51 protein-coding genes and 1 tRNA gene (1 of these 52 running past the window's edge) are annotated in these 57671 nt (G+C 72.3%); 37 read left to right on the forward strand and 15 right to left on the reverse strand.

Annotation, left to right across the window (positions count from 1 at the left end):
• Positions 1-91: 91 nt before the first annotated feature.
• Positions 92-1675, reverse strand: a complete 1584-nt coding sequence (locus ACIG0D_RS18960) for an oxidoreductase (protein ID WP_399801994.1) — start codon at positions 1673-1675, stop codon at positions 92-94.
• Between the two features lie 177 nt (positions 1676-1852).
• On the opposite strand from ACIG0D_RS18960, the gene hisD reads away from it, so the two are divergent.
• From hisD to hisF, 8 genes are read left to right on the forward strand one after another with little or no spacing between them, the layout of a single operon-like run.
• Positions 1853-3178, forward strand: coding sequence for a histidinol dehydrogenase (gene hisD / locus ACIG0D_RS18965; protein WP_399801996.1), 1326 nt, complete (start codon positions 1853-1855; stop codon positions 3176-3178).
• Complete coding sequence (locus ACIG0D_RS18970; RefSeq protein WP_399801999.1) at positions 3175-4281, forward strand: histidinol-phosphate transaminase; 1107 nt, start codon at positions 3175-3177, stop codon at positions 4279-4281. Before hisD ends, ACIG0D_RS18970 begins: the two co-directional genes overlap by 4 nt.
• A complete protein-coding gene (hisB, locus tag ACIG0D_RS18975) occupies positions 4278-4871 on the forward strand; it encodes an imidazoleglycerol-phosphate dehydratase HisB (protein WP_037889654.1) in 594 nt (197 codons plus the stop codon). The genes ACIG0D_RS18970 and hisB overlap by 4 nt, the downstream gene beginning before the upstream one ends.
• Entirely contained in the window at positions 4868-5032 is a 165-nt protein-coding gene (locus ACIG0D_RS18980) for a hypothetical protein (RefSeq protein WP_165997594.1), read from the forward strand. Before hisB ends, ACIG0D_RS18980 begins: the two co-directional genes overlap by 4 nt.
• Positions 5032-5673 carry an imidazole glycerol phosphate synthase subunit HisH gene (gene hisH / locus ACIG0D_RS18985; RefSeq protein WP_399802003.1) on the forward strand — a complete coding sequence of 214 codons (642 nt, stop codon included), beginning with the start codon at positions 5032-5034 and terminating at the stop codon, positions 5671-5673. The genes ACIG0D_RS18980 and hisH overlap by 1 nt, the downstream gene beginning before the upstream one ends.
• Positions 5674-5677: 4 nt before the next feature.
• Positions 5678-6403 carry a bifunctional 1-(5-phosphoribosyl)-5-((5-phosphoribosylamino)methylideneamino)imidazole-4-carboxamide isomerase/phosphoribosylanthranilate isomerase PriA gene (gene priA, locus ACIG0D_RS18990; RefSeq protein ID WP_399802006.1) on the forward strand — a complete coding sequence of 242 codons (726 nt, stop codon included), beginning with the start codon at positions 5678-5680 and terminating at the stop codon, positions 6401-6403.
• Entirely contained in the window at positions 6400-6804 is a 405-nt protein-coding gene (locus ACIG0D_RS18995; protein ID WP_399802008.1) for a RidA family protein, read from the forward strand. Before priA ends, ACIG0D_RS18995 begins: the two co-directional genes overlap by 4 nt.
• On the forward strand, positions 6801-7556 hold the full coding sequence (hisF, locus tag ACIG0D_RS19000; RefSeq protein ID WP_399802011.1) for an imidazole glycerol phosphate synthase subunit HisF: 756 nt from the start codon (positions 6801-6803) through the stop codon (positions 7554-7556). Before ACIG0D_RS18995 ends, hisF begins: the two co-directional genes overlap by 4 nt.
• 18 nt (positions 7557-7574) lie before the next feature.
• On the opposite strand, the gene ACIG0D_RS19005 is transcribed toward hisF, so the two are convergent.
• Complete coding sequence (locus tag ACIG0D_RS19005) at positions 7575-8210, reverse strand: TIGR03085 family metal-binding protein (protein ID WP_399802013.1); 636 nt, start codon at positions 8208-8210, stop codon at positions 7575-7577.
• 139 nt (positions 8211-8349) lie between these two features.
• Here ACIG0D_RS19005 and hisI point away from each other — a divergent pair, with 139 nt between their 5' ends.
• The 11 genes from hisI to lgt all read left to right on the forward strand — a co-directional run bounded on the left by hisI (position 8350) and on the right by lgt (position 17376).
• Positions 8350-8745 (forward strand): phosphoribosyl-AMP cyclohydrolase, encoded by a 396-nt coding sequence (gene hisI, locus ACIG0D_RS19010; protein ID WP_399802016.1) that lies wholly within the window; start codon positions 8350-8352, stop codon positions 8743-8745.
• Positions 8746-8756: 11 nt separating this feature from the next.
• Positions 8757-10244 (forward strand): anthranilate synthase component I, encoded by a 1488-nt coding sequence (locus ACIG0D_RS19015; RefSeq protein WP_399802019.1) that lies wholly within the window; start codon positions 8757-8759, stop codon positions 10242-10244.
• Positions 10245-10300: 56 nt separating this feature from the next.
• On the forward strand, positions 10301-10951 hold the full coding sequence (locus ACIG0D_RS19020; protein WP_399802022.1) for a TIGR02234 family membrane protein: 651 nt from the start codon (positions 10301-10303) through the stop codon (positions 10949-10951).
• Positions 10952-11094: 143 nt separating this feature from the next.
• A complete protein-coding gene (locus ACIG0D_RS19025; protein WP_365924362.1) occupies positions 11095-11379 on the forward strand; it encodes an HGxxPAAW family protein in 285 nt (94 codons plus the stop codon).
• A 93-nt stretch (positions 11380-11472) separates the two neighbouring features.
• The gene (locus ACIG0D_RS19030) at positions 11473-11991 is read left to right on the forward strand and encodes a DUF2752 domain-containing protein (protein ID WP_399802026.1); all 519 of its coding nucleotides are present in this window, start codon (positions 11473-11475) and stop codon (positions 11989-11991) included.
• A gap of 138 nt (positions 11992-12129) precedes the next feature.
• Complete coding sequence (gene trpC / locus ACIG0D_RS19035) at positions 12130-12939, forward strand: indole-3-glycerol phosphate synthase TrpC (protein ID WP_365758708.1); 810 nt, start codon at positions 12130-12132, stop codon at positions 12937-12939.
• A 22-nt stretch (positions 12940-12961) separates the two neighbouring features.
• Positions 12962-13186, forward strand: coding sequence for a tryptophan biosynthesis modulator TrpM (gene trpM / locus ACIG0D_RS19040; protein WP_399802030.1), 225 nt, complete (start codon positions 12962-12964; stop codon positions 13184-13186).
• An 82-nt stretch (positions 13187-13268) separates the two neighbouring features.
• Entirely contained in the window at positions 13269-14552 is a 1284-nt protein-coding gene (trpB, locus tag ACIG0D_RS19045; protein ID WP_365758704.1) for a tryptophan synthase subunit beta, read from the forward strand.
• On the forward strand, positions 14549-15364 hold the full coding sequence (gene trpA / locus ACIG0D_RS19050; protein WP_399802033.1) for a tryptophan synthase subunit alpha: 816 nt from the start codon (positions 14549-14551) through the stop codon (positions 15362-15364). The genes trpB and trpA overlap by 4 nt, the downstream gene beginning before the upstream one ends.
• A 101-nt stretch (positions 15365-15465) precedes the next feature.
• Positions 15466-16242: a DsbA family protein gene (locus ACIG0D_RS19055; protein ID WP_399802035.1), complete on the forward strand. Its 777-nt coding sequence runs from the start codon at positions 15466-15468 to the stop codon at positions 16240-16242.
• Positions 16243-16323: 81 nt separating this feature from the next.
• Complete coding sequence (gene lgt / locus ACIG0D_RS19060) at positions 16324-17376, forward strand: prolipoprotein diacylglyceryl transferase (protein ID WP_399802037.1); 1053 nt, start codon at positions 16324-16326, stop codon at positions 17374-17376.
• A 115-nt stretch (positions 17377-17491) separates the two neighbouring features.
• On the opposite strand, the gene ACIG0D_RS19065 is transcribed toward lgt, so the two are convergent.
• From ACIG0D_RS19065 to ACIG0D_RS19090, 6 genes are read right to left on the reverse strand one after another with little or no spacing between them, the layout of a single operon-like run.
• The gene (locus tag ACIG0D_RS19065; RefSeq protein ID WP_399802039.1) at positions 17492-18316 is read right to left on the reverse strand and encodes an HpcH/HpaI aldolase/citrate lyase family protein; all 825 of its coding nucleotides are present in this window, start codon (positions 18314-18316) and stop codon (positions 17492-17494) included.
• Positions 18313-19521 (reverse strand): CaiB/BaiF CoA transferase family protein, encoded by a 1209-nt coding sequence (locus tag ACIG0D_RS19070; protein WP_399802042.1) that lies wholly within the window; start codon positions 19519-19521, stop codon positions 18313-18315. The genes ACIG0D_RS19065 and ACIG0D_RS19070 overlap by 4 nt, the downstream gene beginning before the upstream one ends.
• Complete coding sequence (locus ACIG0D_RS19075; protein ID WP_399802044.1) at positions 19518-20888, reverse strand: ADP-ribosylglycohydrolase family protein; 1371 nt, start codon at positions 20886-20888, stop codon at positions 19518-19520. The genes ACIG0D_RS19070 and ACIG0D_RS19075 overlap by 4 nt, the downstream gene beginning before the upstream one ends.
• Positions 20876-22141 (reverse strand): ADP-ribosylglycohydrolase family protein, encoded by a 1266-nt coding sequence (locus ACIG0D_RS19080; RefSeq protein ID WP_399802046.1) that lies wholly within the window; start codon positions 22139-22141, stop codon positions 20876-20878. The genes ACIG0D_RS19075 and ACIG0D_RS19080 overlap by 13 nt, the downstream gene beginning before the upstream one ends.
• Positions 22142-22149: 8 nt before the next feature.
• A complete protein-coding gene (locus ACIG0D_RS19085; protein ID WP_399802049.1) occupies positions 22150-23655 on the reverse strand; it encodes an ADP-ribosylglycohydrolase family protein in 1506 nt (501 codons plus the stop codon).
• Positions 23652-24656 (reverse strand): ADP-ribosylglycohydrolase family protein, encoded by a 1005-nt coding sequence (locus ACIG0D_RS19090; RefSeq protein ID WP_399802051.1) that lies wholly within the window; start codon positions 24654-24656, stop codon positions 23652-23654. The genes ACIG0D_RS19085 and ACIG0D_RS19090 overlap by 4 nt, the downstream gene beginning before the upstream one ends.
• Before the next feature lie 263 nt (positions 24657-24919).
• On the opposite strand from ACIG0D_RS19090, the gene ACIG0D_RS19095 reads away from it, so the two are divergent.
• From ACIG0D_RS19095 to ACIG0D_RS19105, 3 genes are all read left to right on the forward strand, one after another.
• Positions 24920-25651, forward strand: a complete 732-nt coding sequence (locus ACIG0D_RS19095) for a VIT1/CCC1 transporter family protein (protein ID WP_399802053.1) — start codon at positions 24920-24922, stop codon at positions 25649-25651.
• Positions 25652-26050: 399 nt separating this feature from the next.
• On the forward strand, positions 26051-30643 hold the full coding sequence (gene gltB, locus ACIG0D_RS19100; RefSeq protein ID WP_399802726.1) for a glutamate synthase large subunit: 4593 nt from the start codon (positions 26051-26053) through the stop codon (positions 30641-30643).
• Positions 30636-32099 carry a glutamate synthase subunit beta gene (locus ACIG0D_RS19105; RefSeq protein ID WP_365758681.1) on the forward strand — a complete coding sequence of 488 codons (1464 nt, stop codon included), beginning with the start codon at positions 30636-30638 and terminating at the stop codon, positions 32097-32099. The genes gltB and ACIG0D_RS19105 overlap by 8 nt, the downstream gene beginning before the upstream one ends.
• 153 nt (positions 32100-32252) lie before the next feature.
• On the opposite strand, the gene ACIG0D_RS19110 is transcribed toward ACIG0D_RS19105, so the two are convergent.
• Positions 32253-33170: a rhomboid family intramembrane serine protease gene (locus tag ACIG0D_RS19110; protein WP_399802057.1), complete on the reverse strand. Its 918-nt coding sequence runs from the start codon at positions 33168-33170 to the stop codon at positions 32253-32255.
• A 183-nt stretch (positions 33171-33353) separates the two neighbouring features.
• Between ACIG0D_RS19110 and ACIG0D_RS19115 the strand changes: the two genes are divergently transcribed.
• Positions 33354-34076, forward strand: a complete 723-nt coding sequence (locus ACIG0D_RS19115) for a vWA domain-containing protein (RefSeq protein WP_399802060.1) — start codon at positions 33354-33356, stop codon at positions 34074-34076.
• A 34-nt stretch (positions 34077-34110) separates the two neighbouring features.
• Here ACIG0D_RS19115 and ACIG0D_RS19120 read toward each other — a convergent pair whose 3' ends face one another.
• Positions 34111-35007: a hypothetical protein gene (locus ACIG0D_RS19120; protein WP_399802063.1), complete on the reverse strand. Its 897-nt coding sequence runs from the start codon at positions 35005-35007 to the stop codon at positions 34111-34113.
• Between the two features lie 201 nt (positions 35008-35208).
• On the opposite strand from ACIG0D_RS19120, the gene ACIG0D_RS19125 reads away from it, so the two are divergent.
• The 7 genes from ACIG0D_RS19125 (at position 35209) to ACIG0D_RS19155 (ending at position 43321) form a co-directional block, all read left to right on the forward strand.
• Positions 35209-35976, forward strand: a complete 768-nt coding sequence (locus tag ACIG0D_RS19125) for a S1 family peptidase (RefSeq protein ID WP_399802729.1) — start codon at positions 35209-35211, stop codon at positions 35974-35976.
• A gap of 123 nt (positions 35977-36099) precedes the next feature.
• A complete protein-coding gene (locus ACIG0D_RS19130; protein ID WP_399802065.1) occupies positions 36100-36579 on the forward strand; it encodes a GNAT family N-acetyltransferase in 480 nt (159 codons plus the stop codon).
• A 52-nt stretch (positions 36580-36631) separates the two neighbouring features.
• Positions 36632-36976 carry a hypothetical protein gene (locus tag ACIG0D_RS19135; protein ID WP_399802068.1) on the forward strand — a complete coding sequence of 115 codons (345 nt, stop codon included), beginning with the start codon at positions 36632-36634 and terminating at the stop codon, positions 36974-36976.
• Positions 36977-37032: 56 nt separating this feature from the next.
• Positions 37033-37383, forward strand: a complete 351-nt coding sequence (locus tag ACIG0D_RS19140) for a chorismate mutase (protein ID WP_399802070.1) — start codon at positions 37033-37035, stop codon at positions 37381-37383.
• Between the two features lie 360 nt (positions 37384-37743).
• The gene (gene pepN / locus ACIG0D_RS19145) at positions 37744-40239 is read left to right on the forward strand and encodes an aminopeptidase N (RefSeq protein WP_399802072.1); all 2496 of its coding nucleotides are present in this window, start codon (positions 37744-37746) and stop codon (positions 40237-40239) included.
• Between the two features lie 219 nt (positions 40240-40458).
• Complete coding sequence (locus ACIG0D_RS19150) at positions 40459-41886, forward strand: pyridoxal phosphate-dependent decarboxylase family protein (protein WP_399802075.1); 1428 nt, start codon at positions 40459-40461, stop codon at positions 41884-41886.
• Positions 41864-43321, forward strand: a complete 1458-nt coding sequence (locus ACIG0D_RS19155; protein ID WP_399802077.1) for a lysine N(6)-hydroxylase/L-ornithine N(5)-oxygenase family protein — start codon at positions 41864-41866, stop codon at positions 43319-43321. Before ACIG0D_RS19150 ends, ACIG0D_RS19155 begins: the two co-directional genes overlap by 23 nt.
• On the opposite strand, the gene ACIG0D_RS19160 is transcribed toward ACIG0D_RS19155, so the two are convergent.
• Positions 43318-45132, reverse strand: coding sequence for a bifunctional metallophosphatase/5'-nucleotidase (locus tag ACIG0D_RS19160; RefSeq protein ID WP_399802080.1), 1815 nt, complete (start codon positions 45130-45132; stop codon positions 43318-43320). The two genes, ACIG0D_RS19155 and ACIG0D_RS19160, sit on opposite strands and share 4 nt — an antisense overlap.
• Positions 45133-45308: 176 nt before the next feature.
• On the opposite strand from ACIG0D_RS19160, the gene ACIG0D_RS19165 reads away from it, so the two are divergent.
• The gene (locus ACIG0D_RS19165; RefSeq protein WP_399802082.1) at positions 45309-46025 is read left to right on the forward strand and encodes an SIMPL domain-containing protein; all 717 of its coding nucleotides are present in this window, start codon (positions 45309-45311) and stop codon (positions 46023-46025) included.
• Between the two features lie 226 nt (positions 46026-46251).
• The gene (gene pyk, locus ACIG0D_RS19170) at positions 46252-47688 is read left to right on the forward strand and encodes a pyruvate kinase (RefSeq protein WP_399802085.1); all 1437 of its coding nucleotides are present in this window, start codon (positions 46252-46254) and stop codon (positions 47686-47688) included.
• A 73-nt stretch (positions 47689-47761) separates the two neighbouring features.
• Here the strand turns inward: pyk and ACIG0D_RS19175 are convergent.
• A tRNA-Leu gene (locus tag ACIG0D_RS19175) sits at positions 47762-47834 on the reverse strand.
• Between the two features lie 102 nt (positions 47835-47936).
• Between ACIG0D_RS19175 and ACIG0D_RS19180 the strand changes: the two genes are divergently transcribed.
• The 5 genes from ACIG0D_RS19180 to ACIG0D_RS19200 all read left to right on the forward strand — a co-directional run bounded on the left by ACIG0D_RS19180 (position 47937) and on the right by ACIG0D_RS19200 (position 55516).
• On the forward strand, positions 47937-48590 hold the full coding sequence (locus tag ACIG0D_RS19180; RefSeq protein WP_073942773.1) for an ANTAR domain-containing response regulator: 654 nt from the start codon (positions 47937-47939) through the stop codon (positions 48588-48590).
• A 767-nt stretch (positions 48591-49357) separates the two neighbouring features.
• Positions 49358-49774 carry a hypothetical protein gene (locus ACIG0D_RS19185; protein ID WP_399802088.1) on the forward strand — a complete coding sequence of 139 codons (417 nt, stop codon included), beginning with the start codon at positions 49358-49360 and terminating at the stop codon, positions 49772-49774.
• Positions 49771-50424 (forward strand): hypothetical protein, encoded by a 654-nt coding sequence (locus ACIG0D_RS19190; protein WP_399802090.1) that lies wholly within the window; start codon positions 49771-49773, stop codon positions 50422-50424. Before ACIG0D_RS19185 ends, ACIG0D_RS19190 begins: the two co-directional genes overlap by 4 nt.
• Positions 50425-50426: 2 nt before the next feature.
• Positions 50427-55148 (forward strand): putative T7SS-secreted protein, encoded by a 4722-nt coding sequence (locus tag ACIG0D_RS19195; protein WP_399802093.1) that lies wholly within the window; start codon positions 50427-50429, stop codon positions 55146-55148.
• A 32-nt stretch (positions 55149-55180) separates the two neighbouring features.
• On the forward strand, positions 55181-55516 hold the full coding sequence (locus ACIG0D_RS19200; protein ID WP_399802095.1) for a hypothetical protein: 336 nt from the start codon (positions 55181-55183) through the stop codon (positions 55514-55516).
• 66 nt (positions 55517-55582) lie between these two features.
• Here ACIG0D_RS19200 and ACIG0D_RS19205 read toward each other — a convergent pair whose 3' ends face one another.
• The 3 genes in view from ACIG0D_RS19205 to ACIG0D_RS19215 are tightly spaced (at most 5 nt apart) and all read right to left on the reverse strand, a layout consistent with a single transcriptional unit that may run on beyond the window.
• Positions 55583-56299: an ABC transporter ATP-binding protein gene (locus tag ACIG0D_RS19205; RefSeq protein ID WP_399802097.1), complete on the reverse strand. Its 717-nt coding sequence runs from the start codon at positions 56297-56299 to the stop codon at positions 55583-55585.
• Positions 56296-57168 carry an ABC transporter ATP-binding protein gene (locus tag ACIG0D_RS19210; protein WP_399802099.1) on the reverse strand — a complete coding sequence of 291 codons (873 nt, stop codon included), beginning with the start codon at positions 57166-57168 and terminating at the stop codon, positions 56296-56298. Before ACIG0D_RS19210 ends, ACIG0D_RS19205 begins: the two co-directional genes overlap by 4 nt.
• A 5-nt stretch (positions 57169-57173) precedes the next feature.
• Positions 57174-57671, reverse strand: the final stretch of a protein-coding gene (locus ACIG0D_RS19215) for a branched-chain amino acid ABC transporter permease (protein WP_399802102.1). It continues 1326 nt past the right edge of the window; the window shows 498 of its 1824 coding nt (coding positions 1327-1824); its start codon lies off the right edge, out of view; its stop codon occupies positions 57174-57176.

The raw sequence follows: 57671 nt of genomic DNA on the forward strand, positions 1-57671 counted from the left end.
TCCTCCACACCTACAACCACCACCGCTGCCACACCGCACTCGACGGACACCCGCCAATCAGCCGCGTAAACAACGCTACGGGTCAATACACCTAGTTCCGGCGCAGCAGCCGCGTCGCCCCCGCCGCCACCGTCGTCGCCAGCACCCAGCCGAGCAGCACCAGCGCCGCGCCCAGCCACTGCCAGCCGCCGCGCAGCTGCCAGCCGCCCGCGTGGCCGAGGTCGATGACGGGCAGCAGGAGGTCCAGGGCGAACAGGGCCGGGTTCCACGGCGGTTTCGCGGCGCTGCCGCCCCCGGCCTCCGGGCGTCCGGCGTAGGCGAAGGCCAGCGAGCCCGCCGCCCACAGCACCGCCATCCACACCGCCGCGCGGCCGGGCCGGTAGCCGTAGGCCACCGTCCAGTCCTGCGCGTACCCCCACAGCTTCGCGGCCGGCGGCAGCGTCTCGCGGCGCCGGCGCTGCTTCGCGAGCAGCACCTCGCGGGCGTCCTCGTCCTCGCCGCCGGCCCGCAGCACCGCCGCGAGCCGCTCGTACGGGTCCGGGTTGTACTCGGCGGTCGCCGCGGCCACCCACTCCAGCCGCTCGGCCAGCGGGAAGGGCCCCTGCGGGACCAGATTCTCGTAGGTGAAGCCCGGCATGTGCAGCCGGCCGGGGCCGGGCCAGCTGCTCGCCCGGTCGACGAGGTTCACGATCCGCGCCCCGGACAGCACCACCTTGCCCCGCTGCGGGCGCTCCCCGAGGAAGCGCAGCTCCGGCACCTGGATCCGGCGCAGCGACAGCTCCTGCTCGTCGGTGAGGACGAGCCGGGCGCTCTCGAAGTCGACCGCGTCACCGAACCGGCCGTCGTCCAGCCGCACCCCGCCATGGCACTCGAACCGCTGGACCCGGGTGCCCTGGGCGGGGGTGCGCCCGCTGAGCTGGAGGCCACCGAGTCCGGCCGGGGTCAGATACAGGGTGCGCTCCACGGTCAGCTGCGGGGCGTTCAGCGCCAGCCTGCCGTACGGGTTGCGCAGCCGGGCGCCGCGCAGGCTCAGCGACACCCCGACCGTGGCGCTGCGCAGGCTCAGCTCGCCGTGCGACTCCAGCAGCTCGGCCTGGAGGTCCTGCCCGACGTTCATGCCGTCCCCGGCGATGGAGCGCCCGCTGCGGTCGCGGTACACGATCGCCTGGTTGAGCAGCAGGTCGGTGCCGATCTGCGCGTCGGTGAGCCGTATCCCGCCGTGGAACCGGCAGCGCGGCAGATGCAGATCGCCCTCGGTGTGCACCCGGGCCGCCTCCAGCCGGGGCACCGAGCAGTTCACCAGCCGCACCGTGGTGAACCGGGCCTCCGGCAGCCGCACCTCCTGTTCGAAGCGGCAGCCGGTCAGCTCGACGTACGGCACCACGGTGCCGCCCGAGAGGTCCATGGAGCCGCTGATCTGGATCCCGGTCAGCTTCAGCGAGGACACCCGGCCGGCCAGCGCGGGCGGGCCGTCCAGCAGCAGCCAGCACACGACCCGGGCGCGCACGGTCCGCTCCTGCCCCCAGGGGTGCCCGCCGTGCGGGTCGTCGACGGCCGCGTCCCCGGTGCGCAGGTCGTACACGGCGCCGTCGCGGAAGGCCTGCCACATGCCGGCCTCGGCGGCGGTCAGCTCGTCCGGGATGTCCCCGGCCCGCAGGGCGGCCCCTTCGGTCACAGTCGTCCCTCCCTTCCCGGATACTCGCCGGTTCGTCCCTCGTACAGCTGTTCATGCCCGTTGTGTGACGGGCGCAACACGAAAAGTGACGGAGATCTTCCGGGCCGGCGACGCGTTCTGTATCAGCCATTGATACGCGCGGACGACCGCCGTCACCGGTCTGCGAGAATTGAGCCTGTGATCTCCCGAATCGATCTGCGCGGCGACGCCCTCCCGGAGGGTCCCGCCCTGCGCGACCTGCTGCCCCGAGCCGACTTCGACGTTCAGGCCGCCCTGGAGAAGGTGCGTCCGATCTGCGAGGCCGTGCATCATCGCGGGGACGCGGCGCTGATCGACTTCGCCGAGAAGTTCGACGGCGTGAAGCTCGACCGGATCCGGGTGCCCGCCGAGGCGCTCACCCGCGCCCTGGAGGAACTGGACCCGGCCGTGCGCGCGGCCCTGGAGGAGTCCATCCGCCGCGCCCGCCTCGTCCACCGCGCCCAGCGGCGTGAGACCCACACCACCCAGGTCGTGCCCGGCGGCACGGTCACCGAGAAGTGGGTGCCGGTCGAGCGCGTCGGCCTGTACGCGCCGGGCGGCCGCTCGGTCTACCCGTCCTCCGTGGTGATGAACGTCGTGCCCGCCCAGGAGGCCGGCGTCGAGTCCATCGCGCTCGCCTCCCCGGCCCAGGCCGAGTTCGGCGGCCTGCCGCACCCGACGATCCTCGCCGCCTGCGCCCTGCTCGGCGTCGACGAGGTCTACGCCGCGGGCGGCGCGACCGCGGTGGCGATGTTCGCCTACGGCACCGAGTCCTGCCCGCCCGCCAACATGGTCACCGGCCCCGGCAACATCTGGGTCGCCGCCGCCAAGCGCTACTTCACCGGCAAGATCGGCATCGACGCCGAGGCCGGCCCGACCGAGATCGCGATCCTGGCCGACTCCACGGCCGACCCGGTCCACGTGGCGTCCGACCTGATCAGCCAGGCCGAGCACGACCCGCTCGCCGCCGCCGTCCTGGTCACCGACTCCGTCGAGCTCGCGGAGGCCGTGGAGAAGGAGCTTCAGACCCAGGTCGCGGCCAGCAAGCACGTCGACGACCGGATCGTGCCCGCCCTCACCGGCAAGCAGTCCGCGATCGTCCTGGTCGACGGGGTCGAGGAGGGCCTGCGGGTGGTCGACGCGTACGGCGCCGAGCACCTGGAGATCCAGACCGCCGACGCCGCCGCCGTCGCCGGCCGCGTGAAGAACGCGGGCGCGATCTTCATCGGCCCCTGGGCGCCCGTGTCCCTCGGCGACTACGCCGCCGGGTCCAACCACGTCCTGCCCACCGGCGGCTGCGCCTGCCACTCCTCCGGCCTGTCCGTCCAGTCCTTCCTGCGCGGCATCCACATCGTGGACTACACCCGCGATGCCCTCGCCGAGGTGGCCCACCACGTGGTGACGCTGGCGGAGGCGGAGGACCTGCCCGCCCACGGCGCGGCGATCAAGGCCCGGTTCGACTGGAAGGTTCCGCAGGGCAAGTGACTGGCATCGACGATCTCCCCGTCCGGGACGAGCTGCGCGGCAAGTCCCCCTACGGCGCGCCCCAGCTCGACGTTCCGGTACGGCTGAACACCAACGAGAACCCCTACCCGCTGCCCGAGCCGCTGGTCGAGCGGATCGCCGAGCGGGTGCGCGAGGCGGCCCGCAGCCTCAACCGCTACCCGGACCGGGACGCGGTGGAGCTGCGCGCCAAGCTCGCCGAGTACCTGACGAAGACGTCCGGGTACGAGGTGGGCGTGGCCAACGTGTGGGCCGCCAACGGCTCCAACGAGGTCATCCAGCAGCTGCTGCAGACCTTCGGCGGTCCCGGCCGTACCGCGATCGGCTTCGAGCCGTCGTACTCGATGCACGGGCTCATCGCGCGCGGCACCGGCACCGGCTGGATCTCCGGCCCCCGGGGCGAGGACTTCACCATCGACCTCCCGGCGGCCGAGAAGGCCGTCGCCGAGCACCGGCCGGACGTCGTCTTCATCACCACCCCCAACAACCCCACGGGCAACGCGGTCCCGGCCGAGACGGTCCTCGCCCTCTACGAGGCCGCGCAGGCCGCCAAGCCGTCGATGGTGATCGTGGACGAGGCGTACGTCGAGTTCAGCCACGGCGACTCGCTGCTGCCGCTGCTCGACGGCCGCCCGAACCTCGTCATCTCCCGCACGATGTCGAAGGCGTTCGGCGCGGCGGGCCTGCGCCTCGGCTACCTCGCCGCGCACCCGGCCGTCGTGGACGCCGTCCAGCTGGTCCGGCTGCCCTACCACCTGTCGGCCGTCACCCAGGCGACCGCCCTGGCCGCCCTGGAGCACACCGACACCCTGCTCGGCTACGTCGAGCAGCTGAAGGCCGAGCGGGACCGGCTGGTGAGCGAGCTGCGGGCGATCGGCTACGAGGTGACCGAGTCCGACGCGAACTTCGTCCAGTTCGGACGGTTCGCCGACGCCCACCAGGCCTGGCAGAGGATCCTCGACCGGGGCGTCCTGGTCCGGGACAACGGCGTACCGGGGTGGCTGCGGGTCACCGCCGGCACCCCGGAGGAGAACGACGCGTTCCTCGACGCGGTCCGTGAGCTGAAGAAGGAGATGAACGCATGAACCGCGTAGGACGCGTGGAGCGGGTCACGAAGGAGACCTCGGTCCTCGTCGAGATAAACCTCGACGGCACCGGCCAGGTCGATGTGTCGACCGGTGTCGGCTTCTACGACCACATGCTCGACCAGCTCGGCCGGCACGGCCTGTTCGACCTCACCGTGAAGACCGAGGGCGACCTGCACATCGACTCCCACCACACCATCGAGGACACCGCCCTCGCGCTGGGCGCCGCCTTCAAGCAGGCCCTCGGCGACAAGGTGGGCATCTACCGCTTCGGCAACTGCACGGTCCCGCTGGACGAGTCCCTCGCCCAGGTGACCGTCGACCTGTCCGGCCGCCCGTACCTCGTGCACACCGAGCCCGAGAACATGGCGCCGATGATCGGCGAGTACGACACCACGATGACCCGGCACATCCTGGAGTCCTTCGTCGCCCAGGCCCAGATCGCGCTGCACGTCCACGTGCCGTACGGCCGCAACGCGCACCACATCGTCGAGTGCCAGTTCAAGGCGCTCGCCCGCGCCCTGCGCTACGCCTCGGAGCGCGACCCCCGCGCGGCGGGCATCCTCCCGTCCACGAAGGGCGCGCTGTGAACGGATTGTCGACCGTCCTGATCGTCGTCGGTCTCTTCCTGATCGGCGGGATCATTTCCTTCGTCAAGCAGAAGATGCCCACGAGCCTGATCGTGCTGCTGTCCATCGGCGCCGCGATGTGTCTCGTCGCGGGCGTCATGCGGCTGGAGGTGTGGAACTGATGAGCACCGCCAAGAAGGTCGTCGTCTTCGACTACGGCTTCGGCAACGTCCGCTCCGCCGAGCGCGCCCTGGCCCGCGCGGGAGCCGACGTCGAGATCACGCGCGACTACGACAAGGCCATGAACGCCGACGGCCTGCTGGTCCCCGGCGTCGGCGCGTTCGCCGCCTGCATGGCGGGCCTGAAGGAGGCGCGCGGCGACTGGATCATCGAGCGCAGGCTGTCCGGCGGGCGCCCCGTGATGGGCATCTGCGTCGGCATGCAGATCCTGTTCGCGCGCGGCATCGAGCACGGCGTGGAGACCGAAGGTCTCGACGAGTGGCCCGGCAGCGTCGAACCGCTCCAGGCCGACATCGTGCCCCACATGGGCTGGAACACCGTCGAGGCCCCGGCCGACTCCGAGCTGTTCGCCGGCCTGGACGCGGACGCCCGCTTCTACTTCGTGCACTCCTACGCCGTCCACGACTGGACCCTGGAGACGCACAACCCGGCGATCGCCGCGCCCAAGGTCACCTGGTCCACCCACGGCAAGCCCTTCGTGGCCGCCGTGGAGAACGGCGCCCTGTGGGCCACGCAGTTCCACCCCGAGAAGTCCGGCGACGCCGGCGCGCAGCTGCTCACCAACTGGATCGGAACCCTGTAGAGACATGGCCAAGCTCGAACTGCTCCCCGCCGTCGACGTCCGCGACGGCCAGGCCGTCCGCCTCGTGCACGGCGAGTCCGGCACCGAGACCTCCTACGGCTCCCCGCTGGAGGCCGCCCTCGCCTGGCAGCGCGCGGGCGCCGAGTGGCTGCACCTCGTCGACCTCGACGCGGCTTTCGGCACCGGCGACAACCGGGAGCTGATCGCCGAGGTGACGAAGGCGATGGACATCAAGGTGGAGCTGTCCGGCGGCATCCGCGACGACGCCTCCCTGGCCGCCGCGCTCGCCACCGGCTGCACCCGCGTCAACCTCGGCACCGCCGCCCTGGAGACCCCGGAGTGGGTCGCCAAGGTCATCGCCGAGCACGGCGACAAGATCGCGGTGGGTCTCGACGTACGGGGCACGACCCTGCGCGGCCGGGGCTGGACCCGCGACGGCGGCGACCTCTACGAGACGCTGGACCGCCTCAACAAGGAGGGCTGCGCGCGGTACGTCGTCACCGACATCGCCAAGGACGGCACCCTCCAGGGCCCCAACCTCGAGCTGCTGAGGAACGTCTGCGCGGCGACCGACCGCCCGGTCGTGGCCTCCGGCGGCGTCTCCTCCCTGGACGACCTGCGCGCGATCTCCGAGCTGGTCCCGCTCGGTGTCGAGGGCGCCATCGTCGGGAAGGCGCTGTACGCGAAGGCGTTCACCCTGGAAGAGGCCCTGGAGGCAGTGTCGTCATGACGTCGGAAGCCGTGCGGCGTGTGCAGAGCGGAAGTCCCTGGGAAGAGTCCTTCGGTTTCGCACGCGCCGTCGCGGCGGGCGACCGCGTCCTCGTCGGCGGCACCACGTCCTTCAAGGGCGACGTGCTGTACGGCGAGGGCGACCCGTACGAACAGGCCAAGGTGGCCTTCACCAGCGCCCTGGAGGCGCTCGGTGAGTTCGGGCTCGGCGTCGAGTCCGTGATCCGCACCCGGATGTATCTGACGCACGCCCGGGACGTGGACGACGTGGGCCGAGCCCACAAGGAATTCTTCGACCCGGTGCGCCCGGTGTCCACCCTCCTCGTGGTGGAGGGCTTCGTGGACCCGCGCATTCTGGTCGAGGTCGAGATAGAGGCATTCAGAGGAGCCGAGCAGTCATGACCCTGGCGGTCCGAGTCATCCCCTGCCTGGACGTGGACAACGGCCGGGTCGTCAAGGGCGTCAACTTCCAGAACCTGCGCGACGCGGGCGACCCCGTCGAGATGGCGAAGGTGTACGACGCCGAGGGCGCCGACGAGCTGACGTTCCTGGACATCACCGCGTCCTCCGGCAACCGCGAGACGACCTACGACGTGGTGCGCCGCACCGCCGAGCAGGTCTTCATCCCGCTCACCGTGGGCGGCGGCGTGCGCACGGCCGAGGACGTGGACAAGCTGCTGCGCGCCGGCGCGGACAAGGTCGGTGTGAACACCGCCGCCATCGCCCGCCCGGACCTGATCCGGGAGATCGCCGAGCGCTTCGGCCGGCAGGTCCTGGTCCTGTCGGTGGACGCCCGCCGCACCGAGTCGGGCTCCTTCGAGGTCACCACCCACGGCGGCCGGCGCGGCACCGGCATCGACGCCGTCGAGTGGGCGCACCGGGCCGCCGAGCTGGGCGCGGGCGAGATCCTGCTGAACTCGATGGACGCCGACGGCACCAAGGACGGCTACGACCTGGAGATGATCCGCGCCGTCCGGGGGCACGTCACGGTCCCGGTCATCGCCTCCGGCGGCGCCGGCCGGCTCGCCGACTTCCCGCCCGCCGTCGAGGCCGGCGCGGACGCGGTCCTCGCGGCCTCGGTCTTCCACTTCGGCGACCTGCGCATCGGCGAGGTCAAGCAGACCCTGCGGGAGGCCGGCCACCCGGTGCGGTGACCCGCACGGGCCGCCCCTTCAGATGCCGAGCTGCTTGCTGCCGTGCAGGCGCTCGATCGCGTCCGCGTCGCCGTCCAGGTCCACCTTGGCGGCGCTCTGGCGGCCGTAGAGGAACAGCAGCAGTTCGGACGGCTCGCCGGTCACCGTCACCACCGGGGTGCCCCGGTGGGCGACGGCGGTCTGGCCGTCGGGGCGGCGCAGGACCAGGCCGGTGGGCGCGCCACGGCCCATGAGGCGGGCGGTGCGCTCCATCCGGGACCACAGGGCGTCCTGGAAGACGGGGTCGAGCACCCGCGCGGTCCACTCCGGCTGGGCCCGGCGGACGTCCTCCGCGTGGACGTAGAACTCCACCGTGTTCGACATCTCGTCGATCTGCTTCAGGGCGAACGGCGAGAAACGCGGCGGCCCGGTGCGGATGAGCTGGATCAGCTCCTCGTACGGCTTCGCGGCGAACTCCTCCATCGCCTTCTCCAGGCGCGGCGCGAGCTGTTTGATCAGCAGACCGCCGGCCGCGTCGGGGCGGCGCTCGCGCACCACCACGTGCGCGGCCAGGTCCCGGGTCAGCCAGCCCTCGCACAGGGTGGGAGCCTCCGGGCCCGCGGTTTCCAAGAGGTCGGCGAGAAGGAGCCGTTCACGCTTGGCAAAGGTCGACATGCCGTCAGCCTACGACCGCCGGCCTGGTCCGCCCACCCGTCGCCCGGCCACCGCCCCTCATCGAGGCGCTTCGCGCCGCCCCGCTCATCTGGTGGACAAGGGGCCGGGAGTGTCGGTGCCGCGCGGCACAATGGCACCCATGAGCAGCACGCCTCCGCCCCGCAGGCCCAGCAGCCTGGACCCCGAGATCGCCGCGCGCCTCAAGCGCAGCACCGACGGTCTCCTGCCCGCCATCGCCCAGCAGTACGACACCGGAGAGGTGCTCATGCTCGGCTGGATGGACGACGAGGCGCTGCACCGCACCCTGACCACCGGCCGCTGCACCTACTGGTCGCGCAGCCGCCAGGAGTACTGGGTCAAGGGCGACACCTCCGGTCACTTCCAGTGGGTGAAGTCCGTCGCCCTGGACTGCGACGCGGACACCCTGCTCGTCCAGGTCGACCAGGTCGGCGCCGCCTGCCACACCGGCGCCCGCACCTGCTTCGACGAGGACGTGCTGCTCAAGGACGCCGGCGCGCCGGCCTCGGATCAGTAAGGTCGGCCGCCATGGACCTCGAGACCTTCCGCAAGCTCGCCACCGACCGCCGCGTCATCCCCGTCACCCGCAAGCTCCTCGCCGACGGTGACACCCCGGTCGCGCTCTACCGCAAGCTCGCCGCCGAGCGCCCCGGCACCTTCCTCCTGGAGTCCGCGGAGAACGGCCGCTCGTGGTCCCGCTACTCCTTCGTCGGCGTCCGCTCCGCGGCCACCCTCACCGAGCGCGACGGCCGGGCCCACTGGCTGGGCGCCCCGCCCGTCGGCGTCCCGGTCGACGGCGATCCGCTCGCCGCGCTGCGCGCCACCATCGAGGCGCTGCACACCCCGCACCAGGACGGCCTGCCACCCTTCACCGGCGGCATGGTCGGCTACCTGGGGTACGACATCGTGCGCCGCCTGGAGAAGATCGGCCCCGGCGAGCGCGACGAGCTGAGGCTCCCTGAGCTGACCATGCTCCTCACCAGCGACCTCGCGGTGATGGACCACTGGGAGGGCTCGGTCCTGCTGATCGCCAACGCGATCAACCACAACGACCTCGACACCGGCGTCGACGAGGCCTACGCGGACGCGGTCGCCCGCCTCGACGCCATGGAGGCCGACCTGTCCCGCGCGGTCGCCCAGCCGCCCGCCGTACTGCCGCCCTCCGAGCTGCCCGAGTACACCGCGCGGTGGGGCGGCACCGACTTCCAGGCGGCCGTCGAGGACATCAAGGAGCGCATCCGCGCGGGCGAGGCCTTCCAGGTGGTGCCCTCCCAGCGGTTCGAGACGCCCTGCACGGCGAGCGCGCTGGACGTGTACCGGGTGCTACGGGCGACGAACCCCTCGCCGTACATGTACCTGTTCCGCTTCGACGGCTTCGACGTCGTCGGCTCGTCCCCGGAGGCGCTGGTCAAGGTCGAGGACGGGCGGGCCATGGTGCACCCCATCGCCGGCACCCGGCACCGCGGCGCCACCCCGCAGGAGGACCAGGCCCTCGCCGAGGAACTGCTCGCCGACCCCAAGGAGCGCGCCGAGCACCTGATGCTCGTCGACCTGGGCCGCAACGACCTGGGCCGGGTCTGCGAACCGGGCTCGGTCGAGGTCGTCGACTTCATGTCCATCGAGCGGTACTCGCACGTGATGCACATCGTCTCCACGGTCACCGGCAAGGTCGCCGCGGGCCGCACCGCCTTCGACGTGCTCACCGCCTGCTTCCCGGCCGGCACCCTCTCCGGCGCCCCCAAGCCGCGCGCGATGCAGATCATCGACGAGCTGGAGCCGTCCCGGCGCGGTCTGTACGGCGGCTGCGTCGGCTACCTCGACTTCGCGGGGGACTCCGACACCGCCATCGCCATCCGCACCGCCCTGCTGCGCGACGGCACCGCCTACGTCCAGGCGGGCGCCGGAGTCGTCGCCGACTCCGACCCGGTCGCCGAGGACACCGAGTGCCGCAACAAGGCGGCGGCGGTCCTGCGGGCCGTCCACACCGCCAATCGGCTCGGCGGGCGGGACCGGTAAGTAGGGCACGGATCACGTCGGCCCCGGGTGACGGCCGGCCCGGGGTTCAGGCGATAGTGGAGTACGTGACTGCCGTACCTCACCCCCGTTCCGAAGCCGCACGACCCGCGCGCGCCGGGCGCCGCAGCCTCGCCGTCGCGCTGCTGTGCGGCGCGCTCGGCGCGGCCGTGGCGCTGCTGGCCACCCGTCAGCAGTGGTCGCAGGGCACCGCGACGGTGGCTGGCGGCTCCTTCCCGCTGACCGCCAAGGGCAGCGACGTCACCGGCGTCCCGGCGGCCCTGGCCGTCGTCGGCCTCGCCGCGCTCGTCGCCGTCTTCGCCGTCCGCCGCACCGGCCGTCTCGTGGTCGCGGCGCTGCTCACCCTGTCCGGCGCCGGCACCGTGGTGGCCGCCCTGCTCGGCGCCTCCGACACCGCCGCGCTCGACGAGCAGGCCGCCCGCGCCTCCGGCGACACCTCCGCCACCGTCCACGCCCTCAGCCACACCGCGTGGCCGTACGTCGCGGTCGTCGGCGGCGCCCTGATCCTGCTGGCCGGACTGCTCGCCCTGCGCTACGGCCGGCTGTGGCCCGCGATGTCCGGCCGCTACGAGCGCTCCGGCGCCCCCCGCCCGCGCCGCGCCGCCCCGGCCGTCGACCCGGACCGGCCCGAGGACCTGTGGAAGGCCCTGGACCGCGGCGAGGACCCGACGGGCACCGGCCCGGCCTGACCCCGCCCGGCCGCGACCCGGTCCGGATGTGGCGAAACAGACGTCACCGGGAGGCCACCCCCGCGCACACCGCCCATGGGCGTACGGGACAATGGACGACGAGCGTCAGGCTCACACACGTACACGGCTACGAGGAGCAAGCAATGGCGGACAGCAGCCACGGGCACGGTCACACCCCGGCCGCCTGGACCGGTGTCATCATCGCCTTCATCGGTTTCACCGTCGCGGGTGCCTTCATGGTGATGGCCAACCCGCTGGGTGTCGTCGGCGGCCTGGTCCTCGCGGCCCTCGGTGGTGTCGTCGGCGGCGTGATGCGTGCGATGGGCCTGGGCATGCCGAAGGCGCAGCCCCTGCGCATGGCCGAGGGCGCCACGACCGGGAAGAAGGCCCCCGCGGCCACCCGCGAGCCCGTCGCCGCCGAGAGCTGATCCGGCGCGGCACACACCAGCGACTTCGTCGAGGGGCGGCCCACGGGCCGCCCCTCACGCGCGTCCGCACCCGCGCGGGGGCACAATGCGGGAATGACCGCCGACCGCCGCCCCCCGACACCGGCCCCGGCCCGGCCCGCCGCACCCACCACGGCCGTCGCGCCCGCCGCGGCCCGGCCCATCGGGTCGCCCGCGGCCCGGTCCACCGCTGCCCGGTCCACCGCTGCCCGGCTGGCCGTGCCCGCCGCGGTGCTCGCGGCCGTCGCCGGTGCCTTCGCGTACGTCGGAGCGGTCGACCCCAACGAACCCGGCCACTACCCGGCCTGCCCGCTGCTGCGCCTCACCGGCGTCTACTGCCCCGGCTGCGGCGGGCTGCGCAGCGCCCACGCCGTCGTCCACGGCGACCTCCCGGCCGCGCTCCAGGCCAACGCGGTGGCGGTCGCGGGGTACGCGCTGTTCGCCGTGGTGTGGACCGTATGGGTGGTCCGCGCGGCCCGCGGCCGGCCGTTCCGCCTCGACCTGCGCTCCGCGCACCTGTGGGCGGCCGGCGCGTTGCTGCTGGTCTTCACCGTTGTCCGGAACCTGCCGTTCGGTGGCTGGTTGCATCCTTGATCATCGAACGGATGTCCAGGTAGTGGGACCGCCGTCAACCGGATGCGGGGCCTTCGCCCTCCTCCGGATACCATCGCAGTGACCATAGGTTTCGACCGACCGCTGTGACAGTCAGCCGACTGGAAGGGGGCCGCTCGCGTGAGTGTGCTCGACGAGATCATCGACGGAGTCCGTGCCGACCTCGCGGAGCGGCAGGCGCGCGTCAGCCTCGACGAGCTCAAGGAGCGCGCGGCGAAGGCTCCCGCCGCCAAGGACGGGATCGCCGCGCTCAAGGGCGACGGCGTCAAGGTGATCTGCGAGGTCAAGCGCTCCAGCCCGTCCAAGGGCGCGCTGGCCGCGATCGCCGACCCCGCGGGCCTCGCCGCGGACTACGAGGCGGGCGGCGCGGCCGTCATCTCCGTCCTCACCGAACAGCGCCGCTTCGGCGGCTCCCTCGCCGACCTGGAAGCGGTCCGCGCGCGCGTGGACATCCCGGTCCTGCGCAAGGACTTCATCGTCACCTCCTACCAGCTGTGGGAAGCCCGCGCGTACGGCGCCGACCTCGCCCTGCTGATCGTGGCGGCCCTGGACCAGCCCGCGCTGGAGTCCCTGATCGAGCGCGCGGTGTCCATCGGGCTCACGCCCCTCGTCGAGGTCCACGACGAGGAGGAGGTCGAGCGCGCCGTCGACGCGGGCGCCAAGGTCATCGGCGTCAACGCGCGCAACCTCAAGACCCTGGAGGTCGACCGCTCCACCTTCGAGCGGGTGGCCCCCGAGATCCCCGACGGCATCGTCAAGATCGCCGAGTCCGGCATCCGCGGCCCGCACGACCTCATCGCCTACGCCAACGCCGGCGCCGACGCCGTCCTGGTCGGCGAGTCCCTGGTCACGGGCAAGGACCCCAAGACGGCCGTCGCCGACCTGGTCGCCGCGGGCGAGCACCCGGCGCTGCGCCACGGCCGGGGCTGAGTTTCGTTACAGTGGGCCCACGATGACGCTTCCGATCACCCTCACCGCCCCGGACCGGTACGCCCGCCTCGCGCGGGGCTGCCGCCCCCGGGGCTGCCGCGCGCCCGCCCGCCGCGTGCACGGACGCCGGGTGCGGTACGTCATCGGCGACGAGCCCGGGCAGGTCAACGGCCGCCGATGGCAGCGCCCCCCTCAGGGGCGCGGGGCCCTGTTCGATATGCGGCTGGCGCCGCGCGAGCGCGACTAGCCACAGCCGGCCGCAGCCGACCGACCATCCCCGCCCCCACGGCGACAGTGTCTCTTCACCACACTCACCGTGAGGCTCAAGCATGCCCAGCAACTTCTTCATCCCCGACCCGGAGGGTCAGGTCCCCAACCCGGCGGGCTACTTCGGCGCGTTCGGCGGCAAGTTCATCCCGGAGGCCCTCGTCGCCGCCGTCGACGAGGTCGCCGTCGAGTTCGAGAAGGCCAAGAACGACCCCGAGTTCGCCCGCGAGCTGGACGACCTGCTCGTCAACTACACGGGCCGCCCCTCGGCGCTCACCGAGGTCCCCCGCTTCGCCGCGGAAGCCGGCGGCGCCCGGATCTTCCTCAAGCGCGAGGACCTGAACCACACCGGCTCCCACAAGATCAACAATGTGCTCGGCCAGGCCCTGCTCACCAAGCGCATGGGCAAGACCCGCGTCATCGCCGAGACCGGCGCCGGCCAGCACGGCGTCGCCACGGCCACCGCCTGCGCCCTGTTCGGCCTCGACTGCACCATCTACATGGGCGAGATCGACACCCGGCGGCAGGCCCTCAACGTGGCCCGCATGCGCATGCTCGGCGCCGAGGTCATCGCCGTGAAGTCGGGCAGCCGCACCCTGAAGGACGCCATCAACGAGGCGTTCCGCGACTGGGTCGCCAACGTCGACCACACCCACTACCTGTTCGGCACGGTCGCGGGCCCCCACCCCTTCCCGGCCATGGTCCGCGACTTCCACCGGGTCATCGGCGTCGAGGCCCGCCGCCAGCTCCTGGAGCGCGCCGGACGCCTGCCCGACGCGGCCATCGCCTGCGTCGGCGGCGGCTCCAACGCCATCGGCCTGTTCCACGCCTTCATCCCCGACGAGTCCGTCCGCCTCATCGGCTGCGAGCCCGCCGGGCATGGCGTCGAGACCGGCGAGCACGCGGCCACCCTGACCGCGGGCGAGCCCGGCATCCTGCACGGCTCCCGGTCGTACGTCCTCCAGGACGACGAGGGCCAGATCACCGAGCCGTACTCCATCTCGGCCGGTCTGGACTACCCGGGCATCGGCCCCGAGCACTCCTACCTGAAGGACACCGGCCGCGCCGAGTACCGCGCGGTCACCGACGACGCGGCCATGCAGGCGCTGCGCCTGCTGTCCCGCACCGAGGGCATCATCCCCGCCATCGAAAGCGCCCACGCCCTGGCCGGCGCCCTCGAGGTCGGCCGGGAACTGGGCGAGGACGGGCTGATCGTGGTCAACCTGTCCGGCCGCGGCGACAAGGACATGGACACCGCCGCACGCTACTTCGGCCTGTACGACACCGACGCCGAGGTCGCCGAGGACGCCTCCGGCACCGCCGAGATCGAGGGGGACGCCAAGTGAGCGGGAACATCGAGCTGCTGACCGGCACCCTCGCCACGGCGAAGGCCGAGGGCCGCGCCGCCCTCATCGCCTACCTCCCGGCCGGTTTCCCGACCGTCGACGGCGGCATCGAGGCGATCAAGGCCGTCCTGGACGGCGGCGCGGACGTCGTCGAGGTCGGTCTGCCGCACAGCGACCCCGTCCTCGACGGCCCGGTCATCCAGACCGCCGACGACATCGCCCTGCGCGGCGGCGTGCGGATCGCCGACGTCATGCGCACGGTCCGCGAGGTGTTCGCCGCCACCGGCAAGCCGGTCCTCGTCATGACCTACTGGAACCCCATCGACCGCTACGGCGTCGAGCGGTTCACCGCGGAGCTGGCCGAGGCGGGCGGCGCGGGCTGCATCCTGCCCGACCTGCCCGTGCAGGAGTCCGCGCTGTGGCGGGAGCACGCCGAGAAGCACGGCCTCGCGACCGTGTTCGTGGTGGCGCCCAGCAGCAAGGACGAGCGGCTCGCCGAGATCACCGCGGCGGGCAGCGGCTTCGTCTACGCCGCCTCCCTGATGGGTGTCACCGGCACCCGCGAGTCGGTCGGCGAGCAGGCGCAGACCCTGGTCGAGCGCACCCGCGCCACCACCCAACTGCCGGTCTGCGTCGGCCTCGGCGTGTCCAACGCGGCCCAGGCCGCCGAGGTCGCCGGCTTCGCCGACGGCGTCATCGTCGGCTCCGCCTTCGTCAAGCGGATGCTGGACGCCCCCGACCACGCCGCCGGCGTCGAGGCCGTCCGCGCCCTCGCCGGTGAACTGGCCGAGGGCGTACGGGGACGGGCGTAGCGGACGGGGAGTGACGGACCCGATCGTCATACGGGTCGCTCGAACGGGTGGACCTGGAGCCGGGGAGGCGCGCTGCGCCTCCCCGGTTCGTTCTGCGGGGTGTGAGCGAGAAGAACCGTGACGGAAAGCGCACCGCCCGGGAACGGCTGGCGGCGGAGCGCGAGAAGCAGAAAGCGGCGGAGAAGCGGCGGCGGACGCTGATCGTGGGAGCGAGCGTCGTCTGCGTCCTGGCCCTCGCGGCGGTGATCGGCGTGGTCGCCGCCAACGCGGGCAAGGACGACGGCGGCGACAGCGCGGGCCCGGTCGTGGCACCCTCGGGCGCCAACGGCGAGGACGACCTGGTCATCCCGGTCGGTGAGAGCGGCGCCAAGTCGACGCTCACCGTCTGGGAGGACTTCCGCTGCCCGGCCTGCAAGTCGTTCGAGACCAACTACCGCTCGACGATCCACGAGCTGACCGCCGCCGGCCAGCTCAGAGTGGAGTACCGCCTGGCCACCATCATCGACGGCAACATGGGCGGCAGCGGCTCGCGCAACGCGGCCAACGCCGCCGCCTGCGCCCAGGACGCCGGGAAGTTCGTCGAGTACCACGACGTGCTGTTCGACAACCAGCCCCCGGAGACCGACGACGCGTTCGCCGGGAACGGCAAGCTGATCGAGCTGGCGGGCAAGGTCCGCGGCCTCGACACGCCCGCCTTCCGCAAATGCGTCGAGGACGGCACGCACAACGGCTGGGTCGACAAGTCCGCCCAGGCCTTCGGCAACGGCGGCTTCACCGGCACGCCGACCGTCCTGCTCGACGGCAAGAACATCTATCAGGACCAGACGATGACCCCGGCCAAGCTCAAGCAGCAGGTGCAGGAGGCGGCGAAGGGATGACAGGGGGCGACGGCCCGTTATGGACCCGTAGCCGGGCTGCCCGCCGCCGGGCCGGTCCGGCACGGTAGCGTCGACCTTGCCATGGAACTTGCCTACATTCCCAGCCCGTCGCGCGGGGTGCTGTACCTCGGGCCCATTCCGCTGCGCGGCTACGCGTTCTGCATCATCATCGGTGTCTTCGTTGCCGTCTGGCTCGGCAACAAGCGATGGATCGCCCGCGGCGGGAGGGCCGGCACGGTCGCCGACATCGCTGTCTGGGCGGTGCCGTTCGGCCTGATCGGCGGCCGGCTGTACCACGTGATCACGGACTACCAGCTGTACTTCAGCGAGGGCCGTGACTGGGTGGACGCCTTCAAGATCTGGGAGGGCGGTCTCGGCATCTGGGGCGCGATCGCGCTCGGCGCGCTGGGCGCGTGGATCGGCTGCCGCCGCCGCGGCATCCCGCTGCCCGCCTACGCCGACGCCATCGCCCCCGGCATCGCCTTCGCCCAGGCGATCGGCCGCTGGGGCAACTGGTTCAACCAGGAGCTGTACGGGCGGGAGACCGACCTGCCGTGGGCGCTGCACATCACGTCCACCGCGGACGGCCGGATGCCCGGGTACTACCACCCGACGTTCCTGTACGAGTCGCTGTGGTGCGTGGGTGTGGCCCTGCTGGTGATCTGGGCCGACCGGCGCTTCAAGCTGGGCCATGGCCGGGCCTTCGCGCTGTACGTCGCCGCCTACTGCGCGGGCCGGTTCTGGATCGAGTACATGCGCGTCGACGACGCCCACGAGATCCTGGGCCTGCGGCTGAACAACTGGACCGCGCTGCTCGTCTTCCTGCTCGCCGTGGTCTACCTCGTGGTGTCGGCGAAGAAGCGGCCGGGCCGCGAGGAGGTCGTGGAGCCGGGTGCCTCCGACGGCTCCGCTGCGTCGGACTCCGCCGGTGACGAGGCCGGGTCCGGGGAAGAGGCGGCGGACGCGGTGTCGGACCAGGACAAGGGCGAGGGCGAGGGCAAGGACCGGGGCGAGGCTGACGGCGAGGCCGAGAAGAAGGCCGGCGCCGAGGTCCGGGACAAGGCCGACGGCGAGGCTGGTGACGCGGTCGGCGAGAAGGCCGGGGACGGGGCCGGGTCGGCCAAGAAGTCCTGACGGCGGTACGGCGGTCACGCATACGGCGGCGAGGGCGCCCGGAGGTCTTCCGGGCGCCCTCGCCGTGTCAGTCCCCCCGCTCAGCGGCCCCTCGCTCAGCGGGCCCTCGGCCGGGTCAGCGGCGGTTGCCCAGGGTCAGGATCCGCTGGGCCGCCGCCACCACCGCCGCGTCGACGAAGGTGCCGTCCTCCAGGGCCTGCGCCCCGGCCTCCCGGGCCGCCGCCTTCACCACCGCCTCCGCGTGTTCCAGCTCCTGGCGGGTGGGGAGGTAGGCCCGTTCGATCACCGGGAGCTGGCGGGGGTGGAGGGCCGCGCGGCCCAGGAAGCCCAGGGCGCGGCCGTGGGCGCAGGAGGCGGCCAGGCCGTCCAGGTCCCGGATGTCGGGGTGGACGGACTGGGCCGGGGGCGGCAGCCCCGCCGCGCGGGCGGCGACGATCACGCGCGAGCGCGGCCAGTCGAGGCCCGCGTCGCCCCGCATCCCCAGGTCGGCCCGGAGGTCGGCCTCGCCCAGGGCGATACCGCGCAGGGCCGGGTGGGCGGCGGCGATCGCGTGGGCGCGTTCGATGGCGAGGGCCGATTCGAGCAGGGCGTACAGGGCGGGGGCGCCGCCCTCGGCGGGTGCCGTGTGCTCGGCGGTCCGCACGATCTGCTCCGGCGCGGTCACCTTCGGCAGGCGCAGTCCGGACACCCCCGGCAGACCGGCCAGCGCGCGCAGGTCGGCCGCCGCGAGCGGGCCGTCGAGCGCGTTGACGCGGACGTGCACCGGGACCGGCTGCTGCTCGGCGAGGAGGTCGGCGGTGGCCGCGCGGGCGTACTCCTTGCGGTCCGGGGCGACCGCGTCCTCCAGGTCGACGATCACCACGTCCGCGCCGCAGGTGAGGGCCTTGGCGACCGTCGCCGGTCGGTCGCCGGGGACGTAGAGCCAGGTCAGCGGGATCACAGCGCGCCCTCCTGGCGCAGCGCGGCCAGCTCGTCCGGGGTGAGGCCCGCCTCGGTGAGGACCGTCTCGGTGTCCGCGCCGTGCGGGCGGCCGGCCCAGCGGATCGCGCCGGGGGTCGCGGAGAGCCGGAAGAGCACGTTCTGCATGCGCAGCGGGCCGAGTTCGGGGTCGTCGACGGTGGTGATGGTGTCGAGGGCCGCGTACTGCGGGTCGGTCATCACGTCCCGTACGTCCTGGATGGGGGCGACCGCGGCCTCCGCCTTCTCGAAGGCCTCCAGGACCTCGGCGCGGGTGTGCCGGGCGATCCAGGAGCCGACCGCCTCGTCCAGGACGTCGCTGTGCCGGGCGCGGTCGGCGCCGGTGGCGAACCAGGGTTCCTCGATCAGGTCCGGGCGGCCGACCAGGTGCATCACGCGTTCGGCGATCGAGTTGGCGGAGGTGGAGACGGCGACCCAGGTGCCGTCGGCGGTGCGGTAGGTGTTGCGCGGGGCGTTGTTCTGGGAGCGGTTGCCGGTGCGGGGCTGCACGTGGCCCAGCTGGTCGTACCAGAGGGGGTGCGGGCCGAGGACCGTCAGGATGGGCTCGATGAGCGCCATGTCGACGACCTGGCCCTCGCCGGTGCGGTCGCGGGCGGCGAGCGCGGTCAGCACGGCGTACGCCGTCGCGAGCCCGGCGATCGAGTCGGCGAGGCCGAACGGCGGCAGCGTCGGGGGCGCGTCCGGCTCGCCGGTGATCGCGGCGAAGCCGCTCATCGCCTCGGCGAGGGTGCCGAAGCCGGGGCGGCGGGCGTACGGGCCGAACTGGCCGAAGCCGGTGACCCGGGCCAGCACCAGGCGGGGGTTGGCGGCGGACAATTCCGGCCAGCCGAGGTCCCATTTCTCCAGGGTGCCGGGGCGGAAGTTCTCGATGATCACGTCGGCGCCGGCGGCGAGCCGCAGGAGGGTGGTGCGGCCGCCGGGCGTGGACAGATCGAGGGTGATCGTGCGCTTGTTGCGGCCGAGCATCTTCCACCACAGGCCCACGCCGTCCTTCGACGGGCCGTGGCCACGGGACGGGTCGGGCCGCAGCGGGTGCTCGACCTTGATCACGTCCGCGCCGAAGTCGCCGAGCAGGGTGGCGGCGAGCGGGCCGGCGAACAGGGTGGCGATGTCGAGGACGCGCAGCCCGGTCAGCGGGGGCGCCGGGGGAGGCGGAGCCTGGGTCATGGGCGCATCGCCTCCTGGAGGGTGAGCTGGGCCAGGATGTCGAAGCCGGTGCCGTCGAAACCGGTGAGGGAGGTGGCCAGGCGGTTCTTCAGCGGGGCCGTCCAGCGCTCGGGCAGGGCGTCCGGGGAACCGGCGAGGAGACCGGCGACGCTGCCGGCCGTGGCGCCGGATGAGTCGGTGTCCCAGCCGCCGGAGACCGCGCGGCAGATCGAGCCGGTGAAGTCGCCGTCGGCGTGGGTGAGCGCGGCGGCGATCAGAGCGGTGTTGGGGACGGCGTGCACCCAGTGGTGGCCGGCGGCGTGGGTGGCGTGGAGTTCGTCCACGACCGTGTCGAAGTCCTCGTGCAGGGTGGCGAGTTCGATGGCGTGCCGGACCGCCCGGGCCAGCCGGGAGCCGGGCGGGACCACGGTGAGGCCGGTGCGCAGGCAGTCGTGGACGTCGTGGGTCCCGGTGGCGGCGCGGGCGAGGACGGCGGCGGTGAACATGGCCGCGTAGACGCCGTTGGCGGTGTGGGTGAGGGTGGCGTCGCGGTGGGCCTGGGCGGCGGCGCGGGCCGGGTCGCCGGGGTTGGTCCAGCCGTGCGCGTCCGCGCGGATCAGGGCGCCGATCCACTCGCGGAACGGGTTGCGGTGACGGGCCGTGCGCGGAGGTTCCAGACCGCACAGCAGGTTGCGGTAGGCGACGCGTTCGGCGGTGAAGGTCCGGCCCGCGGGGAGTTCGTCGAGCCAGAGGGCGGCGACGTCGTCGGTGGTGAAGTCCCGGCCGTGGCGGCGCAGCAGGAGCAGGTTGAGCAGGGGGTAGTTGAGGTCGTCGTCCTCGGGCATGCCGTCGATGTTCTCGGCGAGGGAGGTGGCGGCCGAGCGGCGGTTCCAGGGGTATCTGGCGGCGAGGTCGGCGGGCAGGCCGCGGGCGGTGAAGTACGTGGTGAGCGGCCAGTTGCCGGTGGCGCGGGCCAGCTGGCGGATGCCGTCGAGGGGCACTTTCTCCACGGGCTTGCCGAGCAGGCAGCCCACGGCCCGGCCGAGCCAGGCGGCGTGCAGGCGGGGGAGGAGGTCCGGCGGGGGAGCGGGGGCGGCCGGGGCGGACGGCCAGTCGGGGCACAGGGCGACGATCCGGTCCAGGTCCGTCGGTTCCCGGTCCGCCAGGGAGCTGGGCAGGTCGGCGAGTTCGTCGAGCAGGTCCTCGGCGAGCAGCCGCAGATAGCGGGAGCACGGCTGCGGGGAGGCACCGGCGCGGGCGGGGGCCTCGCAGCCTCCGGCCGCCTTCCAGCGCTCGGCGATCGCCGACGGTTCACGGCCGTCCTGGGCGGCCTGGATGAGTTCGTGGCCGAGCAGGTCCTCGGGCTGGACCCAGGTCAGTCGGAGCATCCGGTGCCTCCCAGCGCGGCGAACGCCTCCTCGTGGGCGCGGCGGCGCCGTACGTCACGGGCGAAGATCTCCCGGGCCACCTCGGTGAGGACGCGGGCCGGTTCGTCGAGGTCGAGGCGGCTGGCCTCCGCGACGGTCTTCGCCCAGTCCTCCGGGACCGGCGAGCCGAGGGCGCCGGCCAGCGCGCCGGCCATGGTGGCGATGGAGTCGCAGTCGCGGCCGTAGTTGACCGAGCCGAGCACCGCGTGCCGGTAGTCGCCGCCCGAGACCAGCAACATGCCGAGCGCGACCGGCAGTTCCTCGATCGCGTGCAGCCGGGAGGGGCGGCGGGCGCCCAGCGAGGGGGCGCGGTAGTCGGGGCCGACCGTGTCGTACGGGGCGACCGCCTCGCGCAACGGGCCCAGCGCCGACTCGAAGTCGCGGTGGCGGGCGGCCGTTTCACAGACCCGCTCGATCGCCGCGCGGGTGCCGTCCTTCGCCAGGGACAGGCAGGCGTCCACCACCGAGTCCGGGGTCGCGCCGGGGGCGCACGCCGCGGCCACCGCCGCCGCGAACACTCCGGCCGCCTCCCTGCCGTACGACGACTGGTGGGCGCCCGCGATGTCCAGCGCCTCGGCGTACGCGCCCGCCGGGTGGGCCGCGTTGACCAGGCCGACCGGGGCCATGTACATCGCCGCCCCGCAGTTGACGATGTTTCCGGTGCCGGCCTCGCGGGGGTCGACATGGCCGTAGTGGATGCGGGCCACGAGCCACTTCTCCGCGAGGAAGACGCGGTGCAACGGCAGTGCCTCCGCCTCGAGTTCGGGGATCCAGCGCGGGGTCGTCATCAGATCCGGGACCAGGTGGTCGGCGATCGCGTAGGCGTCCAGGTGGTCGCGGACGCGGGCGTAGACCCGGACCAGGGCGTGGGTCATGAGGGTGTCGTCGGTGACGTGGCCGTCGCCCTTGTGGTACGGGGCGATGGGGCGGGCGGTGCGCCAGGCGTCGCCGTTCCAGGGGCCGACGATGCCGTGGACACGGCCGCCGTGGCGTTCGAGGATCTGGTCGGGGGAGTAGCCCTCCACGGGGCCGCCGAGGGCGTCGCCGACGGCGGCGCCGACCAGGGCGCCGGTGATCCGGTCGGCCAGGGACTCGGCGCGGGTTTCTCTCCCTGGGCTGTGGGCTCCTCGGTCTCGTTCTTGTCGGGGTCGTTCTCCGTGGATTTGGTCTCCGCGGATCTTTTCTCCCCGGTTTTGTTCTTCTTTGGGGCTCATGCCCCGAATCATCCTCCTGGTGGGGTCGGTTGTGTGGCTTCCAGGAGCTCGGCGAGTTCCACCAGGTCGGTCCCGGTGAGGCGGGGGAGCACGCAGCCGGGGAGGGTGCGGCAGGCGTCCCGCCAGGACGCGGGGACGGCCGCGCCGCCGCCCAGCGCGCCGGTGAGGGCGCCCGCGAGGGCCGGGGCCGAGTCGGCGACCCGGGAGAGGCAGGCCGCCGCCGGGATCGCCTCGGCGATCCGGCCGTGGGCGGCGACGGCGAGCGCGAGGGCCACGGGGACGGTTTCGGCGGCGGCGATGCCGTAGCTGTAGACGTGGTCGACGATCTGGTGCTCGAGGAGGGGGATCAGGGCGAAGGCGCTGTCCGCGTCCGCCGCCAGGCGCAGGGCGTGGCGGGCGTTGCGGCCGATCTCCGTCTCCTCCGGCAGCTCGGCGAGGGCCGCCGCCGCACAGGCGTCCGGGTCGGCGCCGGACAGGGCGAGCGCCACCGCGGCGGCCATCGCGCGGGCGCCGTGCACGCCGTCGCCGTCCTGGGTGTAGCGGGCGTCGAACTCGGCGAGGTCGGCGGCGGCCTTCGGGTCGCCGGGGTGGGCGACCGCGAGGACGCAGGCGCGGACGCAGGCCGCGTCGTCGAAGTAGTGCGGGTTGTCGTGGCCGGTGGCGGGTGGGCGCAGGCCCGCGGCGAGGTTGCCGAGGCCCGCGCGGACGGAGATGCGGGCGCGCAGGGGGAGGACGGCGGACTCGATCTCGGGGGCGCGTTCGGCTGCCGCCGCGACCTCGCTCGCCACGGCGTTCCAGGTGAGGTCGATCGCGGCGCGCATGCGGCGGTCCCGGCTGAGGTCGCCGAGGGCGGTGTCGTCGCCGGCCCGCAGGACCGCTTCCGCGGCGAACACCGCCCACTCGGCGTCGTCGGAGGGGCCGAGGCGGAGGGGTTCCGGGGGCTGGTTCAGGGCGATGGGGACGGGGAGGGTGGTGGTGGCGTTGTGCTCGGCGAAGGTGTCCAGTTCGCGGGTGAGGCGGCGGGTCCAGTCGGGCATGCGGGCGGCGCGGTGGCGGGCTGCGGGCCAGCCGGCGGCGTCGCCTGCGGCGAGGCCGAGGAGGAGGCCTTCGATTCGGGTTTGGGTGCGGGGGCGGGGGCGCGTGTGGGTGCGGGTGTGGGGGCGGTGTCGTTCGGCCTCGGCTTCGCCTTCGGCCGGGGTGTCGTTCCCGCCGGCACCACCCGTTTCTCCATCGTTGTCGGGTGCGGGTGGCCCCAGTGGGTGTTCCTCGCCGTCGGCGGCCGGCGGGTTGGGGGTGGGTGGGGGTGTCGGGGGTTCCTCTCGGTCGTCGGGTGCGGGTGGCCCCTGTGGGGCGTTCTCGCCGTCGGCGGCCGGCGGGTTGGGGGTGGGTGGTGCCTGTAGGGGGTGCTCGCCGTCGGCTGGTGGTTCCGGCGAGGCATCTTCGGGGGCCGCGGGTGGGTCCAAGGCTGTGGTTGTGGGGGCGGCGGTGTCCCAGGGGGACGGGGGTGGGGTCATGATGTGGCCTTCCTGGTCAGCAGGTCCGCCACGTCCAGGACATGGTGGCCGGCCATCGAGGGCAGGCAGGTGCCTCGGGCGGGGCCGATGGCCGAGGCCCAGTCGGCGGGGATGGCGGACGCGCCCTGGGTCGCGCCGGCCAGGGCGCCGGCGACCGCGGCCGTGGTGTCGGCGTCGCGGCCCATGTTGACGGCGGTCAGGACCGCCTCCTTGAAGTCGCCGTCGGCGGCGGCGTACGCGCCGAAGGCCAGGGCGACCGCCTCGGGGGCGAGGTCGGTCCACGGGTAGCCGCCGATGACGACGGCGGAGCGGACCGCGCGCTCGCCCCGGTGGGCGACGGTCACCGCGCGGCGCAGGGAGCGGGCCGTCCAGGAGTCGTCCGGGACGACGGCGAGAGCGGAGGCGACGACCGCGATGGGTGAGGCGCCCGCCATGGCCGCGGCGACGCCCGCCGCGACCGCCTGGCCGCCGTAGATGCCCTCGCCGTCGTGGCTGACCGAGCCGTCGATCGCGACGAGGCGGGCGGCCTCCGCGGGGCGGCCCGCGGCGAAGACGCCGAAGGGTGCCGCCCGCATGGCGAGGCCGTCGCTCCAGGCGTGCCGGTGCTGGGCGGAGATGGGGGCGGCGAGGCCGCGGCGCAGGTTCTCCAGGGTGCCGCGCTCGCTGAAGCCCGCGCCCCGGAAGGGGCCCTCCGCGCGGTCGGCGATCCACTCGTGCCAGGCGGCCTCGACATGGGCCGGGGTGAGCGCGGAGCCGTGCCGGGCCAGGAGGAGGCCCGAGAAGATCGCGTACTCGGTGTCGTCCGTGCCGGCCGGGGTGTCGGTGACGTAGCCCGTGATACGGCCCCAGCGGGCGCGGATCTCGGACGGCTTCATGTTCTCGGCGGGGGCTCCCAGCGCGTCCCCGACGGCCAGACCGAGCAGCGTGCCGCGTGCCCGTTCGCGCAGTGCGGCGGCGTCGCCGGGCGCCGGGGCCGAGGGAATGCAGGCGGTCGATGCCATGCGGGCCTCTCCTCTCGGGGGGCGCCGCAGGACGGCGCGAGCCCTTTGCGGAACTGTCCCCCGGCGCGGCGCGCCGCGCAGCCTCAGCGGCCTCAGCGTCACCCGGTCGACATATGTGCATGACGGCGCCCGGATGAGCGAGAAAGGGTAAAACCGCAGGTTAGCCCAGCCTTTCCTTGCTGGCGGGGAGGAATGTCGCGGCGTAGTCTGAGTGTTGTCGAAAAGTAGAAGCTGTCCAAAGAAGCTTTTTCTGGGGGACCGTCATGGCCATCATCGAGACCGAGGCGACGCTGCACGAGGCGCACCGGGACAACCACACGCACCGGGATGTGAACGGCGGCTGGCTGCGCCCGGCGGTCTTCGGCGCGATGGACGGACTGGTCTCCAACCTCGCCCTGATGACCGGTGTCGCGGGCGGCAGCGCGAGCCAGCACGCGGTCGTGCTGAGCGGGCTCGCGGGCCTCGCCGCGGGCGCCTTCTCGATGGCCGCCGGCGAGTACACCTCCGTGGCCTCCCAGCGCGAGCTGGTCGAGGCCGAGCTGGACGTGGAGCGGCGGGAGCTGCGCCGCCACCCCCAGGACGAGGAGGCGGAGCTGGCCGCGCTGTACGTGTCGCGCGGTGTCGATCCCGACCTCGCGCGGGACGTGGCGCGGCAGCTGTCCCGCGACCCCGAGCAGGCGCTGGAGATCCACGCCCGCGAGGAGCTGGGCATCGACCCCGCCGACCTGCCGTCGCCGCTGGTCGCCGCGGTGTCGAGCTTCGGCTCGTTCGCGCTGGGCGCCCTGCTGCCCGTACTGCCGTATCTGCTCGGGGCGAGCGCCCTGTGGCCGGCCGTGCTGCTGGCGCTGCTCGGGCTCTTCCTGTGCGGCGCGGTGGTGGCCAAGGTGACCGCGCGGAGCTGGTGGTTCAGCGGTTTGCGCCAGCTTGCCCTGGGTGGTGCCGCGGCCGGTGTGACGTACGCCCTGGGCATGGCGTTCGGTGTGGCCGTAGGATGACGCGGCTGGAACTTATGCGATGGGCCGCATAAGTAGCCGTTACTCGCTGGTTTCGACTGCATGACCAGTGGGCATGAGCCGTAAGCGCTGTGGGCAATGAGGCCTGCGGCGCGTCCGCGGGGCGAGCGACGCTGCTCCTCCCGCCCGGGCCGCCGGACATCGATCTGTCCGCATCGGTCCCCTTTGCTTCCGCCGCCGAAGCGGCACCCGCCGCGACCGCGGCGTCCGCATGCTGGAACGGAGTATCCGGTTCCCGAGAACCGCTCCATCATGTAACCTGCACGAAATTTTGATCTCATCGCAGATCTCGCAGAGGGCCAACGTCGTCCCTCGGCAGCTCCCCCAGCGCCCTTCGGGCCTGGAGGTACCACCAGCCACATGACGACGACGGGAGAGCCGATGCGTACGCCGCGCCAGCCGTCCCAGCACTCCGCGAATGGCCAGAACTGGTCGTTCATGGATGCTCGCCCTGCTGCGCAGGGTATGTACGACCCCCGCAACGAGCACGACGCCTGCGGCGTCGGCTTCGTCGCCACCCTCACCGGCGAGGCGTCCCACACCCTGGTCGAGCAGGCCCTCACGGTCCTGCGCAACCTCGAACACCGCGGTGCCACCGGCTCCGAGCCGGACTCCGGTGACGGCGCGGGCATCCTCTCCCAGGTTCCGGACGCCTTCTTCCGCGAGGTGGCCGAATTCCAGCTCCCCGAGGCCGGTGCCTACGCTGTCGGCATCGCCTTCCTGCCGGAGGACGGCACCACCGACGCCGTCTCACACATCGAGACGATCGCCGGTGAGGAGGGCCTGACGGTCCTCGGCTGGCGCGAGGTCCCGGTCGCCCCCGACCTGCTCGGCGCCACCGCCCGCTCGACCATGCCGGTCTTCCGCCAGCTCTTCGTCGCCGACGGGCAGTCGAAGGACATCGACCTCGACCGCAAGGCGTTCGTGCTGCGCAAGCGCGCCGAGCGCGAGGCCGGCGTCTACTTCCCGTCGCTGTCCGCGCGGACCATCGTCTACAAGGGCATGCTGACCACCGGTCAGCTGGAGCCCTTCTTCCCGGACCTGTCCGACCGCCGCTTCGCCTCCGCGATCGCGCTCGTGCACTCCCGGTTCTCCACGAACACCTTCCCGTCGTGGCCGCTCGCGCACCCCTACCGGTTCGTCGCGCACAACGGTGAGATCAACACCGTCAAGGGCAACCGCAACTGGATGGTCGCCCGCGAGTCCCAGCTGGTCTCCGACCTGTTCGGCGACAAGGACCTCGACCGCGTCTTCCCGGTGTGCACCCCGGACGCCTCCGACTCCGCGTCCTTCGACGAGGTCCTCGAACTCCTGCACCTCGGCGGCCGTTCGCTGCCGCACTCCGTGCTGATGATGATCCCGGAGGCGTGGGAGAACCACGACTCCATGGACCCGGCCCGGCGCGCCTTCTACCAGTACCACTCCACGATGATGGAGCCCTGGGACGGCCCCGCCTGCGTCTGTTTCACCGACGGCACCCAGGTCGGCGCCGTGCTCGACCGCAACGGCCTGCGCCCCGGCCGCTACTGGGTCACCGACGACGGCCTCGTCGTCCTCGGCTCCGAGGTCGGCGTCCTCGACATCGACCCGGCCAAGGTCGTCCGCAAGGGCCGCCTCCAGCCCGGCAAGATGTTCCTCGTCGACACCGCCGAGCACCGCATCATCGAGGACGACGAGATCAAGGCCCAGCTCGCGGCGGAGAAGCCGTACGCCGAGTGGCTCGAGGCCGGCGAGATCGAGCTGAGCGACCTGCCCGAGCGTGAGCACATCGTGCACACCCACGCCTCGGTCACCCGCCGCCAGCAGACCTTCGGCTACACCGAGGAGGAGCTGCGCGTCATCCTGGCCCCCATGGCCAAGACCGGCGCCGAGCCGATCGGTTCGATGGGCACCGACTCGCCGATCGCCGCCCTCTCCGAGCGCCCCCGGCTGCTCTTCGACTACTTCACCCAGCTCTTCGCGCAGGTCACCAACCCGCCGCTGGATGCGATCCGCGAGGAACTGGTCACCTCGCTGCGCTCCTCGCTGGGCCCGCAGGGCAACCTGCTGGAGCCGACCGCGGCCTCCTGCCGTTCCGTCGTCCTGCCCTTCCCGGTCATCGACAACGACGAGCTGGCCAAGCTCATCCACATCAACGCCGACGGCGACATGCCCGGCTTCAAGGCCGCGACCCTGTCCGGCCTGTACCGGGTGCACGGCGGCGGCGAGGCGCTGGCCGCGCGGATCGAGGAGATCTGCGCCGAGGCCGACGCCGCCATCGAGAACGGCGCCCGCCTGATCGTCCTGTCGGACCGCCACTCCGACGCCGAGCACGCGCCGATCCCGTCGCTGCTGCTCACCGCGGCCGTCCACCACCACCTCATCCGCACCAAGCAGCGCACCCAGGTGGGCCTGCTGGTCGAGGCCGGCGACGTCCGCGAGGTCCACCACGTCGCCCTGCTCATCGGCTACGGCGCCGCCGCGGTCAACCCGTACCTGGCCATGGAGTCGGTCGAGGACCTGCTGCGCGCGGGCACCTTCATCAACGGCCTGGAGCCCGAGCAGGCCATCAAGAACCTGATCAAGGCGCTCGGCAAGGGCGTGCTGAAGGTCATGTCCAAGATGGGCATCTCGACCGTCGCCTCCTACCGCGGCGCCCAGGTCTTCGAGGCCGTCGGCCTCGACGAGAACTTCGTCGAGAAGTACTTCAACGGCACCGCCACCAAGATCGGCGGCGTCGGCATCGACGTCATCGCCCAGGAGGTCGCCGCCCGCCACGCCAAGGCCTACCCGGCCTCCGGCATCGCTCCCGCGCACCGCGCGCTGGAGATCGGCGGCGAGTACCAGTGGCGCCGCGAGGGCGAGCCGCACCTGTTCGACCCGGAGACGGTCTTCCGCCTCCAGCACTCCACGCGCACCGGCCGCTACGACATCTTCAAGAAGTACACCGAGCGCGTGAACGAGCAGTCCGAGCGCCTGATGACGCTGCGCGGCCTGTTCGGCTTCAAGTCGGACCGGGGGCCGATCCCGATCGAGGAGGTCGAGCCGGTCTCCGAGATCGTCAAGCGGTTCTCGACCGGCGCGATGTCGTACGGCTCCATCTCCAAGGAGGCGCACGAGACCCTCGCCATCGCCATGAACCAGCTGGGCGGCAAGTCCAACACCGGTGAGGGCGGCGAGGACCCGGAGCGCCTGTACGACCCGGCGCGCCGGTCCAGCATCAAGCAGGTGGCCTCCGGCCGCTTCGGTGTCACCTCCGAGTACCTGGTCAACGCCGACGACATCCAGATCAAGATGGCCCAGGGCGCCAAGCCCGGCGAGGGCGGCCAGCTGCCCGGCCACAAGGTCTACCCGTGGGTGGCCAAGACCCGTCACTCCACACCGGGTGTCGGCCTGATCTCCCCGCCGCCGCACCACGACATCTACTCCATCGAGGACCTGGCCCAGCTGATCCACGACCTGAAGAACGCGAACCCTCAGGCGCGGATTCACGTCAAGCTGGTCTCCGAGGTCGGCGTCGGCACGGTCGCGGCGGGTGTGTCCAAGGCGCACGCGGACGTCGTGCTGATCTCCGGCCACGACGGCGGCACCGGCGCCTCCCCGCTCACCTCGCTGAAGCACGCGGGCGGCCCCTGGGAGCTGGGCCTCGCCGAGACCCAGCAGACGCTGCTGCTCAACGGCCTGCGCGACCGCATCGTCGTGCAGACCGACGGCCAGCTGAAGACCGGCCGTGACGTCGTCATCGCCGCGCTGCTCGGCGCCGAGGAGTTCGGTTTCGCGACCGCGCCGCTCGTCGTCTCCGGCTGCGTCATGATGCGCGTCTGCCACCTGGACACCTGCCCGGTCGGCATCGCCACCCAGAACCCGACCCTGCGGGACCGGTTCACCGGCAAGGCCGAGTACGTCGTCAACTTCTTCCAGTACATCGCGCAGGAGGTCCGCGAGCTCCTCGCCGAGCTGGGCTTCCGCTCCATCGAGGAGGCCGTCGGCCACGCCGAGGTCCTCGACGTCACCCGCGCGGTGAACCACTGGAAGGCGCAGGGCCTGGACCTCGAGCCGCTGTTCCACGTGCCCGAGCTGCCCGAGGGCGCGGTCCGCCACGCCCTGGTCGCGCAGGACCACGGCCTGGAGAAGGCGCTCGACAACGAGCTGATCAAGCTGGCCGCGGACGCGCTCGCCGCGAACGACGCCAGCGAGGCCCAGCCGGTGCGCGCCCAGGTCGCCATCCGCAACATCAACCGCACGGTCGGCACCATGCTCGGCCACGAGGTGACGAAGAAGTTCGGCGGCGCGGGCCTGCCCGACGACACCATCGACATCACCTTCACCGGCTCGGCCGGCCAGTCCTTCGGCGCCTTCGTGCCGCGCGGCATCACGCTGCGCCTGGAGGGCGACGCCAACGACTACGTCGGCAAGGGTCTCTCCGGCGGCCGGATCGTCGTCCGCCCGGACCGCGGCGCCGACCACCTCGCCGAGTACAGCGTCATCGCCGGCAACACCATCGGCTACGGCGCCACCAGCGGCGAGATGTTCCTGCGCGGCAAGGTCGGCGAGCGCTTCTGCGTCCGCAACTCCGGCGCGCTGGTCGTCTCCGAGGGCGTGGGCGACCACGGCTGCGAGTACATGACCGGCGGTCACGCGGTCGTCCTCGGCGAGACGGGCCGCAACTTCGCGGCCGGCATGTCCGGCGGTGTCGCCTACGTCATCGACCTGGACCGCGACAACGTCAACGTCGGCAACCTGGACTCCGTCGAGGCGCTGGGCGAGGCCGACAAGCAGTGGCTGCACGACGTGGTGCGCCGCCACCACGAGGAGACGGGCTCGACCGTCGCCGAGAAGCTGCTCGCGGACTGGGACGCCGCCGCCGAGCGCTTCAGCAAGATCATCCCCCGCACGTACAAGGCAGTGCTCGCCGCCAAGGACGCCGCCGAGCGAGCCGGTCTCTCCGAGTCCGAGATCACCGAGAAGATGATGGAGGCGGCGATCAATGGCTGACCCGAAGGGCTTTCTGAACCACGGCCGCGAGGTCGCCAAGTCCCGCCCGGTCGAGGAGCGCGTCAAGGACTGGAACGAGGTCTACGTCCCCGGCTCGCTGCTGCCGATCATCAGCAAGCAGGCCAGCCGGTGCATGGACTGCGGCATCCCGTTCTGCCACAACGGCTGTCCGCTGGGGAACCTGATCCCCGAGTGGAACGACTACGCCTACCGCGAGGACTGGCAGGCGGCCTCGGAGCGGCTGCACGCGACGAACAACTTCCCGGAGTTCACGGGCCGCCTGTGCCCCGCTCCGTGTGAGTCGGCGTGTGTGCTGGGCATCAACCAGCCGCCGGTCACCATCAAGAACGTCGAGGTCTCGATCATCGACAAGGCGTGGGAGACCGGGGACGTCGCCCCGCAGATCCCCGAGCGCCTGTCCGGCAAGACCGTCGCCGTCGTCGGCTCCGGCCCGGCCGGCCTGGCCGCCGCCCAGCAGCTCACCCGGGCCGGTCACACGGTCGCCGTCTACGAGCGCGCGGACCGTATCGGAGGCCTCCTCCGCTACGGCATCCCCGAGTTCAAGATGGAGAAGCGGCACATCAACCGCCGTATCGAGCAGATGCGCGCGGAGGGCACCCGCTTCCGCACCGGCATCGAGATCGGCCGCGACCTCAAGGCGACCGACCTGAAGAAGCGGTACGACGCGGTCGTCCTGGCCGTCGGCGCCACCACCGCGCGTGACCTGCCGGTGCCGGGCCGTGAGCTCAAGGGCATCTACCAGGCCATGGAGTACCTGCCGCTGGCCAACAAGGTGCAGGAGGGCGACTTCGTGGCGCCCCCGATCACGGCCGAGGGCAAGCACGTCGTGGTCATCGGTGGCGGCGACACCGGCGCGGACTGCGTCGGCACCGCCCACCGCCAGGGCGCGGCCTCGGTGACGCAGCTGGAGATCATGCCCCGCCCCAACGAGGAGCGGAACCCGGTCTCCCAGCCGTGGCCGACCTTCCCGATGCTGTACAAGGTCACCTCCGCGCACGAGGAGGGCGGCGAGCGGGTCTACTCCGTCTCGACCACCCACTTCGAGGGCGACGAGGACGGCAACGTACAGTGGCTGCACCTGGTCGAGGTGGAGTTCGTCGACGGGAAGCTGACCCAGAAGCCGGGCACGGAGCGCAAGATCCCCGCCCAGCTGGTGACGCTGGCCATGGGCTTCACCGGCACGGACCGTGAGAACGGTCTGGTGGAGCAGTTCGGCCTGGAGCTCGACGAGCGCGGCAACATCGCCCGCGACGCCGACTTCCAGACCAACGTCCCGGGTGTCTTCGTCGCCGGTGACGCGGGCCGCGGTCAGTCGCTCATCGTGTGGGCGATCGCCGAGGGCCGCTCCGCCGCCCGCGGCGTGGACCGGTTCCTGACCGGCGCCAGCGACCTGCCGGCCCCGATCCGCCCGACGGACCGTGCCCTGACGGTCTGACATACGGCCCGCGAGGGCCCACATACGTCCCGTACAACGGCGTACGGAACACAGACGGCGCCTGCCCCCAGTCCCCGACCGGACGATTGGGCAGGCGCCGCCGCTTTGTCCGGACGCGACCGCTTGGGACGCCCGCTCTGTGCGGGCGTGGGATCACAGCCCCGGCAGCTGACTGACCCGGGCGTACGCCAGCAGCAGGAGCAGCGCCAGCAGACCCGCGCAGGCGGCGGCCTGGATCAGGGACCGGCGCGGGCCGCGCGGCACGAAGGCGTACGCCGCGGTGACGGCGGCGCCCGCCAGCAGGCCGCCGAGGTGGCCCTGCCAGGAGGTGAAGCCCGCCGAGATCAGCAGCCAGACGAGCAGCATGACGGTGTCGCGGTTGACGGTGTCCATGTCGCCGCCGAAACGGCGGGCCATGACGTAGTAGGCGGCGCCGAGCCCGAACAGGCCGCCGGAGGCGCCGACGAAGACGGCGAACGGTTCGGCGAGGAGCAGTTCGGCGACCGAACCGCCGAGGATCGCCAGCAGGTACAGGGCCAGGTAGCGGACCCGGCCGAGCTGGGTCTCCAGGACCCGGCCCAGGTGCCACAGCGCGAGCATGTTCATCACGATGTGGGCGATGCCGAACGTGCCCTCGGTGGGCAGCAGATGCAGGAACCCGCTGGTGATCAGCCGGTCCCACTCCCCGGCGACGACGCCTTCGGGCTGGAAGTGTCCGAAGTACGAGCCCTCGTAGTGGTAGTAGCCGCCGTCCGGCCCCACCAGCCGCGCGCCGAGCATCTCGAACCGCTCCTGGAACCCGGGCAACGCCAGCTGGAGCAGATAGGCGAGGACGTTCAGCGCGACCAGGGTGTACGTCACCACGGGCGTGCCGGAGACCCTGCCGCCGACGACCGTGCGGGCCTGCCGCACCGAGCGGGCGCCCTCCTTGACGCACTCCGGGCACTGATGGCCGACGGAGGCCTCGCGCATGCAGTCGGGACAGATGTAACGGTCGCAGCGCACACAGCGGACGTGGCACTCCACCTTGGGGTGGCGGTAGCAGGTCGTGACGGTGGACTCGGGTTCCACGCCGGCTCCTCGGGAGGCTGGGGTCGGACGGTGAGCCGGTGGGGACGGCGGCGATCAAAATAACGAACACCGGTGAGGGGACGGGCAGGTGGGGCGCCCCGCAGGCCGCCGCCGGTCCCGGGACTGCCCCTCGGTGCCGTACGCTCGGCGGCCGGGAACGCCGGTGATCAAGGGGGAGCCGATATGGCCGCGATCAGTCTCGACAAGGTGCGGGAGACCGCGCCCGCGCTCGTGAACCTCTACAAGAGCGCCGGGGTGTCCCTCGCCAAGCACGGCCTGGACGGGCAGCGCGCCGCCGTCTACCTCGTCGTCGACTACTCCGGCTCCATGCGGCCGTACTACAAGGACGGCAGCGTGCAGGCGCTCGCCGACCGGGTGCTCGGGCTGTCCGCGCATCTCGACGACGACGGCCGGGTGCCGGTGGTGTTCTTCTCCACGGACGTCGACGCCGTCACCGACATCGCGCTCGCCGACCACCGGGGCCGCGTCGAGCGGATCGCGGCCGGGCTGGGGCACATGGGCAAGACCAGCTACCACCTGGCCATGGACGCCGTCATCGACCACTACCTGGACAGCGGCGCCGGCGCGCCCGCCCTCGTCGTCTTCCAGACCGACGGCGGCCCCATCAACAAGCTCGCCGCCGAGCGGTTCCTGTGCAAGGCCTCCCGGCTGCCGCTGTTCTGGCAGTTCATCGGCTTCGGCGACCCCGGCAGCCGGCAGTTCGAGTTCCTGCGCAAGCTGGACGAGCTGCCGGTGCCGGAGAAGCGGGCCGTGGACAACGCCGGGTTCTTCCACGCCGGCCAGGACCCGCGTGCGGTGTCCGACGCCGAGCTGTACGACCGTCTCGTGGGAGAGTTCCCGCGGTGGCTGGCGGCGGCGCGGGAGCGGGGGATCGTACGGGCGTGACGGCCGCCGTAACGGTCCAGGGGGATGTCCCCCTCTACGTGTCGCACTCCAGCACCGTCCGGCACAGCGCACACCGCGCCCGCACCCGCCCCCGCACCGGCACCCTGATCCGCTGGTGGCAGGTCGGGCAGGGGAACGACACCCGCAGGGGACCTTCGGCGTCGGGCGTGAACGCGTACGGCACGTCCGGCGCGCCGACGGCGGTGTGCCGGTCCTGGGCGTGCCGCCGGTCGCGGGCGTAGCGGCGGCGGCCCGCCCAGCCGGCCGCCGTCAGCGGCGGCTGCTGCCCGTCCCGGCGGGCCAGGGCCATGCCCTTGGTGTAGGCCGTGTACGCCTGCGGGCTGGTGAACCAGACCGACGGGTCCTCGCCGAAGAGCAGGGCGCGCTTGGCGAGGATGTAACCGAACTCCTCAGGGGTCAGATAGCCGAGCTTCTGGCTGGAGACGCCGTCCTCCCGGTAGGCGTCCAGCAGCAGCCAGCCGGCCCCGAGGTAGGTCGTCGTCGTGTCGGTCAGGATCTCGTTGTCGCGGGTGCCGGGGAAGGACAGGCCGAGGCGGTGCAGATAGACGTGCGTCACCTCGTGCGCCAGGGCCGCGCCGATGTCCCGGCGGTGGGTGCGGAAGCGGTCGTTCAGCTCCACGAAGTACTCGGGTCCGGCGGCGAGTTCCACGTTCGCCGCCTGGGTCATCGCCCGGAAGCCGACGATCAGCCGGGCGTCCGGCAGCCGGAAGTGCCGCACCAGTTCGCGGGCCACCCGCTGGGCGCCGAGGTGGAGGTCGTCGGTGTCGCAGAAGGCCACGTCGGCCGGGAGCACGCTGGTCGCGAAGGTCTGCACGGTGTCGTACGACAGCCGCCGGTACAGCGCGGTGATCGCGGCCCGCACCGTCTCCAGGTGTGGGTAGCCGTGCTCGACCGGTCCGCCGTTCGCCACGCCGACTCCCCAGGACGTCCCGAACCCGGTTTCCACTCTACGAGCAGGGGAGCGGATTTTCGCCCGACGGGTTCCCTCCGGACCGCGTGAGATCCGTCCTTGTCATGCACGCCGACTGATCACATACTGCGAGCCGCCCAACCCCCCACGAAAGGACATACGTTGACCCTTACCTCGACCATCGCCGCCAAGAGAGGCGGCCTGGCGCTGGCGAAGAAGGCCGCCGCGGCCGGTGCCGTCGCTCTCGCGGTCGCCAGCCTCCAGCCGGTCAGCTCCGCGTACGCCGCCGACGCGCGCGTCATCGGCGGAAAGCCCGCCGCGCAGAACGAGTTCCCCTTCATGGTCCACCTCTCGATGGGCTGCGGCGGGGCGCTCTACAAGAAGGACATCGTCCTGACCGCGGCGCACTGCATGGACGGCTCCGGCAACAACAACCGGATCACCGTCACCGCGGGTGTCGCCGATCTGAACTCCTCCGCCGCGATCAAGGTCAAGTCGACCAAGGTCAAGGTGGCGCCCGGCTACGACGGCACGGGCAAGGACTGGGCGCTGATCAAGCTCGCCAAGCCGATCGACAAGCCCACGCTGAAGATCGCCACGACCACGCGCTACAACCGCGGCACGTTCACGATCGCGGGCTGGGGGGACACCCGGGAGGGCGCCGGCACCGGCACGACCAAGCTGCAGAAGGCGACCGTCCCGTTCGTCAGCGACCGCGCGTGCAAGTGGCACTACGGCAACCGGCTGGTGCCGAAGGAGGAACTGTGCGCCGGATACACCTCCGGCGGCATCGACACCTGCCAGGGCGACTCGGGCGGCCCCATGTTCCGCAAGGACGACGCGGGCAAGTGGATCCAGGTCGGCATCGTCAGCTGGGGTGACGGCTGCGCCCGCACCGGTGTGCCCGGTGTCTACACCGAGGTCAGCACCTTCGCCAAGGACATAGCCAAGGCCGCGTCGGCCCTCTGACCCACCCGGCGTGACACGTACGGCGGAGCCGCCCCCAGAGCGCGGCTCCGCCGTACGTCGTCGGCGCGGGGACCTGTCGAAAACCGTTCGGTCCCCGTCCCGCCCCCTGGCAGAATCCGGGCGGTGACCGCCGAACAGCAGCACCCCGAAGCCTCCGCCTCGCCGACGCCGCCGACCTCGCCGACCTTGCGGACCGGAGGCCGGGACGACGCCCTCGAAAAACTCCTCGACGAGCAACTCACCGCCTTCAACGGCGCGGCGAGCGGGGCAGGAACTCCGGAGGACTTCAGCATCCGCCTCGACGACGCCACCGGGGAACCGGTCGGTGGCCTCACCGGCTGGATCTGGGGCACGCTCTGCGCCGTCGATCTCCTCTGGGTACGCGAGGATCTCCGGGGCGCCGGCTGGGGAAGCCGCCTGATGCGCACCGCCGAGGAGGAAGCCACCCGACGCGGCTGCACGGACATGATCGTCTCGACGTACACCTTCCAGGCCCCGGAGTTCTACGAAAAGCTCGGCTTCCGGCAAACCGGCCGCACCCCGGGCGTCCCCGGAGGCCACGCGGACGTCTCGTTCCACAAGACGATCGCCGGCGGGGCGTGACACGATCGAGGGCGTGGAGAGTCCTGATCCCGCGTGGCGCCGTCGCCTTCTGATGGAGGCGCTGACCGTGGTCGCCGCGCCGGCGTCCGCCCAGATCGCCTGGCTCGCGAGACACGGCGTCGTGACGGACGAGATCGCCCTCGACTTCGACCATGGATTCCGGATGGCCGAGCGTCTGGTGGAGGAGGGACACCTCGGCTCCGATGTGCTTCCCGACCTGCGGGTGATCGATTCGGTCTTCGATGAGATGACCCGCGACGAATCGCCGGAGCGGTGGACGGCGGCGGCCCTGATCAGCGACCCGGGGTGGAGCCGGGCCCGGGCGTCGGCCCGACGGGTTCTCGCGCGGGAAGGCGTGGACGCCTCGGCGCTGCCGGACATTTCCGTCGTGCGGTAGCGGAGACCGGCCGACCGGCTCGGACCGGACTTACCCGGGGATTAGGGTGGACCCCCATGACCACCAGCAACACCGGTACCGGTGACGTCGACCCCGCCGTTCGCGAGGAGCTCGCCCGGCTGCGGGACAGCATCGACAACATCGACGCGGCCGTCGTCCACATGCTCGCCGAGCGCTTCAAGTGCACCCAGCAGGTCGGCCGGCTCAAGGCCGTGCACCAGTTGCCGCCCGCCGACCCCGCGCGCGAGGCGCGGCAGATCGCCCGGCTGCGCTCGCTCGCGGAGAGCGCCAAGCTGGACCCCGCGTTCGCCGAGAAGCTGCTGAACTTCATCATCGCCGAGGTGATCCGGCACCACGAGCGCATCGCCGAGGACGCGGTGAACGGCCGGCCGCCGGTCGCTGGTTGATCCGGGCGGAGGTCTCCGCGGCGGGGGAGAGGGGCCGGTCTCCGCGCGGGGGCGGGTCCGCGGGGGCGTGCCCGCAGGGCACTCACCGTCAGTGGGCGGGCACCCGCTGTCAGTGTCCGCTGGCGTCACGTCCGGTCGGTGGCCCGCGCCGCGTCTCGCCGGTGGCCCGTGCCACGTCCGGTCGGTGGCCCGCGCCGCATCATCCGTCTCCGCCCCACCCCCAGCTACGCCGCGCCGCTCCTCGTCGCACGCGCGAGTCCGTCACGGCGCGGGGAGGGGGTCAGGCCCGCTGCGGTCCGCCTCCGTAGCTCCCCCCACCACCCCTGTCCCGTGCCGGGGGCATCAGGCAGCATGTGCTGCATGTCCGTACTCACGCGCGACGAAGCGCAGACCCGTGCCCAGCTCCTCGACGTCCACCGCTACACGATCGACCTCGATCTGACGACCGGGGACGAGACCTTCGACTCCCGTACCGTCATCCGCTTCAGCGCCCGCACGGACGCGGACACCTTCGTCGAGCTCAAGCCCGCCGAGCTGCGCTCCGTCACCCTCGACGGACAGCCCCTCGATCCGGAGACCCTGGACGAGAGCCGCCTGCCCCTGAAGAACCTCACGGCCGGCGAGCACGAGCTGCGGATCGACGCGGCGATGCGCTACTCCCGCACGGGGGAGGGCATGCACCGCTTCACCGACCCCACGGACGGCGAGACATACGTCTACACCCAGCTGTTCATGGACGACGTCCAGCGCGTCTTCGCCGCCTTCGACCAGCCCGACCTCAAAGCCGTCTTCGAGCTGTCGGTGACGGCCCCCGAGAGCTGGACCGTCCTCGCCAACGGCGTCACCGAGCACACCGGCGGCGGCGTGTGGAAGGCGGCCCCCACCCCGCTGATCTCCACCTACCTCGTCGCCGTCGCCGCCGGCCCCTGGCACTCGGTGCGCACCGAACACCGCGGCCTGCCCTTCGGCATCCACTGCCGCCGCTCCCTCGCCCCCCACCTGGACGCGGACGCCGAGGAGATCCTCGAGATCACCCAGCAGTGCTACGACCGCTACCACGAGAAGTTCGAGGAGCCGTACCCCTTCGACTCCTACGACCAGGCGTTCGTCCCCGAGTTCAACGCGGGCGCGATGGAGAACCCCGGACTGGTCACCTTCCGCGACGAGTTCGTCTACCGCTCCGCCGTCACCGACACCGAACGGCAGACCCGCGCGATGGTCATCGCCCACGAGATGGCCCACATGTGGTTCGGCGACCTCGTCACCCTCAAGTGGTGGGACGACATCTGGCTGAACGAGTCCTTCGCCGAGTACATGGGCTACCAGACCCTCACCGAGGCCACCCGCTTCACCGACACCTGGACCGACTTCGGCGTCGTCCGCAAGGCCTGGGGCTACGACGCCGACCAGCGCCCCTCCACCCACCCCGTCGCCCCCGAGGCCGTCGAGGACACCGCCTCCGCGCTCCTCAACTTCGACGGCATCTCCTACGCCAAGGGCGCCTCCGCGCTGCGCCAGCTCGTCACCTGGCTCGGCGAGAAGGACTTCCTCGCCGGCATCAACACCCACTTCGCGCGCCACAAGTTCGCCAACGCCACCCTCGCCGACTTCATCGACTCCCTCGCCTCCGCCACCGAGCGCGACGTCCACGCCTGGGCGGACGCCTGGCTGCGCACGACCGGCGTCGACACCCTCACCCCGCGCGTCACCGTGGGCACCGACGGCACCTGCACCCTCACCGTCGACCGCGTGGGCAGCCGCCCGCACCGCGTCGCCGTCGGCCTGTACGACCTCGACATCGCCGACGAGGGCCGCCTCACCCTGCGCGAACGGGTCGAACTCGACGTCCCGCAGACCGCCCCGCAGCCCATCGGCAAGCGACCCGCCCTGCTGCTGCCCAACGACGGCGACCTCACCTACGCCAAGGTCCGCTTCGACCCGGAGTCCTTCGAAGCGGTGCGCTCCGGCCTGTCCGGGCTGCCCGAACCGCTCGCCCGCGCGGTGGTGTGGAACGCGCTCAGGGACGCCGTCCGCGACGGTGAACTCCCCGCCACGGCCTACCTGGAGGCCGCCCGCGCCCACCTCCCGCGCGAGACCGACCTCGCCCTCGTCCAGGGCGTCCTCGGCTTCGCCACCGTCCAGATCGCCGACCGCTACCTGGCACCCGAGGCCCGCCCGGCCGCCCTCGCCACCCTCGCCGGCCTCTGCCGCGACCTCATCCGCCGCACCGAGGACGGAGACCACCCCGGCCTCCGCCTGATCGCCGTACGGCACTTCATCGACACCGCCGCCCACCCCGACACCATCGCCGCCTGGCTCGCCGACGGCACCGTGCCCGGCGGTCCCGAACTGGACCCCGAACTGCGCTGGCGCATCCTCGGCCGGCTCGCCGTCCTCGGTGCCACCGACGAGGCCGCCATCGCCGCCGAACTGGACCGCGACCCCAGCGCCACCGGCCAGGAGGGCGCCGCCCGCTGCCGCGCCGCGCTGCCCGACGAGGCCGCGAAGGCCAAGGCCTGGGAGGCGATGTTCGCCGGCGACGACCTGTCCAACTACCTCTTCACGGCCACCGCCCAGGGCTTCTGGCAGCCCGAACAGGCCGACCTGGTACGCCCGTACGTGCCCCGTTTCTACGAGGACGCCGTCGCCGTCGCCGCCCGGCGCGGCCCCGCCATCGCCGACGCCGCCGGCCGCTGGGCGTTCCCCGCGCACGCCGTCGACGCCGAGACCCTGGCCCTCGGCGAACAATGCCTGCGCGACGCCGACCCCATCCCCGCCCTGCGCCGCAAGCTCGTCGACCAACTCGACGACCTCGCCCGCGCGTTGCGGGTCCGGGAAGGGAAAGCCGCGTCCTAGGACCGGGGGAGCGGGGCACGGCTGGTCCCACCAGCCGACGCGGGGCACTGCTCGGTCTTCCTGCGCTCGACCGAGCAGGAACCGATCAGTCAGTGCTGCTGAGGACAGGCCGGCCAGGCCCGGCCCGGCCCATCACGGCCGTACCCGGAGGTACCCCCTTTCGAGTGCTGATCCCGTGCTTTTCGGGCGCGCCGTCCGGCCCGCCGCCAAGCTGACCGCATGAGCATGCCGCCCCTCGCCTCCGGCCCCGAAGGTCCCGGCGCGCTGCGGCCGTTGCTCGACACGGTCCTCGCCGCGCTGGCGGAGGGCGGCGGGGCGCGGGGCGGACCCCTGCCGCACGGCGGACCCGGCGCGGTGACCGCGCGGATGCGGGACGCGGTGGGGGAGCCGCTCCCCGACGAGGGCGACCCGGGCGCCCTGCGGCGGCTCGTCCGTGCCCTCGCCGAAGGCGCCGCCGACCCCGCCGACCCGCTCTGCGCCGCCCACCTGCACTGCCCGCCCCTCGCCGTCGCCACCGCCGCCGACCTCGCCGCGAGCGCCCTCAACGCCTCCCTGGACTCCTGGGACCAGGCGCCGTCGGCGTCGGCGCTGGAGGAACTGGTGACCGGCGCGCTGGCCGCCGAGGTCTACCCCGACCGCGGCGGACCCGACTGCCTGGTCACCACCGGCGGCACCGAGTCCAACCACCTCGCCCTGCTGCTCGCCCGCGAGGCGCGCGGCGCGGGGCTGCGGGTGGTGCTCGGGGCGAACGCCCATCACTCGCTCGCCCGGGCGGCCTGGCTGCTGGGCCTGCCCGACCCGGTCGTCGTGCCCGCGCCCGCCGGCGTCCTCGACCCGGCCGCCCTCGACGCCGCCCTCACCTGCCTGCGCGGCCCGCTGCTCGTCGCCGCCACCGCGGGCACCACCGACGCGGGGCTCATCGACCCGCTGCCCCAGATCGCCGCCCGCTGCCGGGCCCACGGCGCCCGGCTGCACGTCGACGCCGCCTACGGTGGCGGGCTGCTGTTCAGCGACCGGTACCGGGAACGGCTCGCCGGACTCGACGCCGCCGATACCGTCACCCTCGACCTGCACAAACTCGGCTGGCAGCCGGTCGCGGCCGGACTGCTCGCGGTACGCGACGCCCGCGACCTCGCCGCCCTGCACCAGCGCGCCGACTACCTCAACGCCGCCGACGACACCGAGGCCGGTCTGCCCGACCTGCTCGGGCGCTCCCTGCGCACCACCCGCCGCGCCGACGTCCTGAAGATCGCCGTCACCCTGAAGACCCTGGGCCGCACGGGCCTCGGCGCCCTCGTCGACCGAGTCTGCGACCGCGCGGCCGCGTTCGCCGACCTCGTCGCCGCCCATCCCGCGTTCGAGCTGTACGACCGCCCCACGATCAGCACGGTCCTGTTCCGGCCCGCCGGGGCCGCGGACGACACCGGAGCCACCCACGGCGCCATGACCTCCGCCGACGACACCGTGGCCGCCGTACGCCGCACCCTCCTCGCCGACGGCCGCGCCGTCCTCGGCCGGGCCCGGCTCGACGGCCGGCTCTGGCTGAAGGCCACCCTCCTCAACCCGCACACCCGGCCCGACGACCTGGCAGCGCTCCTGAAACTGGTGGAAGGACACATCCCCGATGACTCCGGCCCCCGCCCCTGACGGCTCCCGCACCGAGCACCCCGAAGCACCCCGCGACCTGGTCGGCGTCGGCATCGGACCGTTCAACCTCTCCCTCGCCGCCCTCGCCCACCCGCTCGCCGAACTCGACGCCGTCTTCTACGAGCAGCGCCCCGCCTTCGACTGGCACCCCGGTCTGCTTCTCGAGGACGCCACCATCCAGGTGCCGTTCCTCGCCGACCTGGTGACCCTCGCCGACCCCGCCAGCCCCTGGACCTTCCTCAACTACCTCAAGACCCGCGACCGGCTCTTCCCGTTCTACTTCGCCGAGCGCTTCCACATCCGGCGTGCCGAGTACGACGCCTACTGCCGCTGGGTCTCCGAGAACCTGCCCGGTCTGCGCTTCCGCCACCAGGTCGACGCCGTCCGCTGGAACCCCGAGCGGGACGTGTTCGAGGTCGACTTCACCCAGCTCGACGCCGACGGCGAGGCGGAGGCCCTGGGACGGACGTACACCCGCAACGTGGTCCTCGGCATCGGCAGCGAGCCCTACGTCCCCGACCCGCTGCGGCCCCTCGTCGACCTGCCCGGCGTACCCGTCGTGCACGCCGCCGACTACCTGGAGCACCGCGAGGTCTTCCGCGCCGCCGGCCACGTCACCGTCATCGGAGCCGGGCAGTCCGGCGCCGAGATCTTCCTCGACCTGCTCAAGTCCCGCCCGGCCGGTTGCGAGCGACTGCACTGGCTCGGCCGCACCGAGGCGTTCGCGCCCATGGAGTACTCCAGGCTCGGCCTGGAACACTTCACCCCGGACTACGCCCGCTACTTCCACGCCCTCGCCGAACCCGTCCGCGACGGGCTCGTCTCCGCCCAGTGGCAGCTCCACAAGGGCATCGACGCCGGCACCCTCGCCGCGATCCACGACGAGCTGTACCGCCGCACCCTGCACGGCGGCTGGCCCGACGCGGTCCTCACCCCGGGCGTCCGCGTCCGCACCGCCGGCCGGATCGCCACCAGCAAGGTGGAGCTGCACCTGGAACACGTCCAGCAGGGCACCCGCTCCCGGCTCGCCACCGACGCGGTCGTCCTCGCCACCGGCTACCGCGAACGCCCGCTGAACCGGATCCTCGCCGGACTCGACCCCTACCTGCGCCGCGACAGCCGCGACCGCCCCCGCGTGGACGAGGACTTCCGGCTCGTCCTCGACCCGTCGGTGACCGGCTCGGTGTACGTGCAGAACGCCGGGCTCCACGCGCACGGCGTCGGCACCCCCGACCTCGGCCTCGCCGCCTGGCGCAGCGCGTCCATCCTGAACTCGCTCACCGGCAAGGAGCCCTACCCGCTGCCGGGCCGCACCGCGTTCACCACGTTCGGCCTGGAACAGCGAGAGCCCCGGGTCCCGTCCGCGCGGCGCCCGAAGACGCTGACCCCGCTGGCGGACGGGATCCGGGGCCGCTCACTCGCGGACGGTCACTAGAACACCGGCGTGCCGTTCCGCGTCAGCTTCCAGCTCACCGACGCGAAGTCCTTCGGGTCCAGCACACCCTTCGCCGTCACCCACTCGGCGATCCGGGTGCGGATCTCCGTCGACTCCGCCCACAGCTCCGGCGCCGAGGCCACGTGCGGGAACGCGCCGCCGCCGTTGGCGCGGTAGTTGTTCACCGCGAGCACGAACCGCTGCGCGTCGTCCAGCGGGGCTCCGCCGTAGGTGAGGTTCTTGATGCGGGAACCGGCCGGCTGGGCGATGTCGATGTCGTACGACAGACCCGAGACGTAGTCGTAGTTGTAGTCCGGGCGGCCGTTCGCGTTGGTCAGCTTGTTCACGTCGACCGGCGCGTCGGGCGCCGTCTGGACGAAGTACTCCGCCGAGTACTCCAGGTACGCCCGCAGCTGCGCGCCCGTCATCACCTTGGCGACCAGGGTGTTGTCGTAGACATACAGGCTCGACAGGTCCCGGATCGTCACCTCGCCCGCCGGGATCTCGCTGGTCCGGGAGAACGGCGAGGCCTGCGCCAGCACCGGCAGCGAGGCGTGCTCGGTGCCCGCGAGGGCCGCCTTCACCACGTCCTCCTGGACCTTGGTGATCAGGTCGATGATCGGGGCGTCCTTGTAGCGGGCGTCGACCGTCGTCAGGGTCTCGGTGGCGGTGCCGACGACCTGGTTGACGTACGCCACGACCTTGGCGTGCTCGTCGTCGAGCAGCTTGGAGATGTACGGGTGGTCCTCGACCGTGTTCGAGTTGCGCAGCGAGGCCTTGACCGACTCGACCTCCCAGCGGCCCTTGCGGAAGACCAGGTCGAAGTCGAACAGGGTGAGCCGCTCGGCGTAGCACAGCGGCTCCGAGAGGACGACCGCCTTCCCGGTCTGCTCGTTGGTGACCAGAAGCTCCTCGATCTCCACGTGCGCGTGGCCGACCAGGATCGCGTCGATGCCGGGGACCTGCCTCGCCACGTTGGCGGCGGCGTTCTCGACGTACGGCAGCTGGTCGCCGTAGGACGAGGTGCCGGAGGAGCCGCTGTGCGCGGAGACGACGACCACGTCCGCGCCCATGGAGCGCAGCTTCGGCACCCACTTCGCGGCCTGCTCCTCCAGACCGGGGAAGGCCAGCTTGCCCTGGACGTAGGCCTTGTCCCAGATCGCGATGCCCGGGTTGGTCAGGCCGAGCACGGCGACCTTGACCGGCGGCAGGCCCGGCACCTTGAACTTCTTCATGAAGTACGGCGGGAAGGCCGGCCGCAGCGTCTTCGCGTCCACCGCGTTCGCGCCGAGCAGCGGGAAGTCGCACTGCTCCTCGAACTTGCGCAGGGTCTCGATGCCGTAGTTGAACTCGTGGTTGCCGAGCGCCACCGCGTCGTACCCGATGGCGTTCATCGCCTGCGCCATCGGGTGCACCGGGCCGCCCTCGGCGGTGATCGGGTCGACCTTCGCGTAGTAGTACGTCAGCGGGGTGCCCTGGATGGTGTCGCCGGCGTCCAGCAGCAGGGTGTTGCGGCGGCCCTTCTCCTCGCGCACCTGCTCGACCAGCGTGGCGATCCGCGCCAGGCCCTTGGCGTTGCCCTTGGCGTCGGAGTACTCCGCGTCCTTGAAGTAGTCCCAGTTGAAGATGTTGCCGTGCAGGTCGGTGGTGCCCATCACGGTGAAGGAGTACCGCTTGGCCGGCTTGCCGCCCTTCGCCGGGTCCGCCGTCTGCGCGGCCTGCGCGGACGGCGCCGCCACCGCACCGGCGACGGCCACTCCGGCTCCGGTCGCGGCGGATTTCTTCAGGAACTTCCGGCGGTTCAGCCGCATGTCGTGCTCTCCTCGGTGCCACGGTCGATGACGGCGTCGATGACGCGCGTAGACGGACGCGCGTAGATTCTGACCCGTCCATGACGGGCGGCGACAGGTCTTCCAGGTTGCGATCTGGTGACCAAGCCCGCGCATCCCGGGGATCGGTGCCGCGCCGGGATGACAGAGTGGGGCGTATGACCACCGCCGACGCAGCCGAAGTCCAGCCCGCCGTCCCCTACGGGACCCCCGACGCCCCGCGGATCGCCGTCCGCGGCGAGGCCCGTCTCGAGGTCGACCCGGAGATCGCCCGGATCGGCGTCACCGTCAGCGCCCGCGGCCGTGACCGGCGCGCCGCCCTGGAGGACCTGACCCGCCGCAACGCGGCCGTCCTGGAGTTGGTGAAGTCGTACGGCGACGCGGTGGAGCGGCTGGAGACCGGGGCGTTCTCCATCACCCCGGAACTCACCCGGCACGGCAAGGGCGAGCGGGTCCGCACCTACCACGGCGGGGTCCGGATCACCGCCGAGCTGACCGACTTCACGGCGCTCGGCGAACTGACGACCCGCCTCGCCGACTTGGAGCTGACCCGGGTCGACGGCCCCTGGTGGTCCCTGCGCCGGGACTCGCCCGCCTACCGCGAGGCCCGGCAGGAGGCGGTCCGGGAGGCGGTGCAGCGGGCCCGCGAGTACGCGGAGGCGCTGGGCACGACGCTGGCGGCGCTGGTCGAACTCGCCGACATCGGCGCGGAGGCGCCGGCGGCCCCGGCCTATCCGGCGGCTCCGGGGCGGGCCCGGGGCGCGGCCCTCGCGGGTGCCGCGGAGGCGGCCCCGGCGCTCGACCTGGAGCCGCAGCGCCAGCGGGTGTACGCCGCGGTCAACGCCCGCTTCACGATGGCGCCGCCCCGGCTGTAGAAATTGCGGCGCCCGACCGAATGCCGAAAGGATGGTCGAGCGGCAAAGGGGTGAATCGCCGGGAAACGTGCGGGGAAAAGGGGCGCCCGGGAAAAGAGTTGTGGAATTGCTCATCGGAGCGCCCCGCCGCACAATTCAACGCTTGTCAACACCCCTTCATGGGAAGGTGGTTGAGTCGTCACGCCCGGCCAATTTCCTACCGGCGGGTAAGGCCTAGGCTCGAATCATGCGCCGAGCGAAGATCGTTTGCACCCTTGGACCCGCCACCGACTCGTACGACCAGATCAAGGCACTGGTCGACGCCGGAATGGACGTCGCCCGTTTCAACCTCAGCCACGGCGGCCACGCCGAACACGAGGAGCGTTACCGACGGGTGCGCAAGGCCGCCGACGAGACCGGACGCAGCGTCGGCATCCTCGCCGACCTTCAGGGTCCGAAGATCCGGCTCGGCCGTTTCGCAGAGGGACCTGTACTCCTTGAACGCGGCGACACCTTCACCATCACCGTCGAGGACGGCGTCGAGGGCGACCGGCAGTGCTGCGGGACGACGTACAAGGGACTCGCCGCCGACGTCACCCCCGGTGAGCGCATCCTCGTGGACGACGGCAAGGTCAGCTTGGAGGTCACCGCGGTCGACGGGCCCCGGGTGCGCACCACGGTCGTCGAGGGCGGCATGGTCTCCGACCACAAGGGCCTGAACCTGCCCGGCGTCGCGGTCTCGGTGCCCGCCCTGTCCGAGAAGGACGAGGCGGACCTGCGCTGGGCCCTGCGCACCGGCTTCGACGTGATCGCGCTGTCGTTCGTGCGCAGCGGCCGGGACGTCGAGGACGTGCACCGCATCATGGACGAGGAGGGCCGCCGCCTCCCGGTGATCGCCAAGGTCGAGAAGCCGCAGGCGGTGGAGAACATCGAGGACATCGTCGCCGCCTTCGACGGCATCATGGTCGCCCGCGGCGACCTGGGCGTGGAGATGCCGCTGGAGCAGGTGCCGATCGTGCAGAAGCGCGCGATCAAGCTGGCCAAGCGCAACGCCAAGCCGGTGATCGTCGCGACGCAGATGCTCGACTCGATGATCGAGAACTCCCGTCCGACCAGGGCCGAGGCGAGCGATGTCGCCAACGCGGTGATCGACGGCACGGACGCGGTGATGCTGTCCGGCGAGACCAGCGTGGGCAAGTACCCGGTGGAGACGGTCCGGACGATGGCGAGGATCGTGGAGGCCGCCGAGCAGGACATCCTCGCCAAGGGCCTGCCGCCGCTGACCGAGCGCAACAAGCCCCGCACCCAGGGCGGCGCCGTGGCCCGCGCGGCGGCCGAGATGGGCGACTTCCTGGGCGCGAAGTTCCTCGTCGCGTTCACCCAGTCCGGCGACACCGCCCGCCGTCTGTCCCGCTACCGCTCCCCGATCCCGCTGCTCGCCTTCACCCCCGACCCGGCGACGCGCTCGCAGCTCAGCCTGACATGGGGGGTGGAGACCTTCCTCGGTCCGTTCGTGGACTCCACCGACGCCATGGTGGCCCAGGTCGACGAGCTCCTCACGCAGTACGGCCGCTGCCAGAAGGGCGACACGGTCGTGATCACCGCCGGCTCGCCGCCCGGGGTCTCCGGCACGACCAATCTCGTCCATGTGCATCACATCGGCGAGGACCGCGGCGGACGGTAACCAGACGAAGAAAGCGGATGTTCACGAAGCCGTGGACATCCGCTTTTGCGTGACCTTGGAGACTAAGGAAAAGTACCCCGGGTCGGATTCGAACCGACGCTGGATGGTGTTTGAGACCATTGCCTCTACCGCTGGGCTACCGGGGCCCCCTTCAAAAAGAAGGTTGGCGGCTACCCGCCGTGTCCCCACCTTACCGTAGCTGGGTAGGCTCTTGTCAGCAGTACCCCTGCCCGGAACAAGGAGCCCCCGTGACCGCCGAGTCGCCCCAGCCCGTAGACGCGCCCGACGACGACAAGTCGCACGTGCCTCCGCTGACGACCCGAGTCGTCATCGCCGAGGACGAGGCCCTGATCCGGCTCGACCTCAAAGAGATGCTGGAGGAAGAGGGCTACACGGTCGTCGGCGAGGCCGGCGACGGCGAGCAGGCCGTCGAGCTGGCCCGTGAGCACCGGCCGGACCTCGTCATCCTCGACGTGAAGATGCCCAAGCTCGACGGCATCTCCGCGGCCGAGAAGATCACCGAGGAGTCCATCGCCCCGGTGCTGATGCTCACCGCCTTCTCCCAGCGCGACCTGGTCGAGCGGGCCCGCGACGCCGGTGCGATGGCGTACCTGGTGAAGCCGTTCAGCAAGAGCGACGTCGTCCCGGCCATCGAGATGGCCGTCTCGCGGTACACGCAGCTCAAGGAGCTGGAGAAGGAGGTCGCCGACCTCACCCAGCGGCTGGAGACCCGCAAGCTGGTCGACCGCGCCAAGTCGATCCTCCAGACGGAGTACGGCCTGACCGAGCCCGCCGCCTTCCGCTGGATCCAGAAGACCTCCATGGACCGCCGCATGTCCATGCAGCAGGTCGCCGAGGCCGTCATCCAGGACGCCGAGGAGAAGAAGGCCGCCAAGGGCTGAGCCCGGCTGGTCCTGCCTGCGCCTTCATCCGGGCCCGCTCGCCTTCCGTGCCCGCCCAGCTTCCCGGCCCGCTTGGCCCGCCCGGCCCTCCAGCCCGCTGCTGGAGCGGGCGGGCCTTGCTGTTCCCCGGCACCGGGCGCCCGAGGCCTGGATGTCCGGGCGCCCCCGCTCCCGTGCCCCTGTCACCAGCATCCTGGGCACCTGAGTCCCGGGCCCCCGCGCACCGGGGCAGCCGGGCCACCGGGCTCCCGGGCCACCGGGCTCCCGGGTTCCTGGCCTCCAGCCCCCGGGCACCGGGCCGTTCGGCCTCCGGCCACCGAGCCCCGCGCTCCCGGCCCCAGGCACCCGCGCCCCTGTGCCTCCGCGCTCCCGGCCAGCGAGCCACGCGCTCCCGTGCCCCGGCGCCGCCCCCGCTCGCCCGTGCCCCGGCGCCGCCCGCGCTCCGCCCGGCCACTCCCGGTCCCGTACCTCTTAGCCACCCCCCACCCCCACGGCGCCCACCGCTCGCCTCGGCGCACCGCACCCCCAACAGCCTTTGCGCACCGCACGCCACGGCGCCCACCGCTCGCCTCGGCGCACCGCACCCCCAACAGCGTTGGCGCACCGCACCCCAACAGCCTTTGCGCACCCCACTCCCAACAGCGTCGGCGCACCCGCCCCCCACCAGCTCCCATATCCTCACCACCCCCGCACGAGAACCGGCTGACCGCCCCGTACGTCCTGTCCTAGGGTTTCGTCAGTCACAAGGACAGCAAGGGGGAGGAGCCGTGGAACAGTCGCGGACGGCGCTCGCCGAGCGGGTGGCCGAGCGCCGGGCGGGGACAGGGGATCCGCGGGCGCTCGTGGGTGAGATGCGCAGGTCGGTCCTGCTGGTCCCGCTGGCCGATGGCGGTCTGTGGACCGCGCACTCCGGCGGTGTGCGCTGGATCTGCGCCTTCACCGACGAGGCGGCGCTGGCCCGCTTCGCCGAACTCCGGGCACCCGGCGGGCAGCCCATGGAGTACGCCTCGCTGCTGGGCGCCCGCATCGTCGACGAGATCGTGCCGGGCATGGGCGAACCCGCCGGCCTGGCCGTCGACATCGCCACCGAGGACGGGGCGATGTTCTTCCCGCCGGTCACCGGCATCGTGCCGGACGGCGCGGCCGTCGACACCGGCCGGACCGGAGAGGAGCGCGGCGTATGACCGGCGGCGCAGGGGATGTTCAGTTCGGCAACGACGCCGTCACCAGGTTCACCCGGGGACTGGGCAGCACCATCGATCAGCTCGGCGAGGTCGGCGACGCGACCGGCTCGGTCATGGGCAAGGGGTTCTCCGAACTCGCCATGACCGGCATGGAGGCCGGACACCACGGCCTGTCCACCGACTTCGAGGACTTCTGCGAGCGCTGGGAGTGGGGCGTGCGCGCCCTCGTCCACGACGCGAGCGAGATCGCCAACCGTCTCGGCCTCGCCGCGGGCACGCAGTGGGAGCACGACCAGTACGTCCAGGGCGCGCTGAAGGTGGGTGTGAACTCCGTGATGGGCGGCAACCCGCACGCGTCGGAGGAGGAGATCACCCGGCAGGACTGGGGCGACGTCTTCACTCCCGACGCCCTGAACCCGGACTGGAGCGCCGAGTCCTTCGAACGGGCCGGCCAGGACATCTCGCAGACGTGGAAGGACACCGGCCGGGCCGTGCTCACCGAGGGGCAGGGCGGCCAGCGGTCGGAGCTGCTCAGGGACGCGGCGGGCATCTCCGACGACCAGTGGAACCAGGCGCTCGACAACACCTTCGGCCCGTCACCGGAGGAACGCGCGCGGCAGGCCCAGCAGGGTGACAACGGGGGGAACTGAGCGTGGGTATCGGGGGATTCATCAGCGACATCACGCCCGACTCCGTCGAGAACGCGGTCGAGGACGGTGTCGAGTGGGTCGGCAACCGGGTCGAGGACGCCGGCAACTGGACGGCGGACCGGCTGGACGACGTCGGCTGGGAGTCGGGCGCCGACTGGGTGCGCGAGCAGTCCCGTTCGGTCGCCAACCGGCTCGGCGCCGAGGTCGACGAACTGGACCTCGGGCAGACCGAGGACAAGACGAAGCTCGTCTACGGCAGCGCCGCCAAGCTGCGCTCCACCGCCGAGCGGCTGCGCGGCTTCCAGAAGGCGTTCGACAGCGTCGGCGACGGCCTCAAGGGCCTCGACTCGTCCCAGCTCAAGGGCGTCGCGGCCGAGACGCTGCGCACCGTCGTCGGCGACCAGCCGCCCAAGTGGTTCAACGGCGCCGACGCCTGCGAGGAGGCCGCCGCCGCCCTGGAGGCGTTCGCCGGAACGGTCGAGTGGGCGCAGGGGCAGGCCCAGGCGGCGATCGACAAGTGGAAGGAGGGCGTGAAGGCCTCCGAGGAGGCGGCCGACGCCCACCGCAAGAAGGTCGACGACTACAACAAGGCCGTCGAACGCTACAACGCCCAGCCCGCCGACCAGCGTGACCCCGCGAGCCTCCCGCCCCGCCCCGCACAGACGTTCGAGGACCCCGGCAAGAAGCTGATGCAGGAGGCGCAGGACATCCTCGCCGAGGCCCGCAAGCAGCGGAACACCGCGGCCGAGGCCGCCCGCTCCAAGGTCCGCGCCGCCCGTGACCGGGCGCCCGAGAAGCCGTCGTACACCGAGCAGTTGGGCGACGGTTTCCAGGAACTCCAGATCATCGGCGACCACGTCGGCGGCGGCATCATCAAGGGCACCGCCGGCCTGGTCAACTTCGTCCGCAGCGTCAACCCGCTGGACCCGTACAACCTCACGCACCCCGCCGAGTACGCCACCTCCCTCAACAGCCTGGCCTCCGGACTGGTGCTGGCCGCCAACGATCCCTGGGGCACCGGGCGGCAGATGGTCAGCGACTTCATGAAGGACCCGTACGAGGGCTTCGGCCGGCTGCTGCCCGACGTCGCGCTGACCGTGGCCACCGGTGGCGGCGGCGCCGCGGTCAAGGGCGTCCGTATCGCCGAGGACGCCGCCGACGCCGCCCGCGCGCGCACCCTGATCGACGACGCGCCGGACGGCACGCACAACCGCCCGGACGGCGACCGCACCACCGACGGCACCGACCCGGTCGACCTCGCCTCGGGCCGGATGTTCCTGCCCCAGACCGACGTCGAACTGCCCGGCATCCTGCCGTTGACGTTCACGCGGCGCACCGAGTCCGGCAGCACGGCCGGCCGCTTCCTGGGGCCTTCCTGGACGTCCACCGTCGACGAGCGGCTGGAGATCGACCCGGTCGGCGTCGTCCACGTCACCGCCGACGGCCTGCTCATCCCGTACCCGCACCCCGTCCCCGGCGCCCCCACCCGCTCCGAGTCGGGCACCGGGCGCACGCTGCTGACCCGCGACGCGGACGGCGACTACACCATCACCGACCTGGACACCGGCCTGGTGCGCCACTTCACGGCCCCGCCGGGCACCGAGCCCGGCCAGGACGGCGACGCCTGGCTGGCCGGCGTCACCGACCGGGGCGGCCACACCGTCACCGTCGACCGCACCGAGACCGGACTGCCCCTCGCCCTCGTCCACTCGTCCGGCCGCCAGGTGAACGTCACCACCACCGACGGCCGGATCACCGCACTGTCCCTGGCCGGCGCCGGACCGGACGGCACCGACCTGCCCCTGATGGCGTACGGCTACCAGGACGGCAACCTCACGACCGTCACCAAGCCGTCCGGCGCCACCACGACGTTCGTCTACGACGAGCGCCGCCGCGTCACCGCGTGGATCGACTCGAACGGCAGCCGGTACGACTACGCCTACGACGAGCGCGACCGCGTGGTCGCCGAGGGCGGCGAGGCGGGCCACGTCCAGATCACGCTCTCCTACACCGAGCCCGACCCCGAGACCGGCCACCGCACCACCACCCTGACCACCGCCGACGGCGCCGTCACCCGCCATCTGATCGGCCGCGGCTGCCGCGTCCTGGCGACCACGGACCCGCTCGGCCACACCACGCGGTTCAGCTACGACGCGCGCGGCAACATGCTGACCCGCACCGACCCACTGGGCCACACCACGACGTTCGGCTACGACGAGGACGGCCGGCTCGTCTCCGTCACCCACCCGGACGGCGGCGAGGTCCGCGCCGAGCGCGGCGGTCCGCTCGGCCTGCCCACCGAACTGCGCGGCCCGGACGGCGCCCGCTGGCTCCAGGAGTTCGACGAGCGGGGCAACCGCGTCGCCCTCACCGACCCCGCCGGCCACACCGTCCGCTGGACCTACGACGACGCCGGACGCCCGACCTCGGTCACCGACGCCCTCGGCGCCGTCACGACCGTGCGCTGCGACGCCGCCGGTCTGCCCGTGGAGGTGACCGACCCGGCCGGCGGCACCACCCGCCTGGAGCGCGACGCCCTGGGCCGCCTGGTGCGCCTCACCGACCCGGTGGGCGGCGTCACCCGGCTCACCTGGACCGCGGACGGCCGGCTCGCCCGGCGGGAGGCCCCGGGCGGCGTCACGGAGTCGTGGACGTACGACGGCGAGGGCAACTGCCTCACCCACACCGACGCGGCCGGCGGCGTGTCCCGGTTCGAGTACACCCACTTCGACCTGCTCGCCGCCCGCGTCCGCCCCGACGGCGCCCGCTACGAGTTCGAGCACGACGCCGGCCTGCGGCTCACCCGGGTCACCGACCCGCGCGGCCTGACCTGGACCTACGAGTACGACGCGGCCGGCCGGCCGGTCGCCGAGACCGACTTCGACGGCCGTACCGTCCGCTACCGCCTCGACGCCGCCGGCCGGCTCGTGGCGCGCGTCGACCACCTGGGCAACACCCTCTCGTACGCCCACGACGAGCGCGGCCGGGTGATCCGCAAGGAGGCCGGCGGGCGGGTCACCACCTACCTCTACGACCGGGCCGGACGCCTGCTCCAGGCATCCGGCCCCGACAGCGAGCTGATCCGCCGCTACGACCGGCTGGGCCGGCTCAAGACCGAACTCGTCGACGGCCGGGCCGTCGAACACGCCTATGACGTCACCGGCCGCCGCGTCCGCCGCACCACCCCGACCGGCCTCGTCACGACCTACGCCTACGACGCCGCGGGCCGGCCCACCCGAGTGGTCACCGGCGGCCGTGAGGTCACCTTCACCCACGACGCGGCGGGCCGGGAACTGGAGCGCGTCTTCGGCGACGGCCTCTCCCTCACCTCCGCCTGGGACGAGGCCGGGCGGCTGGCCGAGCAGCACCTCACGGCCGGTTCCCGCGACCTGAACACCCGCTCCTACGGCTACCGCGCCGACGGTTACCTCACCGAGATCGCCGACCGGCTCTCCGGCGTCCGCACCTTCACGCTCGACCCGGTCGGCCGGGTCACCGCCGTCCACGCCCAGGGCTGGACCGAGCGGTACGCCTACGACGCGTCCGGCAACCAGACCGAGGCCGCGTGGCCCTCCTCCCACCCCGGCCACGAGGCCGCCGGACCCCGCGCCTACACCGGCACCGCCCTCAGCCGGGCCGGCCAGGTCCGCTTCGAGTACGACGCGCTCGGCCGGGTCGTGCTGCGGCAGAAGACCCGGCTCTCCCGCAAACCCGACACCTGGCGCTACGAGTGGGACGCCGAGGACCGCCTCACCGGCGTGACCACCCCCGACGGCACCCGCTGGCGCTACCGCTACGACCCGCTGGGCCGCCGTACCGTCAAACAGCGCCTGGCCGACGACGGCGAGACCGTCGCCGAGGAGGTGCGCTTCACCTGGGACGGCACCACGCTGTGCGAACAGACCACCGTCGGTGCCGAGTTGCCGAACCCGGTGGTGCTGACCTGGGACCACCGCGGCCTCGCCCCCCTCGCCCAGACGGAACGCATCCTGTCCGCGGACGCCCGGCAGGAGGAGATCGACCGGCGCTTCTTCGCCATCGCCACCGATCTGATCGGCGCCCCCACCGAACTCGTCGACGAGTCCGGCGACATCGCCTGGCGGACCCGCGCGACCCTCTGGGGCACCACCGCGTGGACCCGGTCCAGCACCGCGTACACCCCCCTGCGTTTCCCCGGCCAGTACTACGACGCCGAGACCGGCCTCCACTACAACCTGCACCGGTACTACGACCCCGAGACCGGCCGCTACACCACGCCCGACCCGCTGGGCCTCGGACCGGCGCCGAACCCGGTCGGCTATGTGCACAACCCGCACACTGTCTGCGACCCCCTCGGCCTGTCGCCGTACCCGAACGACGGCGACGGACCCAAGATCGGCGAGTACACGTCCCAGGGCGAGGGCAAGGACCTCAAGCGGACGGCCATGGTCGGCGACGACCAGTGGCACTTCAACACCGGCCACGGCTACGACCGCGAGCACACCGGTCCCGGCGGGGTGAAGAACGATCTGCGCACGACGAACCTGAACCCCGACCAGATCGAACAGGCGATCGTCTCCGATGTGTACAAGTACATCGAGAACGGCGGGACCGTGCCCACCCCGGGACCGGGATTCACGGGGCCGCTCGAGCGGTCGGTCCATATCGACGGGCACGATGTGGGGTACCGCGTCATCCACCGGCCCGACGGGGCCTACCAGCTGTCCACGTACTGGCTCAACTGACCACTGTTCGAGAAGGAATCCGAGAAGAGGACATGTCCGATCTGATCCCCGTGGCCCGACGCCTCGGCCAGACCCTCGACGAGGCCGGCGCCGAGAGCCGGCAGGTCCGGGACGCCGTCAGGGACTTCGTCGAGACGGTCACGTTCGCGACCGCCGACGAGATCCGCGCGATGCTGAGGGAAGTCCTCACCGAGGACTGGATGGCCCTGCCGCCGTGGGCCCGCAACCTCGCCTACCGGCTGGCCTGCCTCCAGCGTCCGGACGACCCCGAACTGCTCCGCGAGGCCGCCGCCGACCTGCTGTGCTTCGGCCCGGACTGGGACGAGCAGGCCGAGGAGCTCAAGCGGCGGGCCGCCGAGCTGGACTAGCGCACGGCAGAAAAAAGGACCGCCGCCTCCCCACGGGGGGAAGCGGCGGTCCTCCGTTGCGAGGTTCTAGTCCTCGCCCAGGTACGCCTTGCGCACCGACTCGTCGTGCAGCAGGTCCTGGCCCGTGCCCGACAGGACGATCTTGCCGACCTCCATGACATGGCCGTGGTCGGCCAGCGAGAGCGCGGCCTGGGCGTTCTGCTCGATGAGCAGAATCGTCGTGCCCTGCGACTTCAGCTCCTGGATGGTCGCCATGATCTTCTGCATCATGATCGGCGACAGACCCATGGAGGGCTCGTCGAGCATGAGCAGCTTCGGCCGGGACATCAGCGCCCTGCCCATGGCGAGCATCTGCTGCTCACCGCCGGAGAGGGTGCCCGCGGCCTGCTTGCGCCTCTCCCCGAGGATGGGGAACAGGTCGTAGGCGCGCTGGATGTCCTTCTCGATGCCCTCCTTGTCGGTGCGCAGGAACGCGCCGAGGCGGAGGTTGTCCTCGATCGTCATCCGGGGGAAGATGTGCCGCCCCTCGGGGGAGTGGGCGAGGCCCAGCGAGACGACCTTGTGGGCGGGGACCTTCTTCAGCGACTTGCCGTCGAACCGGATCTCGCCGGAGACCGGCGTGAGCAGCCCGGACAGCGTCCGCAGGGTGGTGGTCTTGCCCGCGCCGTTGGTGCCGATGAGGGTGACGACCTCGCCCGCGTTCACCTTGAACGAGATGCCCTTGACGGCCTCGATCTTGCCGTAGGCGACCCTGAGGTCCTCGACCTCCAGCAGAGCGGTCACTTGTCGTCCCCTTCCGTGGTGCTGTGCGCCTCGGCCTCGGCGGCTTCGACCTCCGCGACCTCCTCCTTGCCCGGCGCGCCCTCGAAGGGCGTGCCCAGGTAGGCGGCGATGACGCGCTCGTCGGCCTGGACGACCTCGGCGGGGCCCTCGACGATCTTCTCGCCCTGGACCAGCACGGCGACCCGGTCGCACAGGTTCATGATGAACCGGATGTCGTGCTCGATGACGAGGATGGCGATGCCCTTCTCCCGGATCGCGAAGATCAGCTCCTCCGCGGCCCGGGTCTCCTGCGGGTTCATGCCGGCGGTCGGCTCGTCCAGCAGGAGCAGACCCGGCTCGCTCGCCAGCGCCCGGGCGATCTCCAGCTTGCGCTGCTCGCCGTAGGGCAGGTTGCGGGCGAGGTGGTCGGCCTTGGCGGCCAGGCCGGTGAACTCCAGGAGCTCCATGGCCCGTTCGCGCGACTCCTGCTCGGCCTTCTTGAAGCCGGGCAGCCGCAGCAGGGCCGACCAGAGGCCTTCCTTGGTGCGGGTGTGCCGTCCGACCAGCACGTTCTCCAGAACGGTCATGTTGGCGAAGAGCCGGATGTTCTGGAACGTACGGGCGATGCCGGCCTGGGTGACCAGGTGCGGCTTGGGCGGCAGGACGGTGCCCTTGTAGGAGACCTTGCCCTCGGTCGGCACGTAGAGGCCGGTGAGGCAGTTGAAGAAGGTCGTCTTCCCGGCGCCGTTGGGGCCGATGAGGCCGACGATCTCTCCGCTGTTCACGGTGAGGTCGACGCCGCGCACGGCGGTCAGGCCGCCGAAGCGCATGGTGACGCCGCTGGCGTCGAGCACCGTCGTGCTGGTGGGTGCGGTCGTGGTGGTGGTCATGGCGGTCACGCCCCTGCCTTCGCGACGCCGGTCGCGCCGTCGGGGAGCGGCTTGTCGTCCGGTACGTCGAGCTGTCCGGTCTCGTGGAATTCGAGCTGCTTCCTGCGGTCGGCGACCAGGCCCTCGGGCCGGAAGCGCATCAGGAGCATCAGCGCGATGCCGAAGAGGAGCAGCTGGTACTCCGCCATGAACTGGAGCTTGGCGGGGATCAGGTAGAGCAGCGCGGCGCCGATCAGCGGGCCGCTGATGGTGCCCATGCCGCCGAGGATGACGGCGGCGAGCAGGAAGGCCGAGTTCGGCGGCACGGAACCGGCGAACTGGTACTGCTCGGGGGTGACGCTGTACGACACGTGCGCCTGGACGGTGCCGGCGAGGCCGGCGAGGCACGCGCCGAGCGCGAAGGCCAGCAGCTTCAGGCGGAAGCCGTTGATGCCCATCGCGGTGGCGGCGGTCTCGTCCTCGCGGATGGCGACCCACGCGCGGCCGATGCGGGACTCCGCGGA

This window comes from Streptomyces sp. NPDC052773, from assembly GCF_044547145.1.
Taxonomy (GTDB): Bacteria; Actinomycetota; Actinomycetes; order Streptomycetales; family Streptomycetaceae; genus Streptomyces.

Coding starts and splice junctions, on each gene's coding strand:
- ACIG0D_RS19190 (WP_399802090.1), top strand. CDS start 49,771: ATGACCGGCGGCGCAGGGGATGTTCAGTTCGGCAACGACGCCGTCACC.
- hisB (WP_037889654.1), top strand. CDS start 4,278: ATGAACCGCGTAGGACGCGTGGAGCGGGTCACGAAGGAGACCTCGGTC.
- trpB (WP_365758704.1), top strand. CDS start 13,269: ATGCCCAGCAACTTCTTCATCCCCGACCCGGAGGGTCAGGTCCCCAAC.
- ACIG0D_RS19200 (WP_399802095.1), top strand. CDS start 55,181: ATGTCCGATCTGATCCCCGTGGCCCGACGCCTCGGCCAGACCCTCGAC.
- ACIG0D_RS19115 (WP_399802060.1), top strand. CDS start 33,354: ATGGCCGCGATCAGTCTCGACAAGGTGCGGGAGACCGCGCCCGCGCTC.
- ACIG0D_RS19160 (WP_399802080.1), bottom strand. CDS start 45,132: ATGCGGCTGAACCGCCGGAAGTTCCTGAAGAAATCCGCCGCGACCGGA.
- ACIG0D_RS19025 (WP_365924362.1), top strand. CDS start 11,095: ATGGCGGACAGCAGCCACGGGCACGGTCACACCCCGGCCGCCTGGACC.
- trpM (WP_399802030.1), top strand. CDS start 12,962: ATGACGCTTCCGATCACCCTCACCGCCCCGGACCGGTACGCCCGCCTC.
- hisF (WP_399802011.1), top strand. CDS start 6,801: ATGACCCTGGCGGTCCGAGTCATCCCCTGCCTGGACGTGGACAACGGC.
- priA (WP_399802006.1), top strand. CDS start 5,678: ATGGCCAAGCTCGAACTGCTCCCCGCCGTCGACGTCCGCGACGGCCAG.
- hisH (WP_399802003.1), top strand. CDS start 5,032: ATGAGCACCGCCAAGAAGGTCGTCGTCTTCGACTACGGCTTCGGCAAC.
- ACIG0D_RS19015 (WP_399802019.1), top strand. CDS start 8,757: ATGGACCTCGAGACCTTCCGCAAGCTCGCCACCGACCGCCGCGTCATC.
- lgt (WP_399802037.1), top strand. CDS start 16,324: ATGGAACTTGCCTACATTCCCAGCCCGTCGCGCGGGGTGCTGTACCTC.
- ACIG0D_RS19150 (WP_399802075.1), top strand. CDS start 40,459: ATGAGCATGCCGCCCCTCGCCTCCGGCCCCGAAGGTCCCGGCGCGCTG.
- ACIG0D_RS19030 (WP_399802026.1), top strand. CDS start 11,473: ATGACCGCCGACCGCCGCCCCCCGACACCGGCCCCGGCCCGGCCCGCC.
- hisI (WP_399802016.1), top strand. CDS start 8,350: ATGAGCAGCACGCCTCCGCCCCGCAGGCCCAGCAGCCTGGACCCCGAG.
- gltB (WP_399802726.1), top strand. CDS start 26,051: ATGCGTACGCCGCGCCAGCCGTCCCAGCACTCCGCGAATGGCCAGAAC.
- ACIG0D_RS19075 (WP_399802044.1), bottom strand. CDS start 20,888: ATGCTCCGACTGACCTGGGTCCAGCCCGAGGACCTGCTCGGCCACGAA.
- ACIG0D_RS19105 (WP_365758681.1), top strand. CDS start 30,636: ATGGCTGACCCGAAGGGCTTTCTGAACCACGGCCGCGAGGTCGCCAAG.
- ACIG0D_RS19135 (WP_399802068.1), top strand. CDS start 36,632: ATGGAGGCGCTGACCGTGGTCGCCGCGCCGGCGTCCGCCCAGATCGCC.
- pyk (WP_399802085.1), top strand. CDS start 46,252: ATGCGCCGAGCGAAGATCGTTTGCACCCTTGGACCCGCCACCGACTCG.
- ACIG0D_RS18995 (WP_399802008.1), top strand. CDS start 6,400: ATGACGTCGGAAGCCGTGCGGCGTGTGCAGAGCGGAAGTCCCTGGGAA.
- ACIG0D_RS19080 (WP_399802046.1), bottom strand. CDS start 22,141: ATGAGCCCCAAAGAAGAACAAAACCGGGGAGAAAAGATCCGCGGAGAC.
- ACIG0D_RS19155 (WP_399802077.1), top strand. CDS start 41,864: ATGACTCCGGCCCCCGCCCCTGACGGCTCCCGCACCGAGCACCCCGAA.
- ACIG0D_RS19095 (WP_399802053.1), top strand. CDS start 24,920: ATGGCCATCATCGAGACCGAGGCGACGCTGCACGAGGCGCACCGGGAC.
- ACIG0D_RS19140 (WP_399802070.1), top strand. CDS start 37,033: ATGACCACCAGCAACACCGGTACCGGTGACGTCGACCCCGCCGTTCGC.
- ACIG0D_RS19165 (WP_399802082.1), top strand. CDS start 45,309: ATGACCACCGCCGACGCAGCCGAAGTCCAGCCCGCCGTCCCCTACGGG.
- ACIG0D_RS19210 (WP_399802099.1), bottom strand. CDS start 57,168: ATGACCACCACCACGACCGCACCCACCAGCACGACGGTGCTCGACGCC.
- ACIG0D_RS19090 (WP_399802051.1), bottom strand. CDS start 24,656: ATGGCATCGACCGCCTGCATTCCCTCGGCCCCGGCGCCCGGCGACGCC.
- ACIG0D_RS19070 (WP_399802042.1), bottom strand. CDS start 19,521: ATGACCCAGGCTCCGCCTCCCCCGGCGCCCCCGCTGACCGGGCTGCGC.
- ACIG0D_RS19005 (WP_399802013.1), bottom strand. CDS start 8,210: ATGTCGACCTTTGCCAAGCGTGAACGGCTCCTTCTCGCCGACCTCTTG.
- ACIG0D_RS19085 (WP_399802049.1), bottom strand. CDS start 23,655: ATGACCCCACCCCCGTCCCCCTGGGACACCGCCGCCCCCACAACCACA.
- pepN (WP_399802072.1), top strand. CDS start 37,744: ATGTCCGTACTCACGCGCGACGAAGCGCAGACCCGTGCCCAGCTCCTC.